At 55.1% G+C, this 57,671-nt stretch carries 47 protein-coding genes (1 of these 47 only partly in view); 24 read left to right on the top strand and 23 right to left on the bottom strand.

Annotated features, from left to right (window positions below; genetic code table 11):
• Positions 1 to 169: 169 nt before the first annotated feature.
• The 6 genes from Q354_RS0112395 to Q354_RS0112370 all read right to left on the bottom strand — a co-directional run bounded on the left by Q354_RS0112395 (position 170) and on the right by Q354_RS0112370 (position 6,846).
• Positions 170 to 871 (bottom strand): ABC transporter ATP-binding protein, encoded by a 702-nt coding sequence (locus Q354_RS0112395; protein WP_027857882.1) that lies wholly within the window; start codon positions 869 to 871, stop codon positions 170 to 172.
• A 1-nt stretch (position 872) separates the two neighbouring features.
• On the bottom strand, positions 873 to 1,640 hold the full coding sequence (gene livG / locus Q354_RS0112390; protein WP_027857881.1) for a high-affinity branched-chain amino acid ABC transporter ATP-binding protein LivG: 768 nt from the start codon (positions 1,638 to 1,640) through the stop codon (positions 873 to 875).
• Entirely contained in the window at positions 1,637 to 2,896 is a 1,260-nt protein-coding gene (locus Q354_RS0112385; RefSeq protein WP_027857880.1) for a high-affinity branched-chain amino acid ABC transporter permease LivM, read from the bottom strand. The genes livG and Q354_RS0112385 overlap by 4 nt, the downstream gene beginning before the upstream one ends.
• Positions 2,896 to 3,822 (bottom strand): high-affinity branched-chain amino acid ABC transporter permease LivH, encoded by a 927-nt coding sequence (livH, locus tag Q354_RS0112380; protein WP_027857879.1) that lies wholly within the window; start codon positions 3,820 to 3,822, stop codon positions 2,896 to 2,898. Before livH ends, Q354_RS0112385 begins: the two co-directional genes overlap by 1 nt.
• A 242-nt stretch (positions 3,823 to 4,064) precedes the next feature.
• Positions 4,065 to 5,183, bottom strand: a complete 1,119-nt coding sequence (locus tag Q354_RS0112375) for a high-affinity branched-chain amino acid ABC transporter substrate-binding protein (RefSeq protein WP_027857878.1) — start codon at positions 5,181 to 5,183, stop codon at positions 4,065 to 4,067.
• A gap of 1,135 nt (positions 5,184 to 6,318) precedes the next feature.
• Entirely contained in the window at positions 6,319 to 6,846 is a 528-nt protein-coding gene (locus tag Q354_RS0112370; RefSeq protein ID WP_027857877.1) for a hypothetical protein, read from the bottom strand.
• Positions 6,847 to 7,055: 209 nt separating this feature from the next.
• Between Q354_RS0112370 and Q354_RS0112365 the strand changes: the two genes are divergently transcribed.
• Positions 7,056 to 7,922, top strand: a complete 867-nt coding sequence (locus Q354_RS0112365) for a LysR substrate-binding domain-containing protein (protein ID WP_027857876.1) — start codon at positions 7,056 to 7,058, stop codon at positions 7,920 to 7,922.
• A gap of 120 nt (positions 7,923 to 8,042) precedes the next feature.
• On the opposite strand, the gene Q354_RS0112360 is transcribed toward Q354_RS0112365, so the two are convergent.
• A complete protein-coding gene (locus Q354_RS0112360) occupies positions 8,043 to 9,062 on the bottom strand; it encodes an aldo/keto reductase (RefSeq protein ID WP_027857875.1) in 1,020 nt (339 codons plus the stop codon).
• Between the two features lie 477 nt (positions 9,063 to 9,539).
• Here Q354_RS0112360 and Q354_RS0112355 point away from each other — a divergent pair, with 477 nt between their 5' ends.
• From Q354_RS0112355 to Q354_RS0112325, 7 genes are all read left to right on the top strand, one after another.
• A complete protein-coding gene (locus tag Q354_RS0112355) occupies positions 9,540 to 10,382 on the top strand; it encodes a LysR family transcriptional regulator (RefSeq protein WP_027857874.1) in 843 nt (280 codons plus the stop codon).
• A gap of 47 nt (positions 10,383 to 10,429) precedes the next feature.
• Positions 10,430 to 11,767: a dimethylsulfonioproprionate lyase DddP gene (gene dddP / locus Q354_RS0112350; protein WP_027857873.1), complete on the top strand. Its 1,338-nt coding sequence runs from the start codon at positions 10,430 to 10,432 to the stop codon at positions 11,765 to 11,767.
• 360 nt (positions 11,768 to 12,127) lie between these two features.
• Positions 12,128 to 13,009, top strand: coding sequence for a glycine betaine ABC transporter substrate-binding protein (locus Q354_RS0112345; protein WP_027857872.1), 882 nt, complete (start codon positions 12,128 to 12,130; stop codon positions 13,007 to 13,009).
• Positions 13,010 to 13,103: 94 nt separating this feature from the next.
• Positions 13,104 to 13,757 (top strand): ABC transporter permease, encoded by a 654-nt coding sequence (locus tag Q354_RS0112340; protein ID WP_027857871.1) that lies wholly within the window; start codon positions 13,104 to 13,106, stop codon positions 13,755 to 13,757.
• Positions 13,758 to 13,843: 86 nt separating this feature from the next.
• Positions 13,844 to 14,848, top strand: a complete 1,005-nt coding sequence (locus Q354_RS25610) for an ABC transporter ATP-binding protein (RefSeq protein ID WP_084332577.1) — start codon at positions 13,844 to 13,846, stop codon at positions 14,846 to 14,848.
• The gene (locus tag Q354_RS0112330) at positions 14,830 to 15,567 is read left to right on the top strand and encodes an ABC transporter permease (RefSeq protein WP_027857870.1); all 738 of its coding nucleotides are present in this window, start codon (positions 14,830 to 14,832) and stop codon (positions 15,565 to 15,567) included. The genes Q354_RS25610 and Q354_RS0112330 overlap by 19 nt, the downstream gene beginning before the upstream one ends.
• Positions 15,568 to 15,794: 227 nt before the next feature.
• Positions 15,795 to 16,391 (top strand): YitT family protein, encoded by a 597-nt coding sequence (locus Q354_RS0112325; RefSeq protein WP_027857869.1) that lies wholly within the window; start codon positions 15,795 to 15,797, stop codon positions 16,389 to 16,391.
• Between the two features lie 18 nt (positions 16,392 to 16,409).
• Here the strand turns inward: Q354_RS0112325 and Q354_RS25605 are convergent, their stop codons facing one another.
• The gene (locus Q354_RS25605) at positions 16,410 to 17,531 is read right to left on the bottom strand and encodes an MBL fold metallo-hydrolase (protein ID WP_211252251.1); all 1,122 of its coding nucleotides are present in this window, start codon (positions 17,529 to 17,531) and stop codon (positions 16,410 to 16,412) included.
• A 113-nt stretch (positions 17,532 to 17,644) separates the two neighbouring features.
• Here Q354_RS25605 and Q354_RS0112315 point away from each other — a divergent pair, with 113 nt between their 5' ends.
• Positions 17,645 to 18,256: a TetR/AcrR family transcriptional regulator gene (locus Q354_RS0112315; RefSeq protein ID WP_027857868.1), complete on the top strand. Its 612-nt coding sequence runs from the start codon at positions 17,645 to 17,647 to the stop codon at positions 18,254 to 18,256.
• A gap of 47 nt (positions 18,257 to 18,303) precedes the next feature.
• On the opposite strand, the gene Q354_RS0112310 is transcribed toward Q354_RS0112315, so the two are convergent.
• The 10 genes from Q354_RS0112310 to metK all read right to left on the bottom strand — a co-directional run bounded on the left by Q354_RS0112310 (position 18,304) and on the right by metK (position 28,623).
• Complete coding sequence (locus tag Q354_RS0112310) at positions 18,304 to 19,578, bottom strand: dihydroorotase (protein WP_027857867.1); 1,275 nt, start codon at positions 19,576 to 19,578, stop codon at positions 18,304 to 18,306.
• 16 nt (positions 19,579 to 19,594) lie between these two features.
• The gene (locus Q354_RS0112305) at positions 19,595 to 20,599 is read right to left on the bottom strand and encodes an aspartate carbamoyltransferase catalytic subunit (protein ID WP_027857866.1); all 1,005 of its coding nucleotides are present in this window, start codon (positions 20,597 to 20,599) and stop codon (positions 19,595 to 19,597) included.
• Between the two features lie 24 nt (positions 20,600 to 20,623).
• Complete coding sequence (gene pyrR, locus Q354_RS0112300) at positions 20,624 to 21,133, bottom strand: bifunctional pyr operon transcriptional regulator/uracil phosphoribosyltransferase PyrR (protein WP_027857865.1); 510 nt, start codon at positions 21,131 to 21,133, stop codon at positions 20,624 to 20,626.
• The gene (ruvX, locus tag Q354_RS0112295) at positions 21,114 to 21,590 is read right to left on the bottom strand and encodes a Holliday junction resolvase RuvX (protein ID WP_027857864.1); all 477 of its coding nucleotides are present in this window, start codon (positions 21,588 to 21,590) and stop codon (positions 21,114 to 21,116) included. The genes pyrR and ruvX overlap by 20 nt, the downstream gene beginning before the upstream one ends.
• Positions 21,591 to 21,596: 6 nt before the next feature.
• A complete protein-coding gene (locus tag Q354_RS0112290; RefSeq protein WP_027857863.1) occupies positions 21,597 to 22,172 on the bottom strand; it encodes a YqgE/AlgH family protein in 576 nt (191 codons plus the stop codon).
• A 242-nt stretch (positions 22,173 to 22,414) separates the two neighbouring features.
• Positions 22,415 to 23,368, bottom strand: coding sequence for an energy transducer TonB (locus tag Q354_RS0112285; RefSeq protein ID WP_027857862.1), 954 nt, complete (start codon positions 23,366 to 23,368; stop codon positions 22,415 to 22,417).
• 13 nt (positions 23,369 to 23,381) lie between these two features.
• Positions 23,382 to 24,329: a glutathione synthase gene (gene gshB / locus Q354_RS0112280; protein ID WP_027857861.1), complete on the bottom strand. Its 948-nt coding sequence runs from the start codon at positions 24,327 to 24,329 to the stop codon at positions 23,382 to 23,384.
• A 104-nt stretch (positions 24,330 to 24,433) separates the two neighbouring features.
• Positions 24,434 to 25,162 carry a 16S rRNA (uracil(1498)-N(3))-methyltransferase gene (locus Q354_RS0112275; protein WP_027857860.1) on the bottom strand — a complete coding sequence of 243 codons (729 nt, stop codon included), beginning with the start codon at positions 25,160 to 25,162 and terminating at the stop codon, positions 24,434 to 24,436.
• Positions 25,163 to 25,194: 32 nt separating this feature from the next.
• On the bottom strand, positions 25,195 to 27,315 hold the full coding sequence (locus tag Q354_RS0112270; protein ID WP_027857859.1) for an EAL domain-containing protein: 2,121 nt from the start codon (positions 27,313 to 27,315) through the stop codon (positions 25,195 to 25,197).
• A gap of 117 nt (positions 27,316 to 27,432) precedes the next feature.
• Positions 27,433 to 28,623, bottom strand: coding sequence for a methionine adenosyltransferase (gene metK / locus Q354_RS0112265; protein WP_027857858.1), 1,191 nt, complete (start codon positions 28,621 to 28,623; stop codon positions 27,433 to 27,435).
• A 309-nt stretch (positions 28,624 to 28,932) separates the two neighbouring features.
• Between metK and tkt the strand changes: the two genes are divergently transcribed.
• The 4 genes from tkt (at position 28,933) to fba (ending at position 34,378) form a co-directional block, all read left to right on the top strand.
• Positions 28,933 to 30,927, top strand: a complete 1,995-nt coding sequence (gene tkt / locus Q354_RS0112260; RefSeq protein ID WP_027857857.1) for a transketolase — start codon at positions 28,933 to 28,935, stop codon at positions 30,925 to 30,927.
• Positions 30,928 to 30,981: 54 nt separating this feature from the next.
• Positions 30,982 to 31,998, top strand: a complete 1,017-nt coding sequence (locus Q354_RS0112255; RefSeq protein ID WP_027857856.1) for a type I glyceraldehyde-3-phosphate dehydrogenase — start codon at positions 30,982 to 30,984, stop codon at positions 31,996 to 31,998.
• 69 nt (positions 31,999 to 32,067) lie between these two features.
• Positions 32,068 to 33,234: a phosphoglycerate kinase gene (locus Q354_RS0112250; protein WP_027857855.1), complete on the top strand. Its 1,167-nt coding sequence runs from the start codon at positions 32,068 to 32,070 to the stop codon at positions 33,232 to 33,234.
• Positions 33,235 to 33,325: 91 nt separating this feature from the next.
• Positions 33,326 to 34,378 carry a class II fructose-bisphosphate aldolase gene (gene fba / locus Q354_RS0112245; RefSeq protein WP_027857854.1) on the top strand — a complete coding sequence of 351 codons (1,053 nt, stop codon included), beginning with the start codon at positions 33,326 to 33,328 and terminating at the stop codon, positions 34,376 to 34,378.
• 76 nt (positions 34,379 to 34,454) lie between these two features.
• Here the strand turns inward: fba and Q354_RS0112240 are convergent, their stop codons facing one another.
• From Q354_RS0112240 to Q354_RS0112225, 4 genes are all read right to left on the bottom strand, one after another.
• Entirely contained in the window at positions 34,455 to 37,355 is a 2,901-nt protein-coding gene (locus tag Q354_RS0112240) for a fibronectin type III domain-containing protein (protein WP_027857853.1), read from the bottom strand.
• Positions 37,356 to 37,381: 26 nt separating this feature from the next.
• Complete coding sequence (locus Q354_RS0112235) at positions 37,382 to 39,340, bottom strand: hypothetical protein (RefSeq protein ID WP_027857852.1); 1,959 nt, start codon at positions 39,338 to 39,340, stop codon at positions 37,382 to 37,384.
• Between the two features lie 236 nt (positions 39,341 to 39,576).
• Entirely contained in the window at positions 39,577 to 40,413 is an 837-nt protein-coding gene (locus Q354_RS25600) for an NAD-dependent protein deacetylase (protein WP_036229651.1), read from the bottom strand.
• 48 nt (positions 40,414 to 40,461) lie between these two features.
• Complete coding sequence (locus tag Q354_RS0112225; protein WP_027857851.1) at positions 40,462 to 40,914, bottom strand: hypothetical protein; 453 nt, start codon at positions 40,912 to 40,914, stop codon at positions 40,462 to 40,464.
• A 271-nt stretch (positions 40,915 to 41,185) separates the two neighbouring features.
• Here Q354_RS0112225 and Q354_RS0112215 point away from each other — a divergent pair, with 271 nt between their 5' ends.
• The 5 genes from Q354_RS0112215 to Q354_RS0112195 all read left to right on the top strand — a co-directional run bounded on the left by Q354_RS0112215 (position 41,186) and on the right by Q354_RS0112195 (position 48,052).
• The gene (locus Q354_RS0112215) at positions 41,186 to 42,613 is read left to right on the top strand and encodes a sigma-54 interaction domain-containing protein (protein ID WP_084332576.1); all 1,428 of its coding nucleotides are present in this window, start codon (positions 41,186 to 41,188) and stop codon (positions 42,611 to 42,613) included.
• Between the two features lie 10 nt (positions 42,614 to 42,623).
• A complete protein-coding gene (locus Q354_RS0112210; protein WP_027857849.1) occupies positions 42,624 to 43,718 on the top strand; it encodes a sensor histidine kinase in 1,095 nt (364 codons plus the stop codon).
• Between the two features lie 19 nt (positions 43,719 to 43,737).
• Positions 43,738 to 45,111 carry a sigma-54-dependent transcriptional regulator gene (locus tag Q354_RS0112205; RefSeq protein WP_027857848.1) on the top strand — a complete coding sequence of 458 codons (1,374 nt, stop codon included), beginning with the start codon at positions 43,738 to 43,740 and terminating at the stop codon, positions 45,109 to 45,111.
• Between the two features lie 174 nt (positions 45,112 to 45,285).
• Entirely contained in the window at positions 45,286 to 47,241 is a 1,956-nt protein-coding gene (gene acs, locus Q354_RS0112200; protein ID WP_027857847.1) for an acetate--CoA ligase, read from the top strand.
• Positions 47,242 to 47,386: 145 nt separating this feature from the next.
• Positions 47,387 to 48,052: a response regulator transcription factor gene (locus Q354_RS0112195; RefSeq protein ID WP_027857846.1), complete on the top strand. Its 666-nt coding sequence runs from the start codon at positions 47,387 to 47,389 to the stop codon at positions 48,050 to 48,052.
• 179 nt (positions 48,053 to 48,231) lie between these two features.
• Here the strand turns inward: Q354_RS0112195 and Q354_RS0112190 are convergent, their stop codons facing one another.
• The gene (locus Q354_RS0112190) at positions 48,232 to 52,167 is read right to left on the bottom strand and encodes a hybrid sensor histidine kinase/response regulator (RefSeq protein ID WP_027857845.1); all 3,936 of its coding nucleotides are present in this window, start codon (positions 52,165 to 52,167) and stop codon (positions 48,232 to 48,234) included.
• A gap of 273 nt (positions 52,168 to 52,440) precedes the next feature.
• Between Q354_RS0112190 and Q354_RS0112185 the strand changes: the two genes are divergently transcribed.
• The 6 genes from Q354_RS0112185 to fliF form a co-directional block, all read left to right on the top strand.
• Entirely contained in the window at positions 52,441 to 52,701 is a 261-nt protein-coding gene (locus Q354_RS0112185) for a DUF4212 domain-containing protein (RefSeq protein ID WP_027857844.1), read from the top strand.
• Positions 52,702 to 52,734: 33 nt separating this feature from the next.
• On the top strand, positions 52,735 to 54,543 hold the full coding sequence (locus Q354_RS0112180; protein WP_027857843.1) for a sodium:solute symporter family protein: 1,809 nt from the start codon (positions 52,735 to 52,737) through the stop codon (positions 54,541 to 54,543).
• A gap of 77 nt (positions 54,544 to 54,620) precedes the next feature.
• Positions 54,621 to 56,450, top strand: a complete 1,830-nt coding sequence (locus tag Q354_RS0112175; RefSeq protein ID WP_027857842.1) for a putative nucleotidyltransferase substrate binding domain-containing protein — start codon at positions 54,621 to 54,623, stop codon at positions 56,448 to 56,450.
• A gap of 4 nt (positions 56,451 to 56,454) precedes the next feature.
• Positions 56,455 to 57,084 (top strand): 3'-5' exonuclease, encoded by a 630-nt coding sequence (locus tag Q354_RS0112170; protein WP_027857841.1) that lies wholly within the window; start codon positions 56,455 to 56,457, stop codon positions 57,082 to 57,084.
• 193 nt (positions 57,085 to 57,277) lie between these two features.
• Positions 57,278 to 57,628 (top strand): flagellar hook-basal body complex protein FliE, encoded by a 351-nt coding sequence (gene fliE, locus Q354_RS0112160; protein WP_027857840.1) that lies wholly within the window; start codon positions 57,278 to 57,280, stop codon positions 57,626 to 57,628.
• Positions 57,629 to 57,664: 36 nt separating this feature from the next.
• Positions 57,665 to 57,671, top strand: the start of a protein-coding gene (fliF, locus tag Q354_RS0112155) for a flagellar basal-body MS-ring/collar protein FliF (RefSeq protein WP_027857839.1). The gene runs 1,667 nt beyond the window's last position; 7 of the gene's 1,674 nt are visible here — the first part of the coding sequence; the start codon lies at positions 57,665 to 57,667; its stop codon lies beyond the right edge, outside the window.

The raw sequence follows: 57,671 nt of genomic DNA, 5'->3' as shown, positions 1-57,671 counted from the left end.
GATCAGGAAGAAATATTAATAAAACATTCGTTTAGTGAAAGCCAGAGCTGCTTTAGTTCGATTGATTATAAAACGATCGTTTTTTAATGCGTGTTTTTTGTATGGTTATTTCGCGTACGCAAAAAAATAGCCGCTGGAGTAGCGGCTATTCGACGTACAGGAGGGGGCTTTAACCACCCAGATAGGCTTGCTGCACGGCTTCGTTAGTCAGCAGGGCATCGCCACTGTCTTCCAGTACCACGCGGCCATTTTCCAGCACATAACCACGGTCTGCGATACGCAGTGCCTGGTTGGCGTTCTGCTCGACCAGGAAGATGGTTACGCCCTCATCCCGCAGCTTCTGGATGATATCGAAGATCTGCTGGATGATGATCGGTGCCAGACCCAGCGAGGGCTCGTCCAGCAGGATCATGCGCGGTTTTGACATCATGGCACGGCCAATCGCGAGCATCTGCTGCTCGCCGCCCGACATGGTGCCTGCACGCTGGCTGAAGCGCTCACGCAGGCGCGGAAAAAGTTCCAGCACGTGCTCGGCCGTTTCAGCGGCTTCGGCCTTGCTACGATAGTAGGAGCCCATGTAAAGATTCTCTTCGACCGTCAGGCCACTGAAGACGCGACGCCCTTCAGGTACGATCGCCAGGCCTTTCTGCATGATCTTGGCGGTCGTCAGGCGGCTGATATCCTCTCCGTCGAAGTGAATTTTGCCGCTGCTGGCCTGGGGATCTCCGCAGATAGTCATCATCAGGGTGGTTTTACCGGCACCGTTCGCACCGATCAGGGTAACAATCTCTCCCTTCTTTACCTCTACGGAGACATCGTGCAGGGCCTGAATCTGACCATAATGGGTATTGATGTTGTTAATTCGCAGCATCTTACTCTTCCCCCAGATAGGCTTTAATCACGTCCGGGTTGTTCTTCACTTCATCCGGGCTGCCATCGGCCAGTGGAGTCCCCTGGGCGATGACGTAGATGTGATCAGAGATGCCCATTACCAGCCCCATATCGTGCTCAATCAGCAATACGGAGATTTCGTGTTCATCACGCAGCTTGATGATCAGCTCATCCAGCTCTTTGGTCTCGTTCGGGTTAAGGCCCGCTGCCGGTTCGTCCAGCAACAACAGCTCGGGCTGGGTCACCATGCAGCGCGCAATCTCAAGGCGTCGCTGCTGGCCATAGGCCAGATTCCCCGCTTCGCGGTTGGCAAACTCCAGCAGATCGACCTCTTTCAGCCAGTGTACGGCACGATCCATCGCTTCCTGTTCCAGGCGGCGGTAGTTGGGAGTCTTAAACAGGCCGGAGATTAAGTTGGTATTGAGGTGACGATGCTGGGCAACCAGCATGTTCTCAATCACTGTCATCTTGGAAAACAGGCGCACGTGCTGGAAAGTACGTACCAGCCCCTGGCGGGAGATCTGGTAGTCCTTGAGGCCGGCAATCTGTTTGCCATTAAACATCACGCTGCCATCGGACGGAATGTAGAATCCGGACAGGCAGTTAAATACGGTGGTTTTACCCGCGCCATTCGGACCGATAATCGATACGATCTGGCGGTTTTTCACGGTTAGGTCAACGCCATTCACCGCTACCAGGCCGCCAAAACGCATGGTCAGGCCATTTACATCCAGCAGTAGCTGACTCATTGTTTTAACTCCAGGTGTGGACGCTTCATCGGTACCAGACCTTCAGGTCTCCAGCGCATCATCAGAACCATCAGCAATCCGAACAGCAACATGCGGTATTCAGAGAACTCGCGCGCCAGCTCCGGCAGTATGGTCATCACGATGGCCGCGAGGATAACACCGACCTGAGAACCCATGCCGCCCAGCACGACGATCGCGAGGATGATGGCGGACTCTATAAAGATGAAGGATTCCGGGCTGATAAAGCCCTGGCGTGCAGCGAAGAAGGAACCGGCGAAACCTGCTGTGGATGCTCCCAGGGTGAACGCGGAAAGTTTGATTGCAGTACGGTTCAGACCCAGAGAACGGCAGGCGATCTCATCATCACGCAGTGCTTCCCAGGCGCGTCCGATCGGCATCCGCATCAGGCGGTTGATGACGTAGATCACGAACAGCACCAGCAGCACGGCGATCAGGTAGAGGAAGATCACCTTGTAGCTGCTGGAGTAATCGATACCCAGGAACTCATGGAACGGTACGTTGCCTTCCTCCTTGGCGCGGCGGGTAAACTCCAGGCCGAACAGGGTTGGCTTGGCGATACCTGAGATACCGCTGGGACCACCGGTAACGGCAGACCAGTTGTTCAGCAGGATTCGGATAATTTCACCGAAGCCCAGCGTTACAATGGCGAGGTAGTCGCCACGCAGGCGCAGTACCGGGAAGCCGAGAATAAAGCCGAACAGCGCCGCCATACCGGCAGAGATCGGCAGGCAGGCCCAGAAGGATAGGCCGAAGTATTCGGACAGTAAGGCGTAGGTATAGGCGCCCACAGCGTAAAAGGCCACGAAGCCCAGATCCAGCAGGCCTGCCAGGCCTACCACGATATTCAGGCCCAGCCCCAGCATGATGTAAATCAGGGTCAGGGTCGCCAGATCGACAGATCCACGGGAGACCATGAATGGCCAGATCAGCATAATGACGACGACCGCAGCGATCAGCCAGGGCTTCAGGGTCGCCATTTTGCGCTCTTCAGGCAGCATCGCGCCGAGGTTTGGCTTGGGAATCTTGCCAAACATCGCATCGATCTGACTGGAGAACAGCTGGGAGAAGAATACGATTGCGATACCCAGGCCGATCCAGCCCCACTGCTCAGCGGTGGCGCCTTTTACCGCCAGCTGGGCACCTTCATTATCCAGCTTAATGCCGATCATCAGGCAGGCCAGGATCAGGGTGATGCCTGCCGCGAAGATCGCGTTGTAGAACTTACTGTTGCTCATCAGACTTTCTCAACCTCCGGTTTACCCAACAGACCACTTGGGCGGAACAGCAGGATCAGTACCAACAGGCTGAAAGCCACCACATCTTTGTATTCGGAAGGGAAGAACGCCGCCGTCATCGCCTCGGTCACACCAAGGATCAGGCCACCCAGCATCGCGCCCGGAATAGAGCCGATACCACCCAGCACCGCCGCAGTGAATGCCTTCAGGCCGGCGATAAAGCCGACAAACGGGTTTACCACGCCGTAATAGAGGCTGAGCAGCAGGCCGGCGATTGCCGCCAGTGCGGCACCTATGATAAAGGTCAGGGCGATAATACGGTTGGTATCGATGCCCAGCAGGTTGGTCATACCCAGGTCTTCAGAGCAGGCGCGGCAGGCGCGGCCCATGCGGGATCGGGAGATGAACAGCGTCAGGCCGATCATGGTGATCAGCGTGGCAGCCCAGATCAGCAGCTGCATATAGGAGATGGACACTTCAAACACTGAAGGGTCGCCGAAGTTCCAGCCTCCGGTGACCTGAGGTGGCAGCGCCACATCACGGGAACCCTGTGACAGCACCACAAAGTTCTGCAGGAAAATAGACATACCGATCGCGGAGATCAGTGGAATCAGTCGGTTGGAGCCGCGCAGCGGGCGATAGGCTACTCGCTCGACCGTCCAGCCGTAGGTACTGGCGATGACCACAGCGACAACCAGCGCGATGATCAGGATAACAGGTAAGCTCACCAGACCCATGCCCATCAGTCCCGCGATGACAATGAATGTCACGTAGGAGCCGATCATATAGATCTCGCCGTGGGCAAAGTTGATCATACCGATGATGCCATAAACCATTGTGTAGCCGATGGCGATCAGGGCATAGGTGGACCCGATGGTCAGCCCGTTAATGAGCTGTTGCAACAGATAGAGAGAAAGTTCTGACATTTTCCAGGGACCAGATTACTCGACGCCCGGGTGAACAGGATACAGACTCAGCGCAAACCGGTTATTACCGGTAACAGACCTGACGGCATCCGGGCCGGGAGCAGGGTAGTAAAAGCGCAAATACCGGGCCATCCGCTGGCCCGGCGATAATTGAGGCGTATCCACTTCACCTTAACTCCGGATCACGGAGCCGGGTGTCAAAGGCCTGCGTGCGGCAGGCCCTCTGTTTAATGGATGAAAATTTATTTAGCCGGTGTTTTGGAACCGTCTTTGTGCAGCTCGTATACCAGGAAGGTAGATTCAGTCAGATCGCCTTTAGCGTCGTACTTAACCTTGCCGATAGAAGTATCGAAGCTGGTTTCGCGGATATGATCAGCCAGTTTGAACGGATCAGTTTCGCCGGTCGCCTTGATAGAGTCAGCCATTACCTGCACGGCTGCATAGGCCGTGAATACGAATGGACCTGTCGGATCTTCGCCTTTGGCTTTGATCGCGTCTACACGGGCCTGGTTAACCGGGTTCTGGTCAAAGCTCTTCGGAGCTGTCGCCAGGACGCCTTCGGACGCTTCACCGGCGATTTTTGCCAGGTCTGCGTTTACGATGCCTTCAGGTCCCATAAACTGAGCGCCAAATCCCTTTTCCTTAGACTGACGCAGGATCAGGCCAAGTTCAGGGTGGTAACCACCGTAGTATACGAAGTCGATATTGTTTTTCTTCAGCTTGGCAATCAGCGCCGAGAAGTCTTTGTCGCCAGGGGTGACACCTTCAAACATGGCCGGCTTCATACCGGCAGCTTCCAGCTGGCCTTTAACCGTGGTTGCCAGACCTTCGCCATACTGCTGCTTGTCATGTACGACAGCGATACGGGCAGGCTTTTCCTTGTTGATGATGTAGTCAGCGGCCAGGGTGCCCTGCAGGCTGTCCAGACCGATGGTACGGAATACCAGCTGCAGGCCTTTCTCGGTGATAGAAGGAGAGGTGGATGCGGCTGTGATCATCAGCACGCCTTCTTCTTCATAGATGTCAGTCGCAGGTTCTGTAGATGAAGAGCAAAGGTGACCAACAACGTGCTGGATGCCGTCGTTGACGATCTTGTTGGCTACGGCAACGGCCTGTTTCGGGTCACAAGCGTCGTCGTAAATAACACCTTCAAGCTGCATGCCGTTGATGCCGCCTGCTTTATTGATGTCTTCAATCGCCGCCATGACGCCGATTTTCTGCATATCACCATACTGTGCCACAGGGCCGGTTGCCGGTCCTGCCAGACCGATTTTCAGTGTTTCAGCGTTTGCTGCGGAAACAGCGCCAGCCAGTGCAATAGCAGTGCTCAGGGTCATGAGCTTTTTGGTGATTTTCTTCATCACGTACCCCTTATTTTTTTAATCAGAGCGCCCTTATGGGGATGGCTCAAATTGGGTTGTTAAATCAATCGGGAACAAAGATAACCTCACAACGGGAGCTTAACAACGATTGGCCTGGTTAATATCTGACCGCTCAAAAACTCTGCCAGGTTAATAAGCCGCTGTTAAGCCACGTTTTTTTTATAACTTGTTGTTTGTTAAGGAAAAAAATTGATCTGGTCTTGATGCTGAATTAATGCTCTATATTTTTGTTCTTTTTGGTATTATTGGCTGTCTTTTTGGTTTTTTTGCAGTTAAATATCCTGCCTAAATCTGTTTTAGCGAGAGTGTGTGAGGAGTGTTTAGCTGAGCTATAGATTGTTTTATTGATTACACACTGACGGCGATATATCGCAATTTACCGGGATAGACTGGCGATTTGACGGTTTTCGGACTGATTTTTGCGCACTAAGTCAGGAAAACTACGTAAGTTCTTAGATTGGAGAAGAGTCTGTGTGAAGGGGGTATTTTGAGTTTATTTTCTGAGCAATGATTTCTGAAAAGTTTATTTTTCTGCAAGATTGGCTTGCTTTAGAATATATTATAAATATCGGTAATCGGTAATACTACGTAGGGCTGGGCGAGGGGATAAACCTGATACCGTCGGTCTTTGTCCTATTAGTCCTGAGATTGTAGTCCTGAGATTGTTGGATGGGACGATATTCAATACAGCTTTGGCTGCTCCGGCATTTAAATATCCTGAGGCACTTACTGATATCGGCAAACTCCGGTCGTGAGTCGTTATCACCCGTCGGTAATTTCACCGGCTTTCGCTATTGTAGCGCCGCTTTATGACGGATCGTATCAAGCTGCAGCTTAAGACAGCTCCCTCTCAGGCTCGCTATCTCTGTAAGCTTCACGGACCAGTAGAGTTCTCAATCTGTAATAGGTTCCATCAGAACTTCACCCTGACGTCAGGTGGTGATCATAGGCCGCCTGACCCGGAGGGCTATAGCAGCATGGCTAAGGCTCAATCGCGTCGAAAGTTATTGTGTTGCTGCTTTGCGATTCCGATAGATACTGCGGTGGGTACTCGGCAGACACAGGCATGTCGAAGGAGGATGGTGCTGAGTCGTTTCAGCCTTTTGCTGTGCTGTTAGTTACCTGCCTGGCCGTCGGCAGGAGCGTGAAAAAAAGCAGCCTTATTCATCCGGCTGCTCTCTCTGAGTAGCCGGGTGAGCTTCAGCGCGGCCTGAGCCTGTTGCTGATCTAATTGCTTTACACTCAGTATTCCGAGGCGATAGACCTGCTGCAGGTAACCAGACTGCTCCAGGGCAGATGGCAATGAGAGCAGGGTGTCGTCCGCTTCTTCGGCGTTCATACCGAACTGACAGCGTAGCGCCTTATGCAGGCCAAGACGATAGAGTAAGGGGGCTTGCTCCTGACCGGCGCTGATCTGCTCCAGAGCTCCGGCAAAAAATATCAGTGCGCAAAGCCAGCTTTGTTCATTCTGAGCCAGTTCTTCAGGCCTCATCGAAGCCATCTGGCGGTTAAAAAAGCGATAGAAGCTCTCATGGTTGAGGTTGACGGATTCCTGCAGTGACAGGCTCCAGTTCCCCGGCTGTGGATCAAAGTCGATGTAGGGCTTCAGCTCGCAGGCTTCAAACAGGATGGCAGAGTTCATAGCGATTGGCGTCAGTGATTGGGTAAAGAAATGGAGGCGGTATATATTGCTGTGTCAGTGCCCGCCAACCTGAGTATATAAGGTGTCATAAGCGATCATTGTTCTCAGTACGACGGTTCCGGTCGGGCAGAAAGTTTTTAATCGATTGGCGCTATTATCCGGTATAAACTCAGCGCTTTAATACTGTCGGCAGATAAACAGCCTGTATCATGCGCACATTACCCTCACTAACCGCCCTGCGGGTGTTTGAAGAAACCGGCAAGCACCTCAGCTTCACCCGGGCCGCCCAGGAACTGCATGTTACCCAGGGGGCGGTCAGTCGTCAGGTTAAGCAGCTGGAGGACTACCTCGGTACCGCTCTCTTTATCCGCCACCATCACCGGCTGGAGCTGACTGATGCCGGACGTCAGCTGCTGCCGCAACTGGCCCAGTCTTTCAACCTGATGGAGAACGCCCTGCAGCAGCTGCGTGATCCCAATCAGCGCCAGAAACTCAATATCCTGGTGCCACCGACCTTTTCTACCCGCTGGTTGGTGTCACGCCTGGCCGACTTCCGCAAGCGCTACCCGGAACTGACCCTGTCGGTGAAAGACAGTCAGGGGGAGGAGGGCAGTTACGACTGTGTGATCCGCTTTGGTCGCACTGCCCAGCCGCGTTGCTATAGCGAGTTGCTGATGCTGGAGCGCCATGTGGCGGTATGTGCGCCGCAATTGCTGGATGCAAACGGCGAGCTCGACCTGGCACAGCAGAGTTTGTTGCATATCCTACATAAGGGACGGCCGCTGGAGGTCTGGCAGGCCTGGCTAAGCGCGGCAGGTATCGAGGGAATCGATCCGAATCAGGGGATGGAGTTCAGTACCCTGGATCAGGTGATCAACGCCGCCGTAGCGGGGGCCGGCCCTGCGATTATAGACCGTACTATGATCACTAAGGAGCTGAACGCCGGTACATTGGTGGCCTTCAGTGATATCGAGGTGGACGGACCTTTTGGCTACTGGCTGGATGTCTCACGTGACCGGCAGGGACTGGCGAAAGTGATGCGCTTTACCGAATGGCTGCGCGATAGTTCCAAGTGACTTTTTGTTGTCTGACGCCGGTGCGAATTGCTCCGGTCAGCCTGCTGTGAATACTGATTGCATAAAAAGAAAATCCGGGCTTAGAGCCCGGATACCTGAAAGGATTATAACTGCGCAGAATTACTTCGCGAAACGACCCTGAGCCGGACGAGGCGAGCGTGGGATACGCTTGCCTGCGGTGTAGTCGGTGATCAGGTCGCAAGGCGTGTAGTTACGCTCCAGCTCGTAGATCTCCTCTTCATCCAGCTTGGTTTCCAGTGCCGCCAGGGCGCTGTTGAATTGCTCTTGAGTATCCGCACCGACCAGCATGCTGCTGACTTCCTGCTTCTGCAGCACCCATGCCTGGGCGATCTGTGCAGGCGTGCAACCGCGGGCTTCAGCAACGCGGGCAACCGAGCCGGAGATATCCAGGGTAGCCTGGTCGTTGTACATCTCCTGGGTGAAGAAGTCGGTCTTATTGCGGTTGGAGTTCATATCGCAGGTCAGGGTGCCGCGGGCCAGTGGGCTGAATACGGACACACCGATGCCCTGATCCATGCAGTAAGGGATCATCTCCCGCTCTTCCTCGCGGTAAGCGCAGTTCAGCTGCAGCTGCATGTTGATCGGGCGTGCCCAGCCGTTCATATCGCAAACGTGCAGGATCTTCGCCAGCTGCCAGGTGTTCATGGTGGAAACACCGATGTAGCGTGCCTTACCGGAACGGACGATATCGTTCATTGCCGCCATGGTCTCTTCAACCGGTGTTTCGGTATCGAAGAAATGCAGCATGTAGATATCGACGTAATCCATCTTCATACGGCTCAGAGAGGCGTCGATGCTGTCCATGATGTGCTTGCGGGAGTGGCCCTGGGCGTTGATATCGTCGCTCATGGCATAGCCGCATTTGGTGGTGATCACCAGGTCTTCGCGGCGAGCGGCGCGGCGCAGGACATTACATACAACCTCTTCACCGGCACCGGTCGAGTAGAAGTCAGCCAGATCGATAAAGTTAACGCCGCTATCCAGCGCGTGCTCAATGATCGGTGCGGATTCACGCTCGTCGTAGATCCATGGTTTCCACTCTTTGGAACCCATGTTCATGGTGCCCAGGCAGAGACGGGATACTTTCAGGCCGGAGTTGCCAAGTCGTACGTATTGCATAGATTTCTCTCTTGTTGTTTTCACAGCGGCAGGCTGAAAGCTGATAGCCCCGTTCCCCGATACCGGCTGCGTTGAATAAGTTGGATTACGAATCGAAATTCAATGAAGGGAAATTTGTCAGTTTTACCGAAACCGCAAAAGCGACATAAAGTCATTTGCGCATTCAAAAAAGTCATAGGCAGCGACCGGATAAGCACATCTGTCAGCGTTTTTACTCGCTCTGTTGTGGCTTCTGTCAGGCGCTAAGCGGAGGATGGTATTGCGCTGAATATCTGATCGCGTCAACCCGATGACGTGATCAGATACTATCGCTACGGGGTAGGTTGCTGCGTTTTCTTCTCTTTTTGTAGTTAACTATCTGAATTAAAAAGAAAAAATCAACGTATGTTCACTAATTAACACCTATGTGTATCCCATAAAAACGAAATAGTTGTATTGTTATATCGATTATTCCGATTGAAGAGAGGGCTTCTCAGGATGAATATTGAGCACGTTCGCGCCTTCCTGGAGGTGGCCGCCAGCGGTAGTTTCCAGCTTGCAGCAGAGCGGCTGCACATTACCCAGTCGACCATCAGCGCCCGCATTAAAGCGCTGGAGGAGCGGATGAACCAGCAGTTGTTGGCACGGCGGCGCAGCGGTATCCAGCTGACCCGGGCCGGGCGGCTGTTCCATCGTCATGCGCTCAAGCTGGTCAGTACCTGGGAGCAGGCGCGGCATGAAGTGGCCCTGTCCGAGGATAAGGATGCGATGGTCAGCCTCGGACTGCAGCTGCATGTCTGGAAGGCGCTGACACCACGCTGGCTGGACTGGATGGAAGAGCATGCGCCTCACGTGGCAACCCAGGTGACGGCGGATTACTCCGATCACCTGTGGCAGCAGCTGCGCGAAGGTTTGCTGGATATGGCGGTGGCCTACGACCCGCGCCACAGCCAGGACCTGCACATAGAGGTCTTTAATGAGACCCGGCTGATACTGGTGTCGACCGAGCCGGGCAAAGTGAAGGGCGATCCGCTGCATAACTATGTCTTTGTCGACTGGGGGCGGCTTTTTCGTGATGAACATAGCAAGGCGCTGGCGGAAAAAACCGAGCAGCGTCTGTCGGTAGGGATGGCCGATATCGGCCTGGATTTCATCCTGACCCATGGCGGCGCCGGTTACTTCGATATCGAGGTGATCGGTGAGTTGATTGAACAAGGTGTGCTGCACCCGGTGGCAGGTGCCCCGAAGATATTGCAACCGATCTATCTGGTTTACTCCCGCAGTCGTGGTGAGGAGGCCAATGTAAAAACTGCACTGGCGGGGCTGAAGCGTCTGAGGTGATCGCAGGCCATGCCAGGACAACAACAATAAAATCCTGAGGTTTTGGCATGAGTCCTAATCCATTTTCAGTATCCAACCGCAAGATCGATCCGACCCGCCGCCGTGGCGGGGCGCTGAAACCGGATGGATCGCCCAATGACAATGACCGGGTTGAGATCGGGCCAACCGATCTGGCCTTCAATGAGTGGGAGGAGCTTGGGCTCATCACACCCAACCTGGCGCGCATGCGTGAGTATCGTCTCAACCGTATCGTCGATCAGCTGAAGAAGCGTGATCTGGCCGGGGTTCTGCTGTTCGACCCGCTGAATATCCGTTACGCCACCGATTCCACCAATATGCAGCTGTGGATCACCCATAACCATGCCCGGGCCTGCTATGTCTCGGCTGAGGGCTATATGATCCTGTGGGATTTCCACAACTGCGACCATCTCTCTGCGCACCTGCCGCTGGTGCGTGAGCTGCGCGGTGGCGCTTCCTTCTTCTATTTCGAGACCGGTAACAAGACCGAGCAGCATGCGGCCCACTTTGCCGCTGAGATCGATTCGATCATCCGTGAGCATGCCGGTGATAACCGTCGCCTGGCAGTGGATAAGATCGAGATCGCCGGTCTGCGTGAGCTGGATAAGCTGGGTATCGAAACCTTCGATGGCCAGGAGGTGATGGAGCTGGCCCGAGCGGTGAAAAACGTCGATGAGATCAATGCCATGCGTTGCTCTATCGCCTCGACCGAGATCGCGATGGCCAAGATGCAGCAGGTCACCGTGCCGGGCGTAACTGAAAACGATATCTGGTCGGTGCTGCATGCGGAAAATATCCGCCGTGGTGGCGAGTGGATCGAGTGTCGTATTCTCTCATCCGGTCCACGTACCAACCCCTGGTTCCAGGAGTGTGGGCCCCGCGTAGTGCAGGAAGGTGAACTGCTGGCCTTTGATACCGACCTGATCGGTCCTTACGGTATCTGTGCCGACCTTTCCCGTACCTGGCTGATCGGTGACGGTGAACCGACGGCAGAGCAGAAGCATCTCTATCAGGTGGCCTATGAGCATATCCAATACAACATGGAGATCCTCAAGCCAGGTATGAGCTTTAGCGAGGTGACCGAAGCGGGCTTGCTGCTACCTAAAGAGTTCCGTGACCAGCGTTACGGCGTGATGATGCACGGAGTTGGTCTTTGTGATGAGTATCCATCGATCCGCTATCCGGAAGACCTGGAGTGCCACGGGTATGACGGTGTGCTGGAGCCGGGGATGGCGCTCTGTGTCGAAGCCTATGTCGGTGCTGTTGGCGGTGGCGAAGGGGTGAAACTGGAAGACCAGGTGATCATTACCGAAGATGGCTTCGAGAACCTGACCCGCTATCCATTTGAAGAAAAATTTCTTAAGTAAGCGACTGATTTAAAAATACTCTTTCGAGCTTCTGTCGAAACTAAAAAGACTGCTTCTGCGCTGCCGGGAGCGGTCTTTTTCTGCTGAATTTTCTCTCCGTACCACGACCCAATAGGCATGACTTTAAATCATGCCTGAATGACTTAAAGTCGTTTTTGCTTCTGCCGGAGCCGTGTGACATTGCTTCTCAGGCTGATCTGCCAGCGGGCAATCAGCGGCATGTTCTGGTTCCCATAACCGCCAGCGCCGGGCAGACGAGACCCATCCCCGGGAACTGCTGCAGGGACACTCTGCTGCAAAGCGGTTTTGGCTGAACCCGCATACCGACAACAAAAATAATCAAATAGAGGTAGTGGAATCATGTTTAAGAAACTCTCCAAACAGCTGGCATCCGCCGTCCTGTGCAGTGCAATCGCTTCAACCGCCTGGGCGGCCGATAAGGTGGTCGTCGGGGGTAAGTTCTTTACCGAACAGTTCCTGCTCTCGGAGATGACTACCCAACTGCTGAAGGCGAGCAACATCCCGGTGGAGCAGAAAACCGGTATGGGCAGTTCCCTGGTACGAAAGGCCCAGGAGAATGGCGAGGTCGACCTGTATTGGGAGTACACCGGTACTTCACTGGTGGTCTACAACAAATTCAAACAGCGTCTGAACTCCGAGCAGACCTACAGCAAGGTTAAGGAGCTGGACGCTAAGAAAGGCCTGGTATGGCTGCAGCCATCCAAAGCGAACAACACCTTCGCCCTGGCTGTGCGTAAGAATGGCAACTCCATCTTTACCCTGTCAGATATGGCCAACGCCTACAAATCCGGCGCTGAGCTGAATATGGCGGGTACCGCCGAGTTTATCGGTCGTTCTGATGGTATCCGCAGCCTGCAGAAAGCATACGATTTCCGTGTGCCACGCAGCATGCTGAAATCAATGGAAGCGGGCCTGACCTACAGCGCGCTGAAAGATGAGCTGGTGGATATCGCCCTGGTCTTCGCGACCGATGGGCGCATCGCTGCTTTCGACTTCTACCTGCTGGAAGATGACCTGCAGTTCTTCCCTGATTACGCCGTGGTGCCTGTGGTGCGTGAAGAGGTGCTGAAGCAGTACCCGGAGATCGAAGCCAAGCTGAATACCCTGTCCGCCGCCCTGGATGACGAGGTTATGCAGCGTCTGAACGCCAGCGTCGATATCGACAAAAAGCCGGTTGAGGAAGTGGCGACTGCCTTCCTGAAAGCGCAGAACCTGCTGTAACCGTCCGTGCCCAACCCCTGCAATGGCAGGGATTGGGCGTCTCATACCCCTGCCGGGCTGCGTGCCCGGTCAGACTCTCTATGAGTATCCGGCTATGAATCTGATCGATTATTTTCTCCAGAACCAGGATCTGGTGCTGATGCGCACCTTCGAGCATATCGCCCTGGTGGCCTGTGCCGTGGGGCTGGCAATACTGGTGGGTGTCCCTACCGGTGTTGCCATTACCCAGAATAAGCTGATCGCCGATATGGTGCTTTATCTGGGCTCTGTGGTGATCACCATTCCATCCATCGCCCTGTTTGGCCTGATGATTCCGATCCTGTCGCAGATCGGACAAGGGATCGGCTATGTCCCGGCGGTGATCGCCGTGTTCCTCTACGCCCTGTTGCCCATTGTGCGTAACACCTATACCGCCATTACCGATGTCGATCCGGCCCTGCGCGAAGCGGCCCGTGGTGTAGGCATGAGCGCCCTGCAGCGCCTCTACAAGGTTGAGATCCCGCTCTCTCTGCCGGTGATTATGGCAGGTGTCCGCTCCGCCGTGGTGATCAATATCGGCGTGATGGCTATCGCTGCCTATATTGGCGCGGGTGGCCTGGGCAGCATAATCAGCCGTGGCATCTCCCAGAGTGATCCGGTGCAGATCTTTGCCGGTGCGATCACCGTCAGTGTGCTGGCAATTATCACCGATGGCGCGCTGTTTCTGCTGCAGAAGAAAGTTACCCCGCCGGGGCAGGCGAGCCACTGAGGCCGCCTGCGGCGATCGAATTGAAAAGGTAGCGGCTTCAATCCGGGCTGCTATCGGAGAACAGAATAACAATAAGGTTTGCAGCGATGATAAAACTGGAAAAGCTGACCAAGATTTTCGACTCTTACGGGCATCAGGTAATGGCCGCCAACCAGATCGACATGGAGGTGCCCAGTGGTGAGATCTGTGTACTGTTAGGTCCATCCGGTTGTGGTAAGACCACTACCCTGAAAATGATCAACCGTATCATCCACCCGACCTCGGGTAAGGTCTACATCAACGGCGAAGATACCTCGAAGCTTTGCGACACCGAGCTGCGCCGCCGCATTGGCTATGTGATTCAGCAGATCGGCCTGTTTCCCAATATGACCATTGAGGACAATATCTGCGTGGTGCCGGATCTGCTGGGCTGGCCTAAGGCGCAGTCACGTAAGCGGGCTAAAGAGCTGCTGGAGATGGTGGCACTGGATCCATCGGTATTCCTTAAGCGTTACCCGGCCCAACTCTCCGGCGGTCAGCAGCAGCGTGTTGGCGTAATCCGGGCGCTGGCGGCGGATGCACCGGTGATGCTGATGGATGAGCCTTTCGGTGCGATCGACCCGATCAACCGTGAGATTATCCAGGATGAGTTCCTCAAGATGCAGCAGGAACTGAATAAGACCATTATGTTTGTCAGCCACGATATCGATGAAGCGGTGAAGATGGCTGACAAGATCGCGATCTTCTCTCAGGGTGAGCTGCTGCAGTTTGATTCTCCGGACCGGATACTGGCTAATCCGATCAATGAGTTTGTGGAAAATTTTGTCGGTGCCGACCGTGCCATTAAGCGCCTGCGTCTGTTCACGGCTGCCGATGCGCTGGTGGCTGATGCCACGACCAGCATCGGAACCGAGCCGGTGGTTTCCTTGCAGACCAGCCTGACCGATGCCTCCGCCATGCTCTACAGCAGCGGTGCAGAGCGCCTCTGCTGCGTTGATGCGGACAATCGCATTGTCGGCTGGTTGGGGCACCAGCAGATTGCTGCCCGTCTGGCCCAGGCACCGCAGGCTTCTATGGAAAAGGAGGCGCTGTCATGCCAAAAAGCCTGCTGAATATCGCCGCGCGTACCCTGTTGATGGCCGCAGTGATCCTGCTGCTGGCTGCGACGATGGAAGAGGGGACTCTGGATGAGATGCTCTACTATATGCCGGATGTGCTCTACCTGGGTGGCCAGCACCTGGAGCTGGCGGCGGTGTCTGCTGGGCTGGCGCTGATCACGGCGATCCCGCTGGGAGTGATCCTGAGCCGTCCGGCGTGCCGCCGTTATGCCGAATACGTGATGCAGTTCCTCAATGTGGGTGCCACTATCCCGACTCTGGCCCTGCTGGCAATGAGCATGAGTTTTCTCGGCATCGGTTTCCTGCCGGCGGCTTTTGGCCTCTACGTCATCACCCTGCTGCCGATCACCCGCAATACTTACACCGGGCTGTGCAATGTGCCGAATCACCTCACTGAGGCGGCGCGGGGGATGGGAATGACCGCCATGCAACGGCTGCTGCGGGTCGAACTGCCTAACTCGCTGAGTGTAATCTTCGCCGGTACCCGTACCGCCTTCTCGCTCAATATCGGTACCGTGCCGATCGCTTACCTGATCGGGGGCGGCGGTCTGGGTGAGCTGGTGTTTATGGGTATCCGCCTTAACGACACGCCGATGATGCTCTCCGGTGCGATAGCGACCGCATTGCTGGCGGTAGCGGTAGACCTGAGCCTGGGCCTGCTGTCGCAGATCACCATTCCGAAAGGTATTCGTATGTCCGCGGGGCAGGCCTGAGGCACCTGGTCCGCAAAACTTACAAAGCCGCGTTTGACGCGGCTTTTTATTTTTACAGCCTGGCCCGGTTATTCCGGGCGAGCCGGTCTGGTTGCTTATTGACCAGCGAAGCCGGATAATGCGCGCCCTGATCAGCCATCGGCCGCACCGTTCGCGGACTGTCCACAAGACCCGCTGGAATGATCTGATTCTGCTCACAAGGTTCAGATAGCGATATATCCTGTTTTATGACTCAAAAACACTCTTTCCGTGAGGATCTGCTGGCGCTGCTGGTGGCCTCAGGCCTGGTTTCCCTGGGCGTATTTCTGTTTAAACAGATCGGCCTGCTGACCGGGGGTACCGCAGGGCTGACCCTGCTGGCGACCCAACTGACGGAATTCAGCTTTGGCGAACTGTTCTTCCTGTTCAACCTGCCGTTTTACTGGCTGGCCTACAGCCAGATGGGCAAGCGCTTCACGCTCAATACCTTTATCTCGGTATCGGTGGTCTCCTTTGCCGTGGATAACCTGCACTGGGTGCTGGATATCCAGCTGGTAAATCCCTTCTATGCCGCCATGATGGGCGGGGCCCTGATCGGGCTGGGGATGCTGATTATGTTCCGTCATGCTTCCAGCCTGGGGGGCTTTGGCATCCTGGCGCTCTATCTGCAGGCTAAACGGGGGATTGCGGCGGGTAAGGTGCAGATGGGGGTGGATGTCGCCGTTCTGGTGGCGTCCTTCTTTATTGTCGATATCCAGCTGCTGTTGCTATCGATTCTGGGAGCCCTGATCTGCAATCTGGTAGTGACCTTTAACCACAAGCCGGGACGCTATCAGGTGGCTTGATACATCCCGGCGAGCGGCTTATCCCGAAGGGGCGAGCCGTTTTGCTGACTCTGCAATCGAATCACGCAGCTCCCGCCACCAGGCCTGGTATTCCGGTATTGCCTGCAGCGGCACGGCTTCACCGATCCGCGGTGTGACCAGCCTGATATCCTGTTCTGCAGCCAGTGTGTCCAGGCGCTGCATCGGCTCGTACCAGGGGTGCAGGGCGAGGTCGAAGGTACTGTTATGAACCGGTAACAGGGCCTTACCCCTGAGATCGATATGGGCCTGGAGCGTCTGCTCCGGCGACATATGGATCTTTGACCAGTTGCGGTCGTAAGCGCCGTTCTCCATCAGCGTCAGGTCAAAGGGACCGTAGCGCTCACCAATCTCCCTGAAGCCATCGAAGTATCCGGTATCACCGCTGTAGAACAGGGATAGATCCTGGGTACGTATCACCCAGGAAGCCCACAGGGTTTTATTGCCATCACCCAGGCCGCGTCCCGAGAAGTGCTGAGCCGGGGTGGCGACCAGCTCTACCTTGCCGAGATGAATGGATTGCCACCAGTCCAGCTCGGTAATCTGTTGCTCCGCAATTCCCCATTCGCGCAGGTGGTTACCAACGCCCAGTGGCACGATAAAGCGTTCCACCTTGTGCTGCAGCTGCAGGACGGTTGCCTTGTCCAGATGATCGTAGTGGTCATGAGAGATGATAATGCCCCGGAGTCTGGGCAGCTCATCCAGTGCGATCGGAGGCTGGTGGAAGCGCTTCGGACCGAGAAAGCTGATTGGCGAGGCCCGTTCGCTGAAAACCGGGTCAATCAGCCAGAACTCGCCGGCCAGGCGCAGCAGGGTACTGGAGTGACCCAAGCGAAACAAAGAGGCTGTGCCAGCATCCGCGACCAGCTGTTGCGGATCGATAGTGCTCAGCGGCACGGGATCAGCCGGAACCGGATCCTTGCGCTTCTCAAACAGATAGCGCCACAGGGTGTTCATCAGGGCGCTGCTTTCGGCGGACTGGGCATGGGAGCTGTTGTGGAACTTGCCGTCACGGTATTGCGCAGATTGCTCGTGGTTTGGCTGGCTGGGGGTATGACTACAGCTGAGGGTTAACATCAGTAACAGGCCTCCGGTGATCAGTAAGGAATAGCGGCGCTTCACAGGGCTCTCCGGCATATTTAAGTAAACTACACTGTGCAGTGTAATTCAGGCCTTGGATAAAAGTAAACTCTCTAGTGTAGAATGAGCGCAATACAGAGTTGTCCGGATAGAACATGAAAGAGAAGTTGAGTCAGAGTGAACGCAAGCGTGCTGCCATTATCGAGGCTGCGATTGAGGAGTTTCGGGAGAAGGGCTTCCATGCCGCCAGTATGGATGCGATCTCTGCCCGGGCCGGAGTCTCCAAGCGCACGGTATATAACCACTTTGTCAGCAAAGAGGCGCTGTTTCAGGCGATCGTACAGCGATTGTTCCAGCACAGCCTTAAGGTGACGCAGCTGGCTTACAGTCCGCAGCAGCCTCTGGCGGATCAACTGCAGGCGTTTGCCCTGCGTGAGCTTGAACTGCTGCGTTGCGATGAGTTTCGCGCACTGGCGAGGATGGTGATCGTGGAGTTTATGCTGTCCGAAAGCCTGGCTGACGAAGCGATGGCGCAGCTGGGTGAGCAGGGTATGGGGCTGGAGTTGTGGATGAAGGCTGCGATGGAGGATAACCGGTTACAGCAGGTGGATACCGGCTATGCGGCGGCCCAGTTTCTGGGGCTGATTAAAGCAGTGGCCTTCTGGCCACAGTTACTGATGCGCCAGCCGGTACCGGATGAGGCGATGGCAGTGCGGATTGCCGAGGATGCAGTGACTATGTTCCTCAGCCGCTACACCGTTGCATAGAAACAAATAAGGCAGCCCACAGGCTGCCTTTCTATCGGGTGCTGAAGTTACAGCTGGTATACCAGCTGGCCGTCGATCAGGGTGTGACTGACGCGGCCTTTCAGCTCGAAGTTCATAAAGGGCGTATTGCTGCCTTCTGAACGGGTGGTTTCCGCTGTCAGGCTCCACTTCTCTTCAGGATCGAAGATGCAGATATCGGCGGCGCGGCCAACTTCCAGGCTGCCGCTCTCCAGGCCGAGGATCTTCGCTGGCTGGGTGGCCAGTTTGTCGATGATCTGACTGATCTCCATCAGGCCCTGATTGACCAGCAGCAGCGACAGAGGCAACAGGGTTTCGAAGCCGATGATGCCGGGCTCGGTAGAGGCAAACGGTGCTTCCTTGGCGGCCCGGTCATGCGGCTGGTGGTCGGAACAGATCGCCTGAATACCTTCTGCCAGCAGCGCCTGACGCAGGCCGGCGCGGTCAAGCTGACTGCGCAGTGGCGGGATCAGGTGGAAGTTGGAGTCAAAGCCGTTGACGTTCTCATCGGTCAGCAGGAAGTGCTGGATCGCCACGTCCGCCGTAACCGGCAGGCCGCGCTCGCGCGCATCCATCACCATCCGTACCGAGCGCTCGGCAGAGAGCTGGCCGAAGTGGGCACGGACTCCGGTCTGCTCTACCAGCAGCAGGTTGCGGGAAACTTCGATGGTTTCCGCGCTTTCCGGTATGCCGTTCAGGCCGAGGCGGGTGCAGGTGGTGTCATCGTGCATGCAGCCCTTGTTGGTAAGGCTTTCATCCTGAGGCTGAAAGATCACCAGCAGGTCGTGGGTGGCGGCATACTCCAGACAGCGGGTCAGTGCCAGGGAGCTGGCGTTGGCATGGCGGCCGTTGGTAAAAGCAACACAGCCGGAGCTGGCCAGCGCATGCAGCGGTGCCAGCTGTTCGCCCTGCAGTCCTTTGGTCAGTGCGCCCATCGGCAGCACCTTAGCCAGGTTGGCCCGTTCGGCGCGATCTTTGATCAGCTCGACCACGGCGGGGTTATCCACAATCGGCTTGGTCGTGGGGGGCGTTACCACTGAGGTGATCCCACCAGCTACCGCTGCTTCAGTTTCCGAGGCGATATTACCCTTGTGGGTGTAACCCGGTTCGCGCAGGTGACCACAGAGATCGATCAGGCCCGGGCTGACGACCTTGCCACTGGCATCAATGGTCTGATCAGCTTCAAAGCCCTCTGGTGCATCGCCCAGGGCAATGATCTTGCCCTGGCTGATATACAGGTCGCTAACCTTGTCGAGGCTCTGGGCCGGATCAATCACGCGGCCGCCTTTAATCTGGATATTCATCAGCTGACTCATCTGTTTATTCCCCGTTCCCAAGACGTGCCTGTTTCTCAGTGGTCTGGCCGCTCATCGACATCGACATCACCGCCATACGTACGGCGATACCGTTAGTCACCTGATCGAGGATCAGGGAACGAGGACCATCGGCCACGACAGACTCGATCTCAACCCCACGGTTGATCGGGCCCGGGTGCATCACCACGGCATCCGGCTTGGCCAGTGCCAGCTTTTCCTCGGACAGGCCGTAGAGCTTGAAGAACTCCGATTCGCTGGGCAGCAGGGCGCTGGTCATACGCTCTTTCTGCAGGCGCAGCATCATCACCACATCGACATCCTTCAGGCCTTCATTCATATCGGTGAAGACGCGAACGCCCAGGGCTTCGATATGTTTTGGCAGCAGGGTCTGAGGCGCGATAACACGGACCTCGGCCGCACCCAGGGTGCGCAGGGCGTGGATCTGCGAACGTGCCACGCGGCTGTGCAGGATATCGCCGACGATCGCCACTACCAGCGGTGCAAAGTCACCTTTGTGGCGGCGGATGGTCAGCATATCCAGCATCGCCTGGGTCGGGTGGGCATGGCGGCCATCACCGGCGTTGATCACCGCGACATCCGGCGTCACGTGCTGAGCGATAAAGTGGGCCGCGCCGCTGTCGGAGTGACGTACCACAAACATATCGGAGTGCATCGCTTCCAGTGTCATCAGGGTGTCTTTCAGGGTTTCACCCTTAGATGTGGAGGAGGTACTGATATTGAGGTTCAGGACATCGGCAGACAGACGTTTGGCAGCCAGCTCAAAGGTGGACAGGGTGCGGGTGCTGGCTTCGAAGAACAGGTTCACCACGGTCTTACCACGCAGCAAAGGTACCTTCTTAACCTGCTGGGCACTCATATCGACAAAGGAATCGGCAGTATCAAGAATCTCTGTCAGCAGCTCACGGGAGAGTCCTTCCGTCGTGAGGTAGTGTTTCAGCTGTCCTTCGCTGTTGAGTTGGATCTGATTCGGATCGGTTTGCTCAAACATGGGGGGCTCAGTTCACAAAAGTTTTCAGGGGCGCTGGCGAATTTCGAGTTGCAGCGGTTCAGGGCCATTCAGTTTGACCATCTGGTTGGGACCCAGTGACAGGGTGCCGCCAACCACATCTGCCTGTATCGGCAGCTCGCGACGTTGCAGATCCAGCAGGGTAATCAGTGATACGGACGCCGGTCGGCCATAGTCGAACAGCTCATTCATCGCCGCGCGGATAGTGCGGCCGGACATGATGACATCGTCAACCAGCAGGATATGACGGCCTTCGGTGGGGCAGGGCAACTGGGAAGGTTTTACCTTCGGGTTGAGGCCAGCCTGGGTGAAATCATCGCGGTAGAAGGAGATATCCAGGGTGCCGATCGGACCTGCCAGTTCGAGCTGCTTATGCAGCCGTTCTGCCAGCCAGACGCCACCGGTATGAATGCCGATTACCAGCGGGTCTTCGATCTGGCGCTGGATCAGCAGGGCTTGCAGGTCCTTGCCCATCTTATCCAGCAGTGCTTCTACGCTAAGGGTTCCCGTTGTCATAAAGCTCCTCCAATCGGGTATGGCTGGGAATCAGTTGGTCGGTGGTAAACCAGCTTTCCAGAATCAGTCGGGCAGCGATGCCATCAACGGATTCCTTGCGAAAGTTTGTCCCGCCCCCTGAGGCCAGATGTATTTGTTTGGCTTCGGCAGTGCTCAGGCGCTCATCCATCAGGAACACCGGCAGCTTGAATCGTTCGTGCAGACGATTGGCAAACTTGCGTGCCCGTCGGGCCATTTCGCTGATAGTGCCGTCCATGTTCAGTGGAATGCCTACCACCAGAGCGTCCGGTTTCCATTCGGAGACGGCGCGGTCGATCTTCTCCCATTGTGGAACGCCATCACGGGCGGCGACAGGATCGATCGGGGTAGCGGTGGCGGTAATAGCCTGACCTGCGGCCAGACCGATGCGTGAGGTTCCGAAATCGAACCCCAGAATAGTTTGATAGTTACTGCTCATTCGGTCTTATGCGTGTCCTGGTTGTGCAGTCAGGAGGTCAAGGTTGACACCCAGTGTCGCAGCCGCGGCATGCAGACGTTCTTCGGCTGGTTGGCGGAACATTATATCTAAATTGGCCGAACAGCTTAACCAGGAGTTTTGCGCCAGCTCATGTTCAAGCTGACCGGCGGCCCAGCCGGCATAGCCGAGGGCGATCAGAAATTGCTGGGGGCCTTCGCCGCCAGCGATCGCTTCCAGGATATCGAGGGAAGAGGTGAGGCAGATACCGTCATCAATCTCATAGCTGGCCAGCCAGTTTCGATTCACCTCGGCCGGGTGCAGCACAAAGCCATGTTCCGGCCGAACCGGTCCGCCATCAAAGATGGTGCAGTTTTCAGCCGGAGACAGGGCCTGATGTGGCATTTCCAAGTGAGAAAAAAGTTCGAACAGGTCCAGATTAAGTGGGCGGTTAATCACGATGCCCATGGCACCATATTCATTGTGGTCACAGATATAGGTGACACTTTGGCCAAAATGAGGATCGTCCAGATGGGGCATTGAGAGCAGGAAATGGCCTCTCAGACTTTGGTGTTTAGCACTCATAAGCATCGTCCAGCCGTTTTGTTGGGCGGCAGGGCCGGGCCTGCTACCGGGTGTAACGTCAGTCAATAGCCCTGACGCATATCGGTGTCTTGATGTATGGCGTACAGTCAGAGCACAGGAGCGGTGACGGTTTGCTCCGGTGACGACAATGAGTCTTCCCTGATCGGACGCGTAGTTGCCTGATGCCTTGCAGCAGCCCGGACAGACCGATATGACGGTTGCCAGAGCGTCTCTATTAAGACTTAGTACACGAAGGCTTTTTTCTCAAACTTCCAGGTTCGGATTATCTCCAGTATATCGGTATTTTTTCGCATCTCCACCGGGAAGGGGTCAAAGGGGGCTGCCAGCCGGACAATGCGTATCGCCGCATCGTCCAGAATCTTATAGCCCGATGAGCTAAGAACGGCGATCTCGCGGATAGTGCCATCCGGCTTCAGTCCAACCAGCAGGCGCAGACTGCCGTAGAGCTTGTTACGGCGGGCGGCTTCCGGGTAGTTGATATTACCGACGGTTTCGATCTTGCGGCGCCAGCTTTCCAGGTACTGGGCATCATAGCTGTAGCGGGTGGCATTGGAGGTGATCTGACGTACTCTCGGTCCGGCCGTTTCCGACTGCTGCTGGTCGGATATCTGAGCCTGCAGGCTGGCGATATCCAAGCTGCGGGCCAGCAGCGAGGTGGAGGTGCCGGGTGTGGCTTCCGGTGGCGCGGTGGGGGCGGTTTGTTTTTCAACGGCCTGCTTGCGTTCTGCCGCGTGCTGGCTGGCGATCACTTTCTGCGGTGCCTGTTGCTGTTGTTCCTGCTGCACCTTGTCGGTTGGTTCGCTGGAACTTTGCGAACGGAGCGGCACCGGCTGGGTTTCACTTTCAGTTGGCTGCAACAGTGCCTGCTGAGGCGCCTGTTGTTGCGCTTCATTGTCGCTGAAATCGGCGCTTTCCCGACTGCTGAGTTTCTGCTTTTCTGCTTCACTGCCGCTGCGTTGCTGATTGCTTTGGGCAACGTAGTCGGCATGATCCACCGCTTCCTCAGACTCAAACTGAGCCAGGGTGATCTCGATGGTTTTCTGCAGCGGTCGGATCTCTTCACTATCGAAATGAATACCGAAGAGGATGGCGGCGTGCAGCAGCAACGCCACTGTCAGGGTCAGCCCCAGGCGATTGCCTGAGGCTGCGACACTCCATGTATTTACCCTGTTCACGTCGACCTACCCGTTACTGCAGGCGTTTTTCGATGGCGTCCATCAGCTGCATGCCGATATCCAGGCCAAACTGGTCATCCAGCTCGCGGATACAGGTTGGGCTGGTGACGTTAATCTCAGTCAGGTAATCGCCGATCACATCCAGGCCGACAAATAGCAGGCCCTCTTTTTTCAGCGCCGGACCGATCTGTTCGCAGATCCAGCGATCCTGATCGGTCAGGGGACGGCCTTCACCGCGGCCGCCGGCCGCCAGGTTGCCGCGGGTTTCGCCAGCGGTCGGGATACGGGCCAGGGCGTAAGGGACCGGCTCGCCGTCCACCATCAGGATGCGCTTATCACCGTCGACGATCTCAGGCAGGTACTTCTGCGCCATGATGGTCTGGTGGCCATGACGGGTCAGGGTCTCGATAATCACCCCGAGGTTGACGCCATCGGGCTGGATACGGAATATCTGGCTGCCGCCCATACCGTCCAGTGGCTTGAAGATCACGTCACCGTGTTCGGCATGAAATTCGCGCAACAGCTGTTCGCTGCGGGTCACCAGTACCGGTGGGCAGCACTGTGGGAAATGGGTGGCGAACAGTTTCTCGTTGAAGTCACGCAGGCGCTGAGCCGGGTTGACCACCAGTACTCCGGCGCTTTCGGCCTGCTCCAGCAGATGGGTGCTGTAGAGATATTCGTTATCGAATGGCGGATCCTTGCGCATCAGGATGACGTCCAGGGACGCCAGAGGCTTACGCTGGTATTCGCCGCGCTCAAACCAGTTGTGCGGTTCCATCGCTACCTTCAGCGGGGCCATATCAGCCTGTACCACTCCATCGCGTGAGAACAGCTGGTGCTGTTCCATGTACCAGATCTCCCAGCCTTTGCGCTGAGCTGCCCATAGCATCGCCAGTGAACTGTCTTTCTTAAAGTTGATGGCGTCAATCGGGTCCATCACTATGCCGATTTTGATGGTCATATAAAATCCTGTCTCGTTATATCGCGATGATCTGAAGAGTGTACCCTGCGACGGGCGATGAAGGCAGTGAAAACTCTGTTGTGGAATTGCACTGCGGCCGGTGCTTAGCTGATATCGCCCCAGAGCTGCTGCAGAATCGCCTGTGCGGCAACCGGAGCGGTCTCTGTCCGCATGACCCTTGGGCCGAGCGCCAGTGGCTGGAACCCGGCTGCAATAGCCAGTTCAACTTCGGTTTCGGTCAGGCCGCCTTCTGGGCCGATCAACAGGGCCACGGAGGCAGGCTTGTCCAGCTGTCCCAGCGGTTGTGCGCTATGGTGATGCATGACTAACTTTAGTTCAGCGTCACACTGCTGCAGCCACTGCTTCAACTGGCTGGTGTCTTCGATCTTTGGGACCCGGGTACGGCCGCTTTGTTCACTGGCGCTGATGGCAATCTGTTGCCAGTGGCGAATGCGCTTTTCCTGCCGGTCTTCATTCAGCCGTACCTCGCAGCGCTCACTGAATAACGGGGTCATGCTCTGCATGCCCATCTCGGTCGCCTTCTGGACGGCATAGTCCATACGTTCGCCCCGCGAGATCACCTGGCCGATATGAACGGCCAAGGGGGATTCGACAGCGGGTGTGGCTATATCTGTGATGCGGACGCTGACACGACGCTTCTCCACCTGTAACAGCTCGGCGGTGTATTCTGAGCCGCTGTTGTTGAAAAGCTGAATCAGTTCGCCCGGACGCATTCTCAATGCGCGGGCGATATGCTGTACCGCATTGTCATCCAGCTCAAACTCAAGTCCGGTGGCCAGCTCGGCCGGTTGATAGAAGCGAGGAATCCGCATGGTCTTATCCACAGTCACAAAAAAGCAGGATTCTACTCTACTTCTGACATCAGATCTTGCTCCAGCAGGGCGGTGAAATCAGCTTTCTGCAACGGACGGCTGAGCAGGAAGCCCTGAACGCCATCACAGCCGAGCTGTCGCAGCCACTCCAGTTGCTGCTCTGTCTCGATACCTTCGGCGATGGATTTCAGTCCCATCCCCTTTGCGATCAGCACCACGGCTTCGACGATCATCCGGTCGGAGTGGTTGTGCTCAATCTCCTCGACAAAGGAACGATCGATCTTAACGCTGTCTACCGGCAGGTTTTTCAGCCGGCTGAGGGAGGAGTAACCGGTTCCGAAGTCGTCAATGGCGATGCGGATGCCGGCCCGGTGCAGGCGTTCGATCCGGTTGGATACCTGAGCGAAGTCGTTGATCAGCACCCCCTCGGTCAGCTCCAGCTGGATCAGCCTGAGCGGCACATTATATTGAGCAAAGGTCTGCTGCAGCCTTTCTTCAAAGTCATGCTGCAGAAAGCTGATGGCGGACAAGTTGATGGAAAGGCGGGGGAACGATATCTGCCCGCTGAGCCACTCCCGGCATTGCCTGGCAACGGCGTCCAGTACCCAGTGATCGACCGCACTGATAATACCGTTCTGTTCGGCTACAGGAATAAAGTGGGCGGGTGAGATGGCGCCCTTTTCCGGATGTTGCCAGCGGAGCAGGACTTCGGCGCAGTTCATCTGGCCGCTGGCCAGATCGTAGAGCGGCTGAAACACCAGCCTGAGCTGGTGACTGTCGAGGGCGATCTGCAGGTCCTGCCATAATTCGATCTGCTGCCGGGTACCTTCCCGCATATTGTCAAACCAGACAAAAGGCTGTTCCCGCTGGGTCGCTTCATGGGCGGCGATCTCAGCCCGGCCTATCAACTGGAACTCATGGTCCCCATTGTGAGGGTAGCTGCTGATGCCCAGATGAGGCTTAAGCTGCAGCAAGCCGTCGGACAGTTCGATCGGTGCAGCGCAGGTCTCGATAATCTGGTTGATGCGTTGTTCCAGTGATATCAGATCGGCCTGATCGCGCAGCAAAATGCCAAAGCTGTCATCGGAGAGCCTGGCCAGCAGGTCATCAACCTGCAGGTGGCTGCGAATGCGCTGACTGAGACAAAGCAACATCTGGTCGCGATGCGCGTTGCCCTGATGTATGGCGATCTCCCGCAGCAGGGGGAAGCGGATAACCATTGAGGTCAGGCCGGACTGGATATAGCGGGCGCGGTGAATTTCCCGTTGCACGGCCAGGCCGAAAGATTGTCTGTTCAGCAGCCGGGTGGCCGGGTCGAACTCCTGCAGGAAGCGGATCTCCTCGTGTGCTTCCCGCAGCCTGTTGTTTTCCAGCATATGTTCACGGAAGCAATCAACGGCTTCACTCATGGCTCCCAGCTCATCCCGCCGCTCTTCCCTGACAGATTCATGCTTCAGGTCACCCTGGGACAGTGCGTGCATCAGGCCGGACAGGCGTTTCAGTGGACGGCTGATATTTCGACTGATGCGGAGCGCAACAAACAGCGAGAGCGCAAGAATCAGAGCGGTAAGGCAGGCAAAGTAGATCATGCGCCGGGTTTTCAGAGGCTGCAGATCATCGAGATAGAGGCTGCTTGCCAGAATCAGCTGCAGCTCGGGAATATGCTCAGCGTACCCGATCTTCGGTACCGGCGGGCTGTCTGGTGTGCGCGGCCAGGCCAGTTGCCAGTATAGTTCGCCGTTGCTCAGGGTTTTGCTGATCATCAGTTCGGCGGCACGACGGATACCGGGATCCTGCGCCTGAAGTACATTAGTGCCTTCCAGCTGAGCCATCACCGGGTGAGCAATATTGATGCCTTGGTCGGAGTAGAGGAACAGGTAGCCATTGTCTTTAAAGTGACTGTGGTGGACAAACTGTCTCAGCCGCTGCTGATATTCAGTTGCCGTGAGGTCACCCAGCTGTAATTCGTTGTGCAGGCCGCGGATCTGGCTGATGCCGGCCTCAACAATATGCTTTAGCCGGCCTTTACGCTCATTGATAATATCCTGCTGGGTCAGGTAGAAGGCGAGGCCTGATGTGGCACTGATTCCGGCAATAAGGACCAGAACCTGCAGGATGAGCTTGCGGCGTATACTGATATTGCTAAGACGCATTGTAATACTTTAGTCATAGATTCGAGGCTAGATTACACGGTGGCAGGGGATCTCCGTCAATCGCTGAAAAGACTGAAAAAAAGGCACCCGAAGGTGCCTTTTTTACATTTATCTGACTCAGAGGCCGGCGGCTGCGCGCAGTGCATCGGCCTTATCTGTGCGTTCCCAGGTGAAGGCGGTGAAGGTTTCACCGTTAACTTCCATCTCGTAAGGATCGCGTCCGAAGTGACCGTAAGCCGCAGTGGCGCGGTACATCGGGTGCAGCAGATCAAGCATCTTGGTGATCGCGAACGGACGCAGATCGAAGTGCTCGCGAACCAGCTGGATAATCTTGTCGTCAGAGATCTTGCCGGTGCCAAAGGTATTGATTGATACAGACGTTGGCTCTGCAACACCGATCGCGTAGGAGACCTGGATCTCACAACGGTCCGCAAGGCCTGCTGCAACAACGTTTTTAGCAACATAACGGCCGGCGTAGGCTGCTGAACGGTCAACCTTGGACGGGTCTTTGCCGGAGAAGGCTCCGCCACCGTGACGCGCCATACCACCGTAAGTGTCGACGATGATCTTACGACCGGTCAGGCCACAGTCACCGACAGGACCGCCGATCACGAAGTTACCGGTTGGGTTGATATGGAATTTAGTGTCGTTAGTGATCCATTCCGCAGGAATGACATGCTTAACGATCAGTTCCATCACCGCTTCGCGCAGGTCAGCCTGGGAAACGTCCGGGTTGTGCTGGGTGGACAGAACCAGTGCGTCAACAGCCACCGGCTTACCGTTTTCGTAACGGAAGGTCAGCTGGGACTTGGCGTCCGGACGCAGCCATGGCAACAGGCCGGATTTCCGCGCTTCGGCCTGACGCTCAACCAAACGGTGGGCGTAGGTGATCGGTGCAGGCATCAGTACGTCAGTTTCGTTAGATGCATAGCCAAACATCAGGCCCTGGTCGCCGGCACCCTGGTCTTCAGGCTTAGAGCGGTCAACACCCTGGGCGATATCGATAGACTGCTTGCCGATGATGTTGATCACACCACAGGTTTCGCCGTCGTAGCCCACGTCAGAGGAGGTATAGCCAATGTCACAGATCACTTTACGAACCAGGTCTTCCAGATCGACCCAGGCAGATGTGCTGATCTCACCGGAGACAACGGCAACACCGGTTTTTACCAGTGTTTCGCAGGCTACGCGGGCGTACTTATCTTCGCTGATAATGGCATCGAGAACGGCGTCGGAGATCTGGTCCGCAATCTTGTCCGGGTGACCCTCGGACACAGATTCGGATGTGAACAAGCTGTATTCGCTCATTTCAGTTAAACATCCTCAAAAAGAATCAGGTGGTGGCAGAGCATCTGACGGAGAGTCAGGCCGGGAGTCTTTCCCTGCTGCTGCCGCTCTGTGGATTTCTAAACGGAGTATTTTAGCTAGGTCACGTCCTGATTGCATGATGTGAAGTCCGAAAACAGATGAAAAAAACCATTCAGTTTATGAATTTCACTCATTTTTGAAGAAAAATGTGGTTTCCCATTTGATGCAAACGTTTATCTGGGAGAAAATTACGCCTTTGGATTTCCACCGTTTATTAATTGTTTTGGGTTTACCCCAGGAGTAGATTGAATGTCCTCTCGTAGAGAACTTGCCAACGCAATCCGCGCGCTGAGCATGGACGCCGTTCAGAAAGCCAAGTCCGGTCACCCGGGTGCCCCAATGGGTATGGCGGATATTGCCGAGGTACTGTGGAACGACTTTATGCAGCACAACCCGGCTAACCCGCAGTGGTTCAACCGCGACCGTTTTGTGCTGTCTAATGGCCACGGATCTATGCTGATCTACTCTCTGCTGCACCTGACCGGTTACGATGTATCCATCGATGACCTGAAAAACTTCCGTCAGCTGCACTCTAAAACGGCCGGCCACCCGGAATACGGTTACTGCCCGGGCGTTGAAACCACTACCGGTCCGCTGGGCCAGGGTATTACCAACGCTGTCGGTATGGCGGTGGCAGAGAAAATCCTGGCGGCACAGTTCAACCGCGACGGCCACGACATCGTTGACCATAACACCTATGCGTTTATGGGCGACGGCTGCCTGATGGAAGGTATCTCCCACGAAGCCTGTTCCCTGGCCGGTACCCTGGGTCTGGGCAAGCTGATCGCGTTCTGGGATGACAACGGCATCTCTATCGACGGTGAAGTGGAAGGCTGGTACACCGACGACAACGTTAAGCGCTTCGAGTCTTACGGCTGGCAGGTGATCCCGAACATCGACGGTCACAACCCTGACCAGATCCGCGATGCGATCAGTCAGGCCAAGGCCAATACTGAACAGCCAACCCTGATCTGCTGTAAAACCATCATCGGTTTCGGCTCCCCTAATAAAGAAGGCAAGGAAGATTGCCACGGTGCCCCGCTGGGTGACGACGAGATCAAGCTGACCCGCGAGCGTCTGGGCTGGACTCATGCCGCCTTCGAAGTACCTGAAGATCTTTACGCTGACTGGAATGCAGTAGAAGCGGGTAGCCACGCGGAGAACGAGTGGAACGAACGCCTGTCTGCCTACCGTGCTGAGTTCCCTGAACTGGCTGATGAACTGTTGCGTCGTATCTCTGGCGAACTGCCAGCCGATTTCTCCGAGAAGGCTGAAGCCTATATCGCTGCAGTGGCGGAGAAGGGCGATACCATCGCTTCCCGTAAAGCCTCCCAAAATGCGATTAACGCTTACGCGCCAATGCTGCCTGAGCTGCTGGGTGGTTCCGCTGACCTGGCCGGTTCTAACCTGACCCTGTGGTCCGGTGCCAAGGGTGTCTCCAAAGAAGACGCCTCCGGCAACTATCTGTTCTACGGCGTACGTGAGTTCGGTATGTCCGCCATCATGAACGGTATTGCCCTGCACGGTGGTTTCGTACCGTACGGTGCAACCTTCCTGGTATTTATGGAGTACGCCCGTAACGCCCTGCGTATGGCTGCCCTGATGAAGCAGCGTGCGATCCACGTTTATACCCACGATTCTATCGGTCTGGGCGAAGATGGTCCGACTCACCAGCCAATCGAGCAGGTTGCCAATCTGCGTCATACCCCGAACATGAGCACATGGCGTCCATGTGACGCGGTTGAATCCGCCGTTGCCTGGAAAGCCGCGCTGGAGCGTACTGACGGCCCGACCGCGATGGTCTTCTCCCGTCAGGGACTGCCTCACCATGCGCGTACGGCTGAGCAGATCGCAAATATCAAGCGCGGTGGTTACATCCTGCGTGACACTGACGGTCAGCCAGATGCGATCCTGATCGCAACCGGCTCCGAAGTCGGGCTGGCGATGGATGCGGCGGAAGCTCTGGCGGCTGATGGCGTTAAGGCACGTGTTGTCTCCATGCCTGAAACCGGCCTGTTCGACAAGCAGGATGCTGAGTACCGTGAATCCGTACTGCCATCTGCAGTGACCGCACGTGTTGCAGTCGAAGCGCTGCAGGCTGACTTCTGGTACAAGTACGTTGGCCTGAATGGCGCTATCGTCGGTATGACTACTTTCGGTGAGTCCGCACCGGCCGGTGAGCTGTTCAAGCACTTCGGCTTTACCGTCGAAAACGTTGCAGAGAAAGTTAAGTCTGTAATCTGATGTTGTTCCGGGGGCTGGTATCTATACTGGCCCTCGTTCTGTTGAGTGTAGTGAATGTCCTATCGGGTAGCGATTAACGGTTATGGGCGGATCGGTCAGTCGGTCCTGCGTGCGATCTATGAAAGCGGCTATCGGGATCAGTTCGAAGTCGTTGCACTGAATGAACTGTCGGATATCGACACCGTCACTTATCTGACACGTTATGATACCACCCACGGACGCTTCCCCTTTCCGGTAGAGCATGACGGTCGGCATCTTAAGATCAATCAGGATGCGATACTGGTCCTCAACGAGGAAGATCCGCGTAACCTGCCCTGGAAGGAGCTGGATGTAGATCTGGTGCTGGAGTGCTCCGGTGCATTTAACGACCGCCACACCGCCGAGCTGCATCTGGCTAAAGGCGCGCGTCGCCTGCTGTTTTCCCAGCCTGCGACTGCCGAGGTCGATGCCACTGTGGTCTTTGGCCTGAACCAGCATCTGGTTAAAGCCTCGCATACAGTCGTATCCGCAGCCTCCTGTACCACCAACTGCGTGGTGCCCCTGCTGCAGCTGCTGGACGAGGCTTTCGGAATTGAAAACGGTGTCACGACAACCGTGCACTCAGCGATGAATGACCAGCCGGTTATCGACAGCTATCACCAGACGGATCTGCGACTGACCCGCAGTGCCCTGCATTCGATTATTCCGGTCGATACCGGACTGGATAAGGGGATCGATCGTCTGCTGCCCCATCTGGCCGGGCGCTTTGAATGTCTGCACCTGAGGGTACCGACGATCAATGTCTCGCTGATGGACCTGGCAGTCAATGTACGCCAGGAGTGCAGCGCTGAAGAGGTTAACCGGGTTCTGCGTCAGGCCGCCCATGGCCCGCTTTCCGGACTATTGGGCTATACCGACGAGCCTCATGCTTCAGTAGACTTTAACCGCGATCCGCGTTCGGGCATTGTTGATGCCACCCAGACCCGGGTATCCGGCGGCACTATGATCAAGTTGTTGTGCTGGTTCGATAACGAGTGGGGCTTTGCCAACCGTATGTTGGATGTGGCCCGCTACTGGCTGAACCTGCGTTAAGAATTCCCTCAGCCTGAACCTGTGTTCAGGCTGATTTTTTATGAAATTTAATCCATACAGGACACTTTAATGAGCGTACTGAAGATGACGGATCTGGATCTGAGCGGCAAGCGCGTTCTGATCCGTGAAGACCTCAACGTACCGGTCAAGGATGGCCAGGTTACTTCCGACGCACGTATTCGTGCTTCTCTGCCAACCATCGAGCTGGCGTTGAAAGCCGGTGCTAAAGTGATGGTGATGTCTCACCTGGGACGTCCGACCGAAGGTGAGTACGAAGAGAAATACAGCCTGGCACCGGTTGCGGAGTACATTTCCGGTTTGTTGCAGCGCCCGGTTCCGCTGGTGAAAGACTGGCTGGATGGTGGCGTCGAGGTTGGCGAAGGTGAGCTGGTGCTGCTGGAAAACGTACGCTTCAATGCCGGTGAGAAGAAAGATGACGAAGCCCTGTCTAAGCAGATGGCTGCGTTGTGTGATGTCTATGTGATGGATGCTTTTGGTACGGCTCACCGTGCCCAGGCGTCTACCCACGGTGTTGCCAAATTCGCACCTGTTGCCTGCGCCGGCCCTCTGCTGGCAGGCGAGCTGGATGCACTGGCGAAGGCCCTGAATGCGCCAGCCAGCCCACTGGCCGCAATTGTCGGCGGCTCTAAGGTTTCTACTAAGCTGACTGTACTGGAAACCCTGTCCGACAAGGTTGACCAGTTGATCGTCGGGGGTGGTATCGCCAATACGTTCCTGGCAGCGGCAGGCAAGCCAGTAGGTAAGTCCCTGTATGAAGAAGATCTGATTCCGGCAGCACAGGCACTGATGGAGAAGGTAAACGTGCCTATCCCAGTCGATGTGGTGGTTGCTAAAGAGTTTGCTGAATCCGCAGAAGCTGTCATCAAATCAGCCGATGATGTGGCTGAGGACGAGATGATCCTGGATATTGGTCCTGAATCAGCGGCAAGCCTGGCCGCAATGCTGAAAGAAGCCGGTACTATTATCTGGAATGGCCCGGTGGGCGTATTTGAGTTTGATCAGTTCGGAGAAGGCACCAAGGCGCTGTCTCTGGCGATTGCAGAGAATAACGGCTTCTCCATTGCAGGGGGCGGTGACACCCTGGCTGCAGTGGATAAGTACGATATCGCTGACAAGGTTTCTTATATCTCTACCGGTGGTGGCGCATTCCTTGAGTTCGTCGAAGGTAAGGTATTGCCTGCGGTAGCCATGCTGGAAGCGCGTGCTGCAGAGTAACGCTTAACGATCGGCAGCGGTTATAATCGCTGCCACTTGCATCAGGCTTTGGCCTGAGTAACAACGGTTAGCAAATTAAAAGGGTGACAAGATGGCTCTGATCTCCATGCGTCAGCTGCTGGACCACGCCGCCGAGAACGGCTATGGCATTCCGGCTTTTAACGTCAATAACCTGGAACAGATGCGCGCGATTATGGAAGCCGCTGACAAGACCGATTCTCCGGTGATTGTTCAGGCTTCTGCAGGTGCACGCAAGTACGCCGGTTCCAACTTCCTGCGTCATATGATTCTGGCAGCTATCGCTGAATTCCCGCATATTCCGGTATGTATGCATCAGGATCACGGTACTTCTCCGTCTGTGAACCAGCGCTCTATCGCAATGGGCTTCTCCTCAGTAATGATGGATGGCTCACTGCGTGAAGATGGCAAGACGCCATCCGACTACGAGTACAACGTTGATGTAACCCGTCGTGTTGTTGAGATGGCTCATGCCTGCGGTGTTTCCGTGGAAGGCGAGCTGGGCTGCCTGGGTTCCCTGGAAACAGGACAGGCGGGTGAGGAAGACGGTGTCGGTGCTGAAGGTACCCTGTCTCACGACCAGATGCTGACTGATCCGGAAGAAGCCAAGGATTTCGTAGCCAAGACCGGCGTTGATGCCCTGGCGATCGCCTGCGGTACTTCCCACGGTGCCTATAAGTTCACCCGTCCGCCAACAGGTGACATCCTGGCGATCGATCGCATCAAAGCGATCCACGATGCGATCCCGGGCACTCACCTGGTAATGCACGGTTCCTCTTCTGTACCTCAGGAGTGGCTGGCGATTATCAATGAGTTCGGTGGCGAAATCCCTGAGACTTACGGTGTGCCGGTTGAGCAGATCGTTGAAGGTATCAAGCACGGTGTACGTAAGGTCAATATCGATACTGACCTGCGTCTTGCTTCTACCGGCGCGATCCGTCGCTTTATGGCGGAAAACCCATCCGAGTTTGATCCGCGTAAATACCTGAAAGCCAGCATGCAGGCGATGACCGATATCTGTATCGACCGCTATGAAGCCTTTGGTGCTGCGGGTAATGCCAGCAAGATCACTGCTGTTTCTCTGGAAGAGATGGCTGATCGTTACGAGCGTGGCGAACTGGCCTGATCCTTTCCGTCAGGCAATAAAAAGCGCAGCCCTCCGGGCTGCGCTTTTTTGTGTCTGACTATCAGAGTTGTGAAGACTATTGGGCCGAGTACATCTGCATCAGCAGCCTTTCCTGCATACTGCCAAAAGTCTTATCTACCGCCTTATTGATTCCGTCCGAAGTTTTAAAAGCCGTAACCCTGGCATCCCGTCGCTGATTGCTGACGACCTTGCCATCCTGTACTGAGATCAGTTTCATATTCAGGTCGGCCTGTACGACTTTCAGGCTTTTGGTCAGGCTGGATTCACTGCTGCTGGCCAGTAGTCGTGCTGACAGGAGGAGGTCTGCCTTGCGCTTCTGGGCAACCTGGCGCCGCTTATTACTGGCTGTCGTGCTGAGGTCGATAAACTGAATATTCTGCTGCTCCAGTACCTGGAATAACCGGTTCTTGAGAGGGTGGCTGTTTTCTCCGTCGATAGCCACGGCCACCAGCATATTGCTCTGGTCTCGCTGTATCAGGCCGGCAACACTGAGGTGATGTTCCAGCTTTTTGCGATCCAGCGCATGCAATACCGAGATCGTGGTGGTCAGGCCTTCCTGCAGGCGATAGGCAATACGGCTGCTGATCAGGGCCTGATGCATTGGCAGTTTCTGGGCTTTGGCGAATGCCGGCTTACGGCGCTTATTGCCATACCGTGCATTGAGATAGCTGCGGGTAAAACGGCTTTTGGCCTGTTTCAGAACGATCGCATCGCTGCTCATCAGGCCGTTCCCGGACGGTACCTGAACGTTCTGTACCCAGATATCCAGCTCGCGCTTTTGTTTCAGGGCCTCATAGGCCGGATAGAGGAAGTCGTCCTGGGGTTCTCTGGCCGGAATTTTGCCACTGGCCATCCAGCCCAGCAGTTGCTTAAGGTCCTTGCCATGCCCATCGGGCATCAGGTTGCGGGCTTCAGCCCATTTGTGCTGCTCCAGCAGTGGCACTATCTTCATCCAGCGCTCGCCCAGCCAGCCCAGTTCGAGGTTGTCGGACTTTTCGAGCGATTGCCAGTCGATTGTGACCGGTCCTTCCAGTTTGGCTATCGCACTGCCGAAATCGGGCTCTTCCAGGGCCAGGCCTGCGATGGTCACTGGCGATGCGCTGCTAAGGTGCACTTTGTTCCTTGCCAGCCGGCTCTTGTCGGCATGGATAATCGGGGTGCGCGATATCTGGCCGATTTGCAGGGCGGTCCCGTTATCTGTCAGGCGGCTGTCGTTCAGCCTCAGCTGGGCGCGGTTGACCATAATGGCGACGGGGGCATCATCTACCCGGCTTCGGGTCAGGGTCAGCAGGCTGGAGTTGGTTACGGCGATTGCCAAACCGGCAAACTGGCTGTCGCTAATCTCCAGAGTGCTTTGTTTCAGTTCCAGTTTTCCGCCTTGGCCGTGGGATTTTACCCAGCGCCAGGGCTGGCTGACCTTGCTGCTGGTGAGGCTGACCCTGAAGTCATCGCCATTGAGTACTACGGGAGCGCTTTCTGTGCCGTTAAGCTGCAGGTTGCCGACAACATTCAGCTGACTGCCCGGGGCAAATTCAATCAGTGTGCCCGGCAGTATCTGCAACCGGGCTGCCGGGCCGAGGGTAACCTTGCCGCTGATCTGATAAGGACTGCCAAGGGCAGACCAGACCTGGCTGGTCAGTATATCGCCGCTTATCGTGGTTGGGCCAGGCGGTACGATCGCGGCGGTAGTGGTGGCAGAGGAGCCCTGGTTACCGGCTGCGTCACGGGGCGTTACGCGATATACATAGGTGTGGTTGGTCTCGACGTTTTTATCGATAAAGCGATTGATCGATGCATCGGCCACTGAGTGGTAAACACCGTCCTGTACATCGGCGCGCTCGATGCCATAACTGATCTCGCTACCGCTGTCATCCTGTGCCTTCCAGCTAAGCTGAACACCATCCTGTTGCGGCAGGTTCTCAAGCGAAGCCAGCTGCACCGGAGGCTGGGTGTCCAGTCCGATACGACCGGACAGGCGCCAGAGTGTTTCTGTCTTGTCGCTGGTACGTACCGCTTTAACTTCGATAACCCCGTCGTTGAGGGCATCGCCCTGTTTTACGACATAGCGGCCAATATAGTTTCCGGAAGTTTGCTCCTGCATCTCAATGGGCTGACGGCCGCTGAGGGTAAAGGAGGCCAGAAGGTCCGGTTCTGCTTCCATCAGTACCTGAACCTCATCGCCTGCGCGGAAAGGGCCATCGGCACCATTGGATACCGCCAGTTGTATCGCAGGGGGCTTGATACTGCTGCCGGTATTGGGTTCGGGGATAACGCTGGCAAACTTGCGCGCCAGCTGGTCGATCAGTTTAAGCCGGGTGGCTTCCGATAGCACTTTGGCCGATGTGACGGCCGTCGCGATGATGCCGATGGGGTTGAGTGACACGCCGCCATCACGCTCGATAATCGAGTCCTGATGCTTCCAGATCTCTTTACGGTCCTTCGCAGAGAACAGACGGGCGGAGACGACAAATTCGTAATGGGCATAAGCACCGGCATAGACCTTATCGACTTTATCGACATCGATCCAGAGCAGGCCATCCACTCTCAGTGCATCAGCGATCTCATCGGCATTCATGCTCAGGTAGGACTGGCCGCGCTGGGATTCCAGTCGTTTCAGGCCATGCTCAAGCTGATGCGGCTTCAGGAGATTGAACTGACTGGTGCCCAGGTTGTTGTGTATCGCGTTGCTGATATCGTGCTTTTCAGCTTCGTTACCCTCACCCGTGGCGGGCATTACGGCGATGCGTATCGGGACATCCTTCAGTCCCATCACTTTCTTAGTGCTTTCTTTTACAAAGCCGAAGGCATCTTTCACCGCGTCGACCGCCACATTATCCGTCAAGCCATCGCTGACAGAGTTGGTGAAGTCGGCAGCAAAATTATTGCCTTCGTCTGCGGCCTGCGCCATATAGGGCAGGCCAAGGATCAGACATCCAGCCAGAGTGCGGCGTAACATCTCATTTACCCCCGGTCTGCACAGGATCAGTTAGTGCTCAAAGCCAGCAGCTTCAGCGCATTCAGCTGTTCCTGATGCTCAAGTCCTTTCGCTTTCAGCATGGCGACTGCTTTACCCATGGCACTGGTCGCACCTTTCAGGTCACCGGCTGTTTGCAGCTGTTCTGCCTGTTGCAGGTAGCGGCGTTCCGGATTGTTCAGCTGCTCAAGCAGCTTGTCACCGATCTGGTCGGCCAGTTTTTGGGTGAGCTCGCGCAGAATCTTGTTGCTCGCCGGCAACTGGGCATTCTCCGCCGGAAGGATAAACAGGCCAATCTCAACCCCTTCGTTGCTGACGCCTTCGTACTTCTGTTCTTCCTGCAGGGATTCTGCGTGAACCAGCTTGGCGTTGGACGGGTTGATGATGCGGAAAGAGGCCGTGACACTGCCCAGCTTACGATGCTGGGTTATGTTGTAGCGGATCGTTTCCTTGACCTCTGTTTTGATGGTCTTTTCCGGTTTTTCCCGGCGTTCGCGTTCACTGTCGGAAAGCTGTTTCCATTCCTTGAACTCAGGATTGGGGTCTTCCTGAATGTCGGTGATAACACGCTTTGTCTTCTGGGTGGCCTGGTTCGATTCATCGACACTGGCTTCCAGTACGGCGCCTTGCAGCAGGAAGTCTGCGCTGCTGATATTGACGTCGCTGCCTTCCTGCAGGGCCTTGATCTCCTGTTCCTTCAGCACGTCGTCAATATTGTCACGCTCAAGGATACGGATATCTTTCTGGTCTTCATTAAGGAAGCGTTCGATCAGGCGGGCGGTAATCAGCGATCCGAGACCCGGTACATTGCTTGGGCTATCGAAAGCACTGGAGGCAACCTTTACCACGCTGCGATCGTACAGCTGACGGTTCACCTGATCCTGAATAACCTTCAGTTCTTCGGTCATGGGCTGAAGATCGGCCAGGACAGAGGTGTAGGCCATCGCCGCGCCCAGGTCCTGATTTTCGGCAGCTTCAGTCGCCTGCAGATAGATCTGGCTGGCAAAGTCCTGCTCAATTGTGCGGTCCAGCCCCATCACGGGCATTGCCTTGGTGAGGTGACGGACTTTAGACAGGTGGCTGTAGGTAGCGGCCTGATCGCCTTCAATCAGGCTGTTCTGGGCCATCAGGTTGTAATAGGAAGCGAGATCAGTCACCACGGACTGAAGCTGCTGGCGGTATTTCTCTGACTTATATTCAGATAGCAGGGCGATGACAACGGTGTGGATTTCATCCACTTTACCCTGCTGTTGTAAGGTCTGAACACTATTGAGGCTGTCCTGGAAACGCGCGTCAGCGTAAAGCTCATGACTTGCCGGATTTTCATCAGCTTCAATCAGAATCGCCAGCAAGGCGACAGCCTGTTTAAACTTTTTCTCTTCCAGCCACTGGCTGGCCTTGCCGCGGGCCTGCTCAAACATCGTCTGTCGGCGTTGCTGACGCTGGTCGAAGTCGCTGTTAAGGGTATAAATCCGGCTATCCAGCTCCAGCTTCTTCTTCAGCTCGTCGGCGCTGTGACGGTTGAACTGGTCCTGCAGGTTGGAGAGCCGGGCACGACGTTTGCTTTCGGCTTTGCCGATCAGCGCTGTCGCCTGCTTATAGGTTTCTGCATCCCAGTCATTCAGGTTTTTGAGTGTCGGGTCCAGAGAGTCCTGCAGTGATTTTGGCAGGAAGCCCGCGGTTGTCAGGCCGCCGTTGATCTTGGCTTTAAGCTCTTTTAGGTCGCGTGTGGCGAGTACTTTGCCAACTTTCTTTAACGACTGCTTTGCGGCTTTGTTGTCTGGATCTTTTTCCAGAATCTGACTCAGGTCTTCGTACTTTTCCAGCAGTGCATTTTCTGCCTGCAGTTCTTTAATTTCGGCGTCTGTGATTGGTTTCAGATTATTCGCACAGGCGGCCAGAAGTGTAACCGTTACGCCCAACGCCAATCCCCTGATAGCGCGGCCGTTTTCCTTAGATGTCAGCATGTTTCCCTCGAAATCCCCAAATTTCCTCAGCACTATCCCCCGAGAGTGCTGAATCTGAAGCATATCAGATGGTTAATAGATATCACATCTTTGTGTCGGTATGAAAAAACTAATTGCAGCTTTCCATCTGGGGTTTTTGCTCCCTGGTAATGGTGTTTATTAATTAGCCAGATTTAGACTCCGGAGTCATGATTTTAGTGTCACCTTCTGGTTGGCGTTATTTAATTAACTGGCAGCTAAAAGTTGTCCAGCTGCTGCAGATTTAGCAATGTTTCGCCTATCGCGGAGTTTAGCTTTAAAGATAGTAGATCATCGGCCCGCGTTTTCCCCAGAGTCAGGCTACAGATTGGTTTTTGCCATTCATCGGCACGTCGACAGAAGCGGAAACCGGAATACACCATCAGTGAGGAGCCAATCACCAGCATGGCATCTGCCCGTCTCAAATGGTCAAGCGCGGTCAGGACGCGGGATTTGGGGACGTTATCGCCGAAAAACACCACGTCGGGCTTAAGGATGCCATTGCAGTGAGGGCAGTCCGGTAGTCTGAAGTCAGGGAAGGGGCCTTCGAGCCGGGCATCGCCATCCGGAGCAGGCGCCGCGGTGAGTCGTGTGAATGCGGGGTTGGCTATCGCAGACTGATGATGGATCTGGTCTCTGGGTAACAGTACCTGGCATTCCATGCAGCGCACCTGATCGGAGCGCCCGTGCAGGTCGATCACTCTTTTGCTGCCAGCCTGTTGGTGCAGGCGGTCGACATTCTGTGTGACGATCTGCTCAATATGGCCGCGCTGTTCCAGCTGGGCCAGAACCTGATGGGCAATCCCAGGCTGAGCATCGCGGATAACCGGCCAGCCAGCAAGGCTGCGGGCCCAGTAACGCTGTCTGATCTGCTGGTCTGACATAAAATGCTGATGCTGAACCGGCTGTTTGTGTTGCCAGCGACCTTCGGCATCCCTGTAAGCCGGAATGCCGGATTCGGTGCTGACACCGGCACCGGTTAAGACAAATAGTCGGGGATGCTGCTGGATAAATTTTTTTATCTTAATAGCGTTTTGATAGCAGGACTCAGGCATAGCTGACTTAAACACCTGTCTGGTTAAAGTATTGAGTTAAGTGCCTGCTCAGATAGCAACCGGCTCTATATCTAACAGCATCAGGCAATCCAGTGGGCGAAACAATATTACATACTGATAATGGCCGTTGGGTTCCAGTGGGTAGCTGGCAATACCGTTTACCGGAAATGACTCTTTCAACTCGTTAATCTGATTGCACAGTCGGGAAAGTGCCGTGCTGACCGAACCATTCAGGTTGATCAGCGGGAAGAACAGCCGTTCGAAATCGCCTTTTCTCAGTACCGCCAGGCTCAGGCTTTGTTGTGGGCAGGTGGTGACCATGTAATTTCCGGATTGCAGCAGCGCCGTTGTCGGGGTGTGGCTCCAGAGGCTGGTGCCGTTACTGTAGAGCCCCCGGTGATAGAGCCGGGAACGGCGGCCGTATACTTCGATCTGCCCCAGTTGCATGGCGCGACGGATGGTGCTTAACAGGTTGTGTGGCTGTTGTGAGCTGAGAGTCATGCCACCTCCTTTAAATCAGGAAGCCGAAACTGATCAGGTTGAACGCGGACTCTGTAATTGCTGATAGGTCCCGCTGTTGCTCTAAGATCTCCGGTTTCGGCTTATGGCGTTGCTTTTCCCTTTTGATCATAGTTCAGGTAGATGGTTGCATCCTGCTGGCAGTGAAACCCGGAGGAAATTACTGGATAAAAAATGCGCGACAAAAAGTTGACATAATTTGCCCAGCTGAAATACTTCCCTCCAATGTTTTTTTGACGCTATGGCCAGGGATATGAGTTATTCTCGCCAAATTATCTTGCTGGATGACACGCCCGCCAGCTATCTGCCGGTGTGCTGTCAGCTATTGGAACTGCAGTATCGTCATTTCGATTATCCTGGCTGGTTGCAGGCCTTTGATGCAGAGGTTGCGGCCGAACCGCTGGTGGTTTTCCTCGGGCACTGTGCTGCGCCGGTCGCTATCGATCGATTACTGAACCGGATGCAGGAGCTGCAGGAGGATATCTCCTTGGTGGCAGCCGGGATTGCAGCGCAGGAGCTTAAGGCTCTGCCTGAGCAGATACAGAACCGAATCATTGCAAGGCTGAACCCGGGATTCAGTTACAGTCATTTTATCGATCTGCTGCACCGGCTTCAGGTGGCCAGTGAGAGCGGTGAACCGGCCGTCGCTGAGCCGGAAGAGGCGACCCATAACCTGCTCGGGGTCTCTGAAGGTATTCGCTTTACCCGCCAGATGATTGCCAAGGTCGGTCGACGTGATGTCAGTGTGCTGATCACCGGTGAATCAGGCACCGGTAAAGAGGTGGTTGCCCGCAGCCTGCATGAGAACTCGGTGCGCGCGAAAGGCCCCTTTGTTCCCATCAATTGTGGTGCGATTCCGGCGGACCTACTGGAAAGCGAACTTTTCGGGCATGAAAAAGGCGCTTTTACCGGTGCGGTAGCCAGTCGGGCCGGACGTTTCGAAATGGCCGCAGGCGGTACGTTGTTTCTCGATGAAATCGGGGACATGCCCCTGAGTATGCAGGTAAAGCTGTTGCGGGTATTGCAGGAACGGCGTTATGAGCGGGTTGGCGGAACCCGGACGCTTGAAGCGGATGTCAGGGTGATTGCGGCCACGCATAAAGATCTCGAAGCGATGATTGCCCAGGGCGAGTTCCGGGAGGACCTGTTCTTCCGTCTCAACGTATTTCCGATTGATATGCCGCCCCTGAGGGAGCGGGTTGAGGATATCCCTGTGCTGCTCAATGAGATGGTACTCAGGGCTGAAGCGCAGGGGTTGGGGAAGGTGATTTTTCATCCTACTGCGATCGCTTCATTGCAGCGGCATGCCTGGAAAGGAAACGTCAGGGAGCTGGCGAACCTGGTTGAACGTCTGGTGATCATGCATCCGTCAGGCATTGTAGGGGTATCGGAACTGCCGTCAAAATTCCGGCACCTGGATGAGCCTGATCCGGAGCGTTACCTGAAGGCGAAGCAGTCCACGCCTGTGGCTGAGGCTGTTAATGGTCATTCCGAGGCTGCGAGATTGCTTCCTGCCGAAGGCATTAATCTGAAACAGCACCTTGAGGCACTCGAGCGGGAATTGATTGATCAGGCGCTGGATCAGTGCGAAGGCGTTGTGGCCCGGGCTGCTGAGTGCCTGCAGGTCAGGCGCACCACGCTGGTCGAAAAAATGCGCAAATATGGTATTCAGCGCAAGTAACAGAGGTTTTATGGCGAACACGCAGGACCCGACAGCACGCATCGCTGTGCTGGAACAACAGATTGAGCGGCTGCAGCGAGAAGTCGAGACTGAAAGAGAGCGCTGCAATGGTGAGGTCGCCCAGGCTGCCCGAATTACCCATCAGATGCGGCAGTTGCTGGAACTGCTTCCCGGCGGCATTATCCTGATTGACGGTGACGGCCGGGTGGCGGACTGTAATCCGGAAGCCGAAGCCCTGCTGGGAGAGTCATTGCGGCAGCGTCCCTGGGGCGAGGTGATCAGTGCCTGTTTTGCCCCCCGAACCGACGATGGTCATGAAGTCTCGCTTAAGAATGGCCGTCGCGTGAGCCTGGCCACCCGTGCTATGCAGGATCAGCCGGGCCAGATATTGCTGCTGACGGATCAGACCGAAACCCGGCTGCTGCAGGAACGCCTGTCACACTACCAGCGACTGAGCGGTATGGGCCAGATGATGGCATCGCTGGCGCATCAGATCCGCACACCGCTGTCGGCGGCGTTGCTTTATTCGGACCATATAGCGCGGCCGGACATCCAGCCGGATAAGCGGGCAAAATTTGCCGGTAAGATAAAGTCGCGTCTCAGCCAGCTGGAACAGCAGGTGCGGGATATGCTGGTCTTTGCCCGCGGTGAGATCCGGCTGGATGATGAGATCACCACGGATGAGCTGATGCGCGATCTGGAAGATCAGCTGGATGTGCCGCTGGCCAGCTACGATGCGGACTGCGAGTGCATTAATGAATTGCCTGGCGCACTGCTGCGCTGTAATAAAGAATCACTGACCGGGGTGGTACTGAACCTGGTCAATAATGCTCTGCAGGCCTGTGGCCAGGAAGCGGATATTGAACTGCACTTTACGTCGCAGGATGGCAACCTCCGGATTTGCGTTCATGACCATGGTCCTGGCATGGATGAGGAAACGCGTCGCCGCGCGATGGAACCGTTTTTTACCACTAAGACCCATGGCACCGGCCTCGGTCTGGCCGTGGCACAGGTAGTGGCTGTCGCCCATGGTGGACGCTTTGAACTGATAACCGCAGCGGGTGAGGGCACCCGGGCCGCTATTGTCCTGCCGTTGCGGGGCTGAATTTGTTGATAGGAAATGCATGGCTATTCGAGTACTGATTGTTGAGGATGACCTGGAGCTGCGTGAAGCGCTGTGCGATACGCTGGAGCTTGCCGGTATCGATTTTTTAGAGGCAGGAAGCGGCGAGGCGGCACTGGAAGTGCTGGCTGAAACCCATGTGGATATGGTGGTCAGTGACGTTAACATGCCGGGCATTGACGGTCATGAGCTGCTGGACCGTATCAAGCAGTTGCAGCCGGGTTTACCCGTTATGCTGATCACCGCGTTTGGGCAGATTCAGAAGGCCGTTGATGCAATTCGTGCAGGTGCGGTCGATTATCTGATGAAACCTTTCGCTGCGCAGGATCTTATTGAGGCAATCCAGCGCTTTGCATCAGGTACCATTAAAAAAGGCCAGCGGGACGATCCGGTGGCGGAAGACCCGGCCAGTAAGCAGTTGCTGCAACTGGCCAGAAGGGTCGCGGCGAGTGAGTCTACCGTCCTGATCACCGGCGAGTCCGGAACCGGTAAGGAAGTGCTGGCCAGTTATATTCACAGTCACTCTGCACGTGCCGATAAGCCGTTTGTGGCCATTAACTGTGCTGCTATTCCTGAGAATATGCTGGAGGCCACATTATTCGGCTATGAAAAGGGTGCTTTTACCGGCGCTTACAGCAGCCATCCGGGTAAGTTTGAGCAGGCCAATGGCGGTACCCTGCTGCTGGATGAGATCAGCGAAATGGACCTGGGGCTGCAGGCCAAGCTGTTGCGGGTACTGCAGGAGCAGGAAGTCGAGCGCCTGGGTGGACGCAAGCTGATTAAGCTGGATGTCCGGGTGCTGGCAACCAGTAACCGCAAGCTGGAAGAGTATGTGGCCCAGAATCGTTTTCGTGAGGATTTGTATTACCGGCTCAACGTTTTTCCGCTGCAATGGAAAGCGCTGCGGGAGCGGGCCGAGGATATAGTGCCACTGACAGAACGGTTGCTGGCGAAACACTGCCATAAGATGAATCGCCCGCCGGTGACGCTGAGCGAAGATGCCTGTCAGGCACTGAAGAGTCATCAATGGCCGGGCAATGTGCGGGAGTTGGATAATGTTGTGCAGCGGGCTCTGATCCTGCAATCCGGTAGCTGTATCAGGGCCTGTGATCTGTTGCTCAATCCCGATAACCTGCAGATTGTCGAAACCTCAGGATGGGAAAAGGATACGGAGGAGGATGATCCGGCCAATCAGCTCGGCGACGATCTGCGCCAGCATGAATTTCAGCTGATCGTTGATGCGCTGAAATCAACGTTCGGCAGCCGTAAGGAAGCTGCCGCTAAGCTTGGTATCAGTCCCAGGACTCTGCGCTATAAGCTGGCAAAAATGCGTGAGGCGGGACTGGATCTGGACCGGCTGTTAGGTAAGCACTGACAGTCAGCCTGTACTATGGTCTAACTCCGGATATACCAATGTCTAATTAGAGGAGGCGCGGTGGTTGGGTATAAAACTAAACCAGAACGGTCGCCCACTATCTCTGATGATTTAAGGCACTTCCAGAGGCGAAGGGAACCTAATAATTAAAACAAACAAGCTAAGGGCATCACGATGAGTGAAGTAAAGGTATATCCGGTACAGCCGGAGTTCGCTGCAGCAGCGCACATTGATAACGCTAAGTACGAAGAGATGTATACGCAGTCGGTTGAGAACCCTGATGCTTTCTGGGGCGAGCACGGCAAGCGTATTGACTGGTTTAAGCCGTACAGCAAGGTTAAGAACACCTCATTCGATCCACATAATGTGGATATACGCTGGTTTGAAGATGGCACGCTGAACGCGGCCTACAACTGTCTGGACCGTCATCTGGAAACCCGGGGCGACCAGGTAGCCATCATCTGGGAAGGTGATGACCCGAGTGAGTCCGAATCCATCACTTATCGTGACCTGCACGAGCGTGTATCCCGCTTCGCTAATGCCCTGAAATCAGAAGGCGTTGAGAAGGGCGATGTCGTTACCCTTTACATGCCTATGATCCCTGAAGCCGCTGTGGCGATGCTGGCCTGTGCCCGTATCGGTGCTGTGCACTCCATCGTATTCGGTGGTTTCTCGCCTGAAGCCCTGGCAGCCCGTATCGAAGGCGCTAACTCTAAGGTGGTTGTAACCTCCAATTACTCCCTGCGCGGCGGTAAAGTTGTCCCTCTGAAAGAGAATGTTGATAAGGCGCTGGAGAACGCCGCGGCTGCGGCCTGCGTGAGCAGCGTGGTAGTGGTTAAGCGTGTTGATCAGGATGTTATCTGGGATAGCAGCCGTGATAAGTGGTATGAAGAGCTGGTTGCCAAAGCCTCTGCGGAGTGTCCGGCTGAAGAGATGGAAGCGGAAGCGCCGCTGTTTATCCTTTATACCTCCGGCTCTACCGGTGCACCTAAAGGCCTGAAACACACTACCGGTGGATACATGGTTTATGCATCCATGACCCATGAGTACGTGTTTGACTACAAAGAGGGTGATATCTACTGGTGTACTGCCGATGTGGGCTGGGTCACCGGTCACTCCTATATCGTTTACGGCCCGCTGGCGAACGGCGCAACCACCCTGATGTTCGAAGGTGTGCCAAGCTACCCGGACAACAGCCGCTTTGGCCGCGTGATCGAGAAGCACAAGGTTAACCAGTTCTACACGGCTCCGACTGCGATCCGTGCCCTGATGCAGCAGGGTGAGGACGTGCTGGGTGATGCTGATCTCTCTTCCCTGCGCGTACTGGGCTCTGTGGGCGAGCCGATCAACCCTGAAGCCTGGGAGTGGTATAACCGCATTGTCGGATCTGAGAAATGCCCGATTGTTGATACCTGGTGGCAGACTGAAACCGGCGGCATCATGATTGTTCCGCTACCGGGCGCTACCGCGACTAAGCCGGGCTCTGCTACCCGTCCGTTCTTTGGTGTACAGCCTGCGCTGCTGGATAACGAAGGCAATACTCTGGAAGGTGCAGTTGACGGCAACCTGGTTATCACTGATTCCTGGCCTTCCCAGGCGCGTTCTATCTGGGGCGATCACGAGCGCTATATCCAGACCTACTTCTCTTCATTCAAGGGTGTTTATACCACCGGTGATGGTGCCCGCCGCGATGAAGATGGTTACTACTGGATCACTGGTCGTGTCGATGACGTGATCAATGTCTCCGGCCACCGCATGGGTACGGCTGAAGTGGAATCCGCACTGGTGGCGCACGAGGCGGTAGCCGAAGCAGCCGTAGTGGGCTATCCGCATGACATTAAAGGCCAGGGCATCTATGTGTATGTCACTCTGCAGGCCGGTTACGAACAGTCTGATGAGCTGATGAAGGAGCTGCGTAACTGGGTTCGTGCCGAAATCGGCCCGATTGCCTCTCCGGATCTGATTCAGTTTGCACCGGGTATGCCGAAAACCCGCTCTGGTAAGATCATGCGCCGTATCCTGCGTAAGATTGCCGAGGATGATTTCGGTGCCCTGGGTGATACTTCTACCCTGGCTGACCCGACGGTAGTTGATGACCTGATCGATAACCGCATGAACCGTAAAGGTTAATTTCGTACCTTGACGTAAAAGTAACTCCCCCCGGTGTGAACCGGGGGGAGTTTTTTTATATTAGGTGGTACTATTGAAGATTAGGAATGCCGCAGGGAGCGGTTTGCGTTCGTTAAGGGATAGTGCAAACAGGGGAGCTGAGTGCATGCAGTTAGCGCAGAAAATAATTATTGCGGATGACCATCCGTTGTTTCGTGCTGCATTGAAGCAGGCTGTAGCCCAGGCGGTGCCTGGAGTAGAAACTGTTGAATCTGATAGCCTTGCGGCTGTACAGGAAGCGGTGGAACAGAATCCGGATGCCGATCTGGTGTTGCTGGATATCCATATGCCGGGCACAAATGGATTTTCCGGACTGGTGTTTCTTCGTGGACAGAATCCGAGTATTCCGGTAGTGGTTGTCTCCGGTAGCGAAGAGCCGCATGTGATGAAGCGTGCCATCGATTATGGCGCGTCGGGCTTTATTCCCAAATCGGCCCCGCTGGATACGATCTCTGAAGCGATCGTTGCCGTTCTGGAAGGTGAAGAGTGGCTGCCTCAGGAAGTCGCTGAAAACCTTGGAGAAGTGAGTGAAGAAGATCAGCGCTTTGCTGAAGCGCTGGCGGCACTGACACCCCAGCAGTTCCGGGTGCTGACGATGCTTACCGAAGGCTTGCTGAACAAGCAGATCGCCTACGAGCTGAATGTTTCTGAAGCTACCATTAAGGCCCATGTTACAGCGATCCTGCGTAAGCTTGGCGTACATAGCCGTACCCAGGCAGTTATTGCCGCGCAGCGATTGGGCGTAGAGCCGCCAAAAACTGAGCTTAGCTGATCGTTTTCAGCCTTTAGGTCCTGATAAAAAGCCGCTCTTTGCAGAGCGGCTTTTTATTGTTCTCTGTCCCGTCCTGAAATAGCTTCAGGCATTGTAGAGCCAATATGGACAGCCCTTTTATTGCCTGTCGCTGAGCCCTGGCAGGCGATACCGATGAAGCTCGCCTGCTGCCGCTGCCGTTATTTATCGGCCGCCCGGCTTGATGCGATTACCTTGTTGATCATGGCGCGAAGGGCTGCGGGTCGAACCGGTTTGGTTAGCAGGTGAACGCCCGCGTCCGAGATTTCCTGTTTCACCGCTTCGGTGCGATCTGCCGTAATGGCGATGGCGGGGGTGCCTTGCGGAATCAGATCCTGCAGATCGTTGAGTGCCATGATGCCGGTATAGGTCTCGGAAAGATGGTAATCGACCAGAATGATATCCGGTGTGGACTCGCGCTGTGCGAGCTGCTCACGGGCGTCCGGACCTGACAGTGCTGTGATGACATCACAGGACCATCCGTTCAGCAACGCCGACATCCCTTCCAGTATTTTCGGTTCATTATCGATGACGAGTGCCTCAATACCGTTGAGGCCCTTGCTGCGAATCCAGCCCCGCTTCTCCGGTTTGGGCTTCACTGCTTTCGCCGGGTCGCCAAACGGGACTTCTATGCTGAATACGGTACCGCGCGTTGGCCAGGAGCGTACATCCAGGCGATGTTCCAGCATACGGGCAATGCGCTCGGTGATGGCGAGGCCCAGGCCAAGCCCCTGAACCTGGGAATGTTTTGGATTATCGATCCGTTTAAACTCTTCAAACACTTCCTTCAGCTTATCCGGTGCTATGCCTACGCCGGTATCCCAGACTTCAATTCTCAGCTTGCTACCGCGACGACGGCAGCCCATCAGGATGCTGCCACTCTGTGTGTAGCGAATCGCATTAGAGAGGAAGTTCTGCAGTATACGGCGTAACAGCTGTTGATCTGAGCGCAATACGACTTTGCAGTCCTTATAGCGGAAGCGCAGGCCTTTATCGGCTGCGACGGCCGTGAATTCCGCCTGCAGGTTATTGATCAGGTCGCTGATACTGAAATCGGTCAGTGAAGGCGCCAATGCGCCGGCATCCAGCTTTGATATATCCAGTAGTGCCGTAATCAGCTCCTCTGCGGCCTTCAGTGAGCCATCGAGATTACTCACCAGCTGGTTGGTTTCGCTGCTGTGGCTCTGTTGCGCCAGCGCAGAGGTAAACAGCCGGGCCGCATTCAGCGGCTGCAGCAGGTCGTGACTGGCCGCAGCTAGGAAGCGGGTCTTACCGATATTGGCGTCATCCGCATCCGACTTGGCCTGGCGTAGCTCATCCTCCATCAGGGCGCGGATGGTGTTCTCCTTGCGCAGCTCCTTGTTAACGACGGAGAGGGCGTGGGTTCGCTCCTTGACGCGCTGTTCCAGCGTTTCGTTGGTTTCCTGCAGGGCCAGTTCGGCGATGCGGCGTTCGGTAATATCCTGGTAGAGAGTAAAGTAGCCCAGTACGTCGCCGTACTCGCCGATATGTGGAATGTAAGTGACCTCTGCGTAGCGGGTTGAGCCATCCCGGGTTGGTAGCATGGTTTCAAAACGTTGCCGGGAGCCCTGAAGTACTTTGCCGATGTGTTCACTGCGGCGCTCGTATTCCTGATGGCTCAGTACGCGATAGCAGGGAAGGCCGGCAATGTTATGGCGGTCGAGGCCAAAAGTATCGGCGTAGGCTTTGTTAACAAACAGGTAGCGGCGATCCGGATCCAGATAGGCAATCAGTACCGGTACATTGTCGGTGTACATGCGAATATTGTGTTCACTTTCCCGCAGCGCCTCTTCGGTTCGCTTATGGATGGTGATATCCATATAAGTGTTAACGTAGCCACCGTTCGGCATTGGATTGCCACGCACTTCCAGTACGGTGCCATCCGGACGGTAGCGTTCGTAACTATGCGGCTCGGCGGAGTTAATCAGGGCCAGGCGGCGTTCGACCTGTTCATCCAGGTTGCCCGGGCCATATTCCCCCTTGATGGCGTTGTAACGGAAAACTTCCTCTATCGGGCGGCCGACACAGATCAGGCCGTCGGGATACTCAAACATCTCAATATAAGGGCGGTTCCAGGCGACCAGCCGCATTTGCTGATCGACCACGCTGATACCCAATGAAATGTTTTCGATGGTGGATTGCAGCAGCGAACGGTTAAAGCGGAGTGCCTGAGAGGCTTCGTCGACGATGGTGACGACATCACCGATATGCATCTCTTTACCCCGCAGAATCGAGGCCAGCACGATACGGGCAGAGGAGGCACCTATAACGCCCGCCAGCAGGCGTTCAGTAAACTGAATCAGCTCGGAGTCTGCGCGGTCTCCCGAGAGCGGCGGGTCTTCATTACGCTGCAGGGCGAAGCCGGTGAAGGCATGCTGGGTCCGACTGATGCCAAGAAAGCGCTCGGCCAGCATCTGCAGGTCTCCGACCGTAACCTGGGTTTGCTGGGTGGCGGTCTCGGTCAGATCCTTACTGTAGACATCGACAAAAGCGCTGGCCTGAATCCGGTCGACCAGCCGGGGGGCCGAATAACCGGATAGCAGAATATAGAGGGCTGTATTGACACTCAGGCTCCAGAAAACGCCATGACTCAGTGTGTCCAGTGAGTCAAAACCAAACAGCGCTGTTGGCTCAAGCCAGCTGTAACCAAACAGTCCCTGTGCCAAAAAATTGGCGTTAATGATGTCGGCTTCAATGAATGCCGGGATCACCAGGGTATATATCCACAGGGCAAAGCCGCCAATCATGCCGGCAAGGACGCCGGTTCGGGTGCCGGTCTTCCAGAATATGCCACCGATAATTGCCGGCAGGAACTGGCTGGCGGCCGCGAAGGCCAGCAGGCCAAAGGATGCCAGAGCCGCTTCATCGCCGAGAATACGGTAGTAGAAATAGGCCAGCAGCATCAGGCAGACGATGGTGATGCGCCGGATACGCAGCAGCATGGCACCAAGGTCTTTATTCTCAGACAGTTTCAGCCAGGATATACGCAGCAAAAGTGGCATGGCGATATCATTACTGACCATGGTTGCCAGGGTTATGGTCGCGACGATAACCATGCCGGTCGCCGCAGACAGGCCGCCGAGGAATGCGAAGGCGGCGAGTGACTCATAGCCAGCCCCCAGAGGCAGCATCAGTACGAAGGTGTCAGCGTCGATCCCTTCGGGATGCAGCATCATCATACCGGCGGTGGAGATCGGTAATACGAAGGTGGCCAGCAGGATCATATAGAGCGGAAACAGCCAGCGGGCGATCCGCAGATCGCGGGCGTCAGTGTTTTCAACAATGGTGACATGAAATTGACGCGGAAGGCAGATGATGGCGGCGCAGGCCAGCAGGGTTTCCGTCAAAAAACTGTCTTGCCAGAGGCTGCCAAAGTTTTCGTTATAGCTGAGCTGGTTGCTGACGTTAAACAGCAGATCTTCAAAGCCATCGAAGATCTCCAGCGTCACGAACAGGCCGACGGCGATAAATGCGGTCAGCTTGATCAGGGATTCAAAGGCGATAGCCAGCACCAGGCCTTCATGGTGTTCGGTGGCATCGATATGACGGGTACCAAACAGTACGGTGAATGCAGCCATCAGCATGGCCACAAAGAGAGCGGTGTCGCTGCCTGCACTCAGGGCGCTTTCGGAGCCGCTGGTCAGGGCATTGAAGCTGATTGCCACCGCTTTGAGCTGCATGGCGATATAGGGAATGGTGCCGGTGACGGCGATTATAGTGACCAGTACCGCCAGTGACTGGCTTTTACCATAGCGGGAGGAGATAAAGTCCGCGATAGTAGTGATGTTCTGCTGCTTTGAGACAAGGATAATCTTTTCAATCACCTGCCAGCCAAGAATAAAGACAATCACCGGGCCGATATAGGTGGCCAGAAACTCCCAGCCTGAGGTAGAAGCACGTCCAACCGCTCCGTAAAAGGTCCAGGAAGAGCAGTACACCGCCAGAGATAGAGAATAGATAACCGGCTTACCAATGCGTTTATGGGCCGCTGGGTTTTTATCTCCATAGTATGCGATGGCAAATAACAGCCCGACATAACCGAGCGAGATGAGAATCATATTCCAGCCTGAAAGCATGTCGACACATTATCCCTTAGTTAAAGACCCGCCCGGATAAACTGCATAATAAGCGCCCTGCAGCTCTCCTAAGACCTTTGTATAGCTTGTTGAAATCCAAGCCCTTACCTATTTTAAGCCTGAGATCGGTGTTATTACACCGGTTTAGTTAAACCATTGAATTGTCGACAGTTGGATGAGACTAAAGTTGAGCTTTGTTTGCGTAGTCGCTCTGTTAGTCTCTAGCTGTCAACTTTCACCAATTCGATCATAAAAAAAATTAAGGATGGTGCCATGTCAATCAGCAATGAACAGGCGCAAGCTTACTGGCGTGAGAATTTGCGTATTATTATGGGCTACCTCGCAATATGGTTCGTCGTATCATATGGCTGCGGTGTCCTCTTTGTAGAACAGCTTAACGAAATTCAGTTCTTCGGCTTCCCGCTGGGATTCTGGTTTGGTCAGCAGGGTTCTATCTTCGTTTTCGTCGGCATTATCTGGGCTTATGTAGCCAGCATGAATAAGCTCGACGAAAAATATGACGTTCATGAATAACAACAATAACAAATCCTTGAGGACGGCATTGCTATGAGTCTCGACTTGCTTACATATCTGTTTATTGGGGGGTCCTTCGTACTCTATATCGCTATTGCGATCTGGGCGCGTGCAGGTTCCACTAAAGAGTTCTACGTTGCGGGTGGTGGTGTTCCGCCAATCGCCAACGGTATGGCGACTGCTGCTGACTGGATGTCAGCTGCGTCATTTATCTCCCTGGCTGGTCTGATCTCCTTCATCGGCCGCGACGGTTCTGCCTACCTGATGGGCTGGACCGGTGGTTACGTACTGCTGGCACTGCTGCTGGCACCTTACCTGCGTAAGTTCGGTAAGTTCACAGTGCCTGACTTCGTCGGTGACCGTTACTACTCCAGCACTGCACGTACTATCGCCGTAGTCTGCACCATCGTAATCTCCTTCACTTATGTAGCGGGTCAGATGCGTGGTGTTGGTATCGTGTTCTCCCGTTACCTGCACGTTGATATCAATACCGGTGTTATCCTCGGTATGGCGATCGTGTTCTTCTACGCTGTACTGGGTGGTATGAAAGGTATTACCTACACTCAGGTTGCACAGTACTGTGTACTGATCCTGGCATTCACCGTACCGGCGTTCTTCCTGTCTGCTCAGATTACGGGTCACATCCTGCCTCAGACTGGTCTGGGCGCAACTCTGGAAAGCGGTCAGTCTGTGCTGGCGACGCTGGACCAGTTGTCCATGGATCTTGGCTTCGCGCAGTACACTGAAGGTAAGAAATCTACCATTGATATGTTCTTCCTGACGGTGGCGCTGATGTGCGGTACTGCAGGTCTGCCACATGTAATCGTACGTTTCTTCACTGTACCTCGCGTAAAAGACGCCCGTACCTCTGCCGGTTACGCGCTGATCTTCATCGCGCTGCTGTACACTGCGGTTCCTGGTGTTGCAGGTTTCGGTCGCGTAAACCTGATCCAGACTATCAACGGTCCTGATAACGCCGGTACTGAATACGCTGAGATGCCTCAGTGGTTCAAGAACTGGGAAAATGCGGGTCTGCTGGGTTGGAACGACCGTAACGGTGACGGCAAAGTACAGTACGCTGCCGGTAAAGCGTTTGAAGGTAAAGGCAAGCCTGCCTACGAAGGCGAAAACCGTGGTGAGCATGGTGAGCGTCTGGCAAGCAATGCTGTCTCCGGTGCTGAGTTTGATGCCAGCAAACAGCCATTTGCCAACGAAGTATACGTAGACCGTGACATCATGGTACTGGCTAACCCTGAGATCGCTCAGCTGCCAAACTGGGTAATCGCCCTGGTTGCTGCCGGTGCTGTTGCCGCGGCACTGTCGACTGCCGCAGGCCTGCTGCTGGTAATCTCGACCGCTATCTCGCACGACTTGATGAAGAAGACTATCAACCCGAATATCACTGATAAGCAGGAGCTGATGTATGCCCGTCTCGCGGCCATCGTAGCGATCTGTATTGCAGGTTACTTCGGTATTAACCCGCCGGGCTTCGTAGCCCAGGTAGTCGCACTGGCATTCGGTCTGGCATGTGCCTCCGTATTCCCGGCTATCGTAATGGGTATCTTCTCCAAGCGTATGAACACTCAGGGTGCTATCTCCGGTATGCTGGTAGGTCTGATCTCTACTATGGCTTACATGTACTACTTCGCATTCGCTGGCGGTACTCCTGACCAGTACTTCATGGGTATCTCCCCAGGTGGTTTCGGTACTGTCGGTATGATCCTGCACTTCATCGTCGCTTACGCTGTGTCCAGCATGACTCCGGAGCCTCCACAGGAGATTCAGGATATCGTTGAAGACCTGCGTATCCCACGCGGTGCTGGTGCTGCCCACGCCCACTAAGCATCTGAGTTAATACTCTGCAGAGGCATGCCAGCGAAAGTTGGCATGCCTTTTTTCATTTCAGGGGGATTACGGATATGCCCACATCATTCAATATGGAAACCATGCCTTTTAGCCTGCTGGACGAGAACGAACAGCAGTTATTGCGGCAGCGGCTGGATATCGGTTATTACCAGAGTGGCGAGACCATTCTTGCTGCGGGTGATGAGCCCGAAGGTGTCTATATCATTCTCAAGGGCAAGGTCAGTGAGAGTGAGGCGCAGCAGGAAGGAGTCGATGCACCACAGCATATCTTTGTGCATTACACCAACGAGGATTACTTTGGTGCCTGGTCGGCGATCCGTGGCACGGCGATCCATAACTTTATTGCAGAAGAAGAAACGATCTGCCATATACTGTCGACCAAGACACTGCTGGATCTGATGTCCAGTAACTCGTTGTTTGCTGACTACTTTCAGCAGAACCTTGCTGCGAAGTCAGAAATCGTTGCTCAGCACGGTGCAGAACAGGATATGGCCGAGTTTATGCTGGCCAGAGTATCGAGCGGGGTCATTCGTGAGCCGCTGATTATTCTCGAAGGGACCAGTATCTTCGATGCCACCACGCTGATGCGGGAAAAAAAGTCCGACTGTATGCTGGTGAAGCGTGGTAATCGCTACGGCATGGTGACCGGAACCGATCTGCTGGATGCGCTGGTGATACGTCAGCAGCCGCAGTCAACGGATGTGGCCGATGTAGCATCTTACCGCCTTATTACCATCGACCCGGAGGACTACCTGTTCAATGCCCTGATTGTCATGACGCAGCAACACATTGAACGTGTAGTCGTGATGCGCCGGGAAGAACTGGTCGGTATCGTCGAGCTGACTGATGTACTGAGCTATTTCTCCAGCCACTCTCATGTAATTGGTCTGAGAATCGAACGTGCACAAACGGTCGATGATCTGCATGAGGCGGCAGAAGGGCTGAACGACCTGATCAAGGCGCTGGTGTCTCAGGGTGTTAAGGCTCGCTTTGCTATGGATCTGCTGGCCGCGATGAATGGCCGTATTATGGCTAAGCTATTCGATATAGTAGTGCCGGCGGATATGCTTCCGCATGTGTGTCTGGTCGTTATGGGCTCTGAGGGACGTGGTGAGCAGATCATGAAGACTGACCAGGACAACGCTATTATCCACCGCGATGGTCTGGTCTGGCCGGGAATGCAGGAAACCATGGAGCGCTACAGTCGTACGCTGATTGAATTTGGTTTCCCACCCTGTCCCGGCAATATTATGGTTTCCAACCCATACTGGGTGAACTCTCTGGGTGACTGGACTCAGCGAATGAGCGACTGGGCCGAAAGCTGTTCGGGCGAGGCGCTGATGAACCTGGCGATTGCGGTTGATGCTAAGCCGGTAGCGGGTAATCCGGCGATCTTTAAGGCGGGGCGTAACTGGTTTATGCGTCACCTGCGCAATAATGACGTATTCTTCAGTCACTTTGCCAAGGCCAGTCTGGAGTTTGATACGCCGCTGACACTGTTCGGTAACCTCAAAGATAAGGGGCAGCTGGATATTAAGAAAGCCGGCATTTTCCCGATTGTGCATGGCATCCGGACCATGGCAATGCAGTACCGTATCAAGGCGACTAATACCTTTAAGCGCATTGAGGCGCTGGTCGAAGAGGGGCAGCTGAAGGAGAAACATGGCCGGGAGCTGGAGGAGGCGCTGGGGCTGTTTATCCAGTTGCGCCTGCGGCAGCAGCTGAAACGCAGTGAATGCAGTGATGAAGGCATTGATCTAACGCCCAATATCATTGACCTGCAGTCTTTGGATAAGATGGAACGAGATCTGCTGCGCGATGCGTTGCATATCGTTAAGGGCTTTAAGAAGCATCTGGGGTTGCGATACCACTTAGGGGGTTGATCACATGATCCTTCCACGATCTATAAGAAGAATAAAAGAGCGCTACGACCATAAGGATGGTCCTTATGCATCGTTGTTCGAAAGCTATGATGGTGATGAAGTTGTATCACTGGACTGTGAAACCACCAGTCTGGATGTGAAGAAAGGCGAAATCCTCTCAATCGGGGCTGTAAAGATTAAGGGTAATAAGGTGATGACCAGCGAGCGGCTGGACATCAAGCTTAAGCCGCCTGAATCACTGACCGGTGAATCGATTAAGATCCACAAGATCAGAGCCAGCGACCTCAGTGATGGTATCGAACTGGATGATGCGCTGGATCAGGTGCTGGAGTTTGTCGGTAACCGGCCAATCCTGGGCTACTACGTTAACTATGATATCCGCATGCTGGATAAGTTTATCCGGCCGCGGTTCGAGTTCAGCCTGCCGAATAAGGCCATAGAGCTGTCACATGTCTACCACGATATTATCAAGTGGAAGCATGTGGGAGGGAGTGTCGATCTCCGCTTCGACACTATAGCCAGTCAGCTGGATATCCCTATTCTGGAACGCCACACCGCATTGGGTGATGCCATCACGGTTGCCCTGATGTACGTTCGCCTGAAGCATGGAGAAGCGCCGGCTGTATCCGCCTAGCTCCTGAGCTGTATAATCCCTTCCGGAAAATAAAGCGGGCGCTGGCCCGCTTTTTGCATTTTAAATGCTTGTTTTATTCGATTTATGATCACTTCGCCAATTAATTGGCGAAACCTGATCGACATGTCTTGATGGTTCTTGGCGGCTGTCTATAATGCCAATAAATTGCCGCGTAGATGGCAAGGGGATGGTTTTGGTGGAACGAGCGGATATCAATAGCGTGCTGATGCAGATGCGCGCTATTAAGCAGCAGGTACAGACGGGTGCGGAAGCCGGGGTATCTCCCGTAGTAAATCCTCATACCAATATGGCGACTGAAAAGGCAGATTTCGGCAACTTGTTGAAATCGGCTGTGGACAAAGTGCATGAAGTCCAGCTGGAAGCCAAAAATTTGACGACTGCATATGAAAAAGGCGATCCAACAGTGGATTTGCCGGAAGTTATGATCAGTATGCAGAAAGCTTCGGTCTCCTTCGAAGCTTTGACTCAGGTGCGTAACCGGGTCGTGCGTGCTTATGAGGATGTGATGAAGATGCCGATCTGATTGGCAGTTCCGGTAGTTGTCTGAGAATTTCTTAATATGGCTG

It is taken from the genome of Marinobacterium jannaschii DSM 6295, from assembly GCF_000620085.1.
GTDB classification, from domain to species: Bacteria; Pseudomonadota; Gammaproteobacteria; order Pseudomonadales; family Balneatricaceae; genus Pontibacterium; species Pontibacterium jannaschii.
The sequence above is the reverse complement of the archived record's forward strand: the minus strand, read 5'-3'. Positions and strand labels throughout refer to the sequence as shown.

What these genes read in the sequence shown, in the direction of transcription:
- tkt (WP_027857857.1), top strand. Translation starts at nt 28,933, where the DNA reads ATGTCCTCTCGTAGAGAACTTGCCAACGCAATCCGCGCGCTGAGCATG.
- ruvX (WP_027857864.1), bottom strand. Translation starts at nt 21,590, where the DNA reads ATGAGCAGTAACTATCAAACTATTCTGGGGTTCGATTTCGGAACCTCA.
- metK (WP_027857858.1), bottom strand. Translation starts at nt 28,623, where the DNA reads ATGAGCGAATACAGCTTGTTCACATCCGAATCTGTGTCCGAGGGTCAC.
- Q354_RS0112235 (WP_027857852.1), bottom strand. Translation starts at nt 39,340, where the DNA reads ATGCTGACATCTAAGGAAAACGGCCGCGCTATCAGGGGATTGGCGTTG.
- Q354_RS0112340 (WP_027857871.1), top strand. Translation starts at nt 13,104, where the DNA reads ATGAATCTGATCGATTATTTTCTCCAGAACCAGGATCTGGTGCTGATG.
- Q354_RS0112305 (WP_027857866.1), bottom strand. Translation starts at nt 20,599, where the DNA reads ATGTTTGAGCAAACCGATCCGAATCAGATCCAACTCAACAGCGAAGGA.
- Q354_RS0112275 (WP_027857860.1), bottom strand. Translation starts at nt 25,162, where the DNA reads ATGCGGATTCCTCGCTTCTATCAACCGGCCGAGCTGGCCACCGGACTT.
- Q354_RS0112205 (WP_027857848.1), top strand. Translation starts at nt 43,738, where the DNA reads ATGGCTATTCGAGTACTGATTGTTGAGGATGACCTGGAGCTGCGTGAA.
- Q354_RS0112190 (WP_027857845.1), bottom strand. Translation starts at nt 52,167, where the DNA reads ATGCTTTCAGGCTGGAATATGATTCTCATCTCGCTCGGTTATGTCGGG.
- Q354_RS0112225 (WP_027857851.1), bottom strand. Translation starts at nt 40,914, where the DNA reads ATGACTCTCAGCTCACAACAGCCACACAACCTGTTAAGCACCATCCGT.
- Q354_RS0112360 (WP_027857875.1), bottom strand. Translation starts at nt 9,062, where the DNA reads ATGCAATACGTACGACTTGGCAACTCCGGCCTGAAAGTATCCCGTCTC.
- Q354_RS0112395 (WP_027857882.1), bottom strand. Translation starts at nt 871, where the DNA reads ATGCTGCGAATTAACAACATCAATACCCATTATGGTCAGATTCAGGCC.
- acs (WP_027857847.1), top strand. Translation starts at nt 45,286, where the DNA reads ATGAGTGAAGTAAAGGTATATCCGGTACAGCCGGAGTTCGCTGCAGCA.
- Q354_RS0112325 (WP_027857869.1), top strand. Translation starts at nt 15,795, where the DNA reads ATGACTCAAAAACACTCTTTCCGTGAGGATCTGCTGGCGCTGCTGGTG.
- Q354_RS0112375 (WP_027857878.1), bottom strand. Translation starts at nt 5,183, where the DNA reads ATGAAGAAAATCACCAAAAAGCTCATGACCCTGAGCACTGCTATTGCA.
- Q354_RS0112345 (WP_027857872.1), top strand. Translation starts at nt 12,128, where the DNA reads ATGTTTAAGAAACTCTCCAAACAGCTGGCATCCGCCGTCCTGTGCAGT.
- Q354_RS0112310 (WP_027857867.1), bottom strand. Translation starts at nt 19,578, where the DNA reads ATGAATATCCAGATTAAAGGCGGCCGCGTGATTGATCCGGCCCAGAGC.
- Q354_RS0112175 (WP_027857842.1), top strand. Translation starts at nt 54,621, where the DNA reads ATGCCCACATCATTCAATATGGAAACCATGCCTTTTAGCCTGCTGGAC.
- Q354_RS0112185 (WP_027857844.1), top strand. Translation starts at nt 52,441, where the DNA reads ATGTCAATCAGCAATGAACAGGCGCAAGCTTACTGGCGTGAGAATTTG.
- gshB (WP_027857861.1), bottom strand. Translation starts at nt 24,329, where the DNA reads ATGACCATCAAAATCGGCATAGTGATGGACCCGATTGACGCCATCAAC.
- livH (WP_027857879.1), bottom strand. Translation starts at nt 3,822, where the DNA reads ATGTCAGAACTTTCTCTCTATCTGTTGCAACAGCTCATTAACGGGCTG.
- Q354_RS0112180 (WP_027857843.1), top strand. Translation starts at nt 52,735, where the DNA reads ATGAGTCTCGACTTGCTTACATATCTGTTTATTGGGGGGTCCTTCGTA.
- Q354_RS0112385 (WP_027857880.1), bottom strand. Translation starts at nt 2,896, where the DNA reads ATGAGCAACAGTAAGTTCTACAACGCGATCTTCGCGGCAGGCATCACC.
- pyrR (WP_027857865.1), bottom strand. Translation starts at nt 21,133, where the DNA reads ATGACAACGGGAACCCTTAGCGTAGAAGCACTGCTGGATAAGATGGGC.
- Q354_RS25600 (WP_036229651.1), bottom strand. Translation starts at nt 40,413, where the DNA reads ATGCCTGAGTCCTGCTATCAAAACGCTATTAAGATAAAAAAATTTATC.
- Q354_RS0112210 (WP_027857849.1), top strand. Translation starts at nt 42,624, where the DNA reads ATGGCGAACACGCAGGACCCGACAGCACGCATCGCTGTGCTGGAACAA.
- Q354_RS0112365 (WP_027857876.1), top strand. Translation starts at nt 7,056, where the DNA reads ATGCGCACATTACCCTCACTAACCGCCCTGCGGGTGTTTGAAGAAACC.
- Q354_RS0112315 (WP_027857868.1), top strand. Translation starts at nt 17,645, where the DNA reads ATGAAAGAGAAGTTGAGTCAGAGTGAACGCAAGCGTGCTGCCATTATC.
- Q354_RS0112270 (WP_027857859.1), bottom strand. Translation starts at nt 27,315, where the DNA reads ATGCGTCTTAGCAATATCAGTATACGCCGCAAGCTCATCCTGCAGGTT.
- Q354_RS0112215 (WP_084332576.1), top strand. Translation starts at nt 41,186, where the DNA reads ATGAGTTATTCTCGCCAAATTATCTTGCTGGATGACACGCCCGCCAGC.
- dddP (WP_027857873.1), top strand. Translation starts at nt 10,430, where the DNA reads ATGAGTCCTAATCCATTTTCAGTATCCAACCGCAAGATCGATCCGACC.
- Q354_RS0112355 (WP_027857874.1), top strand. Translation starts at nt 9,540, where the DNA reads ATGAATATTGAGCACGTTCGCGCCTTCCTGGAGGTGGCCGCCAGCGGT.
- Q354_RS0112240 (WP_027857853.1), bottom strand. Translation starts at nt 37,355, where the DNA reads ATGTTACGCCGCACTCTGGCTGGATGTCTGATCCTTGGCCTGCCCTAT.
- Q354_RS0112255 (WP_027857856.1), top strand. Translation starts at nt 30,982, where the DNA reads ATGTCCTATCGGGTAGCGATTAACGGTTATGGGCGGATCGGTCAGTCG.
- Q354_RS0112250 (WP_027857855.1), top strand. Translation starts at nt 32,068, where the DNA reads ATGAGCGTACTGAAGATGACGGATCTGGATCTGAGCGGCAAGCGCGTT.
- Q354_RS0112330 (WP_027857870.1), top strand. Translation starts at nt 14,830, where the DNA reads ATGCCAAAAAGCCTGCTGAATATCGCCGCGCGTACCCTGTTGATGGCC.
- Q354_RS25610 (WP_084332577.1), top strand. Translation starts at nt 13,844, where the DNA reads ATGATAAAACTGGAAAAGCTGACCAAGATTTTCGACTCTTACGGGCAT.
- fba (WP_027857854.1), top strand. Translation starts at nt 33,326, where the DNA reads ATGGCTCTGATCTCCATGCGTCAGCTGCTGGACCACGCCGCCGAGAAC.
- livG (WP_027857881.1), bottom strand. Translation starts at nt 1,640, where the DNA reads ATGAGTCAGCTACTGCTGGATGTAAATGGCCTGACCATGCGTTTTGGC.
- Q354_RS0112170 (WP_027857841.1), top strand. Translation starts at nt 56,455, where the DNA reads ATGATCCTTCCACGATCTATAAGAAGAATAAAAGAGCGCTACGACCAT.
- Q354_RS0112370 (WP_027857877.1), bottom strand. Translation starts at nt 6,846, where the DNA reads ATGAACTCTGCCATCCTGTTTGAAGCCTGCGAGCTGAAGCCCTACATC.
- Q354_RS0112290 (WP_027857863.1), bottom strand. Translation starts at nt 22,172, where the DNA reads ATGAGTGCTAAACACCAAAGTCTGAGAGGCCATTTCCTGCTCTCAATG.
- Q354_RS0112195 (WP_027857846.1), top strand. Translation starts at nt 47,387, where the DNA reads ATGCAGTTAGCGCAGAAAATAATTATTGCGGATGACCATCCGTTGTTT.